This window comes from Clostridium tunisiense TJ, from assembly GCF_000300195.1.
Taxonomy (GTDB): domain Bacteria; phylum Bacillota; class Clostridia; order Clostridiales; family Clostridiaceae; genus Clostridium_J; species Clostridium_J tunisiense.
On the sequence record NZ_AMQH01000006.1, the window covers coordinates 288,356 to 346,026 of the forward strand.

Sequence of the window (57,671 nt, forward strand, 5' to 3'; positions counted from 1 at the left end):
CTCCTAGAGGAACAATTGCTACATTTTCCACATTAGGGTAAAGCTTCTCTAGGTCCTCTACGGTTTTAACAAGTTCTTCATTATCGTTTAGCCCAGGACAACATACAATTTGAGTATTTATCTTAATCCCTGCTTCTGACAATCTTTTTAGTATTTCGTATATATTTCCAGCAAACCTATTATTAAGCATTCTAATCCTAAGCTGCGGATTAGTAGTATGTACTGAAACATTAATAGGACTTATTCTATATTTAATTATCCTATTAATATCATCCTCACTCATATTAGTTAAAGTTAAAAAATTTCCTTGTAGGAAGGATAATCTAGAATCATCATCTTTAAAATAAAGAGTTTCCCTCATACCTGGAGGTAATTGGTCAATAAAACAAAATACACATTTATTATGACAACTTCTAGGCTTATCTAGTATGGCTTCTCTAAATATTATACCTAAATCCTCATCATAATCCTTCTCTATTTCAATCTCCCAAATCTCACCATCTTTTTTCTCTACTTCTATAAGTAATTCTTCATCGGTAACAAGAAATTTATAATCAATTATGTCCTTCACTTCATTACTATTTATACTTATAAGTTTATCTCCGACTTCTATACCTACTTCTTCTGCTATACTACCAGGCATAACTTTAGCAATCTCATTTTTCATATTCCTATCTCCTTTATGTACGTAGAAATCAAAATCACTATTTTTTTATGATTATTGATCCCCTTAAGGCTTTTGGAATGAATAAATTACCTTTCATTTTAAAAGCCTACACCGCAACTATAACATCTTACTATGATTATGTCCGCTATTATGATATATTATATCAATTACTAGGAATAGTCAATGTTTAACAACTCATTCCCACGTTTATTATTCCCCCTTAACCCTACCAAAACTCCTAAGTTTATTCTCTCTAATTTTGATCCTTTATAAACAAATATATCCTTTACAAATGGAAAAAACCTCCAAAGGAGGTAAGTTTAATCGTTTAAGTCTACTTGTTTTCCAGTAATTAAGTAAATTGTCCACTCACAAATATTAGTGGTATGGTCTGCCATTCTCTCAAGAAACTTTGCGACGAATAAAAATCTTGTAGCTTGCTGAACAACTTTTGGATTTTCTAACATTATTACTAAAAGTTCGCTAAATATTTGCTTATAGATAGCATCTACAGAATCATCTTTTTTACAAACAACATATGCCAAATCCACATCTCTATCCATATAAGCTTGTAAACACCCATCTATCATTTCTTCTACAATAGCAGATATTCTTGGGATATCAATTAATTCCTTAATATATTTTTGCCCTTCAAGCTGCTTAGTTATTTTAGCAATATCAACTGCATGGTCTGCAATTCTTTCTAAATCAGTAACAATTTTACTCATAGTGAAGATACTTCTTAAGTCAATGGCTAGAGGCTGACGAGTTGCTATGAGCTTAATACACTTGTCTTCAATTTCTTTTTCTAAGTCATCAACTAAATCATCCTTTTTAATTACTTCATTGGCTAGGTTTATATCTTGTGAAACTAAAGCATTAATAGAATGGCTAATCTGAGCTTTTACTATATCCCCCATTTTTTTAAGTTCCTCATGCAAATTAACTAATTCTGTATCGAAGTTTTTTCTTGACATAGCTACACCACCTTAACTTATTCTTCCTGTAATATAATCCTGAGTTCTGTTGTCTTCCGGTCTATAGAATATTTGCTCCGTATCCCCAAATTCAATTATTTCTCCGTTAAAGAAAAAAGCAGTATAATCTGAAATTCGGGCAGCCTGTTGCATGTTATGGGTTACAATTATTACTGTATAGTTTTCTCTTAAAGTATCCATTAATTCTTCAATTTTTAAAGTAGATATTGGATCTAAAGCTGAAGTTGGTTCATCCATGAGAATTACCTCTGGTTCAATGGCAATAGTTCTTGCAATACATAATCTCTGTTGTTGTCCTCCTGATAGGGCTAGAGCACTTTTATTTAGTCTATCTTTAACCTCATCCCAAAGTGCTACTGCTTTTAAACTACTCTCTACTATTTGGTCCAAGACCTTTTTATTTTTAACTCCATGAATTCTTGGTCCATAGGCAATGTTTTCATATATGGACATAGGAAAGGGATTTGGTTTTTGAAATACCATACCAACATGCTTTCTCAGCTCCATTACATCGTAGCCCTTATATATATCTATATCATTATATGATAAATTACCATCAATTTTAACCCCTTCAATTAAGTCATTCATTCTATTCAAAGTTCTTAAAAAGGTTGACTTTCCACAACCTGATGGTCCTATAAGCGCTGTAACCTTATTCTTTTTTATATTTATATTTACATTTCTTAATGCCTTCACAGTACCATAGTGCAGGTTAAGATCCTTAACCTTTATTATATCCATATTAAATCCTCCAATGATACATTTTATATTTAAATCTATTTCATCAGTTATTTTGTCTTTATATCTATTAACCAAATCTACCTGAAATATAATCCTCTGTTTTCTTACTCTTAGGGTTATAGAAAATATCTTCTGTATTACTAAACTCTATTAGCTCACCATTCAAGAAGAAACCTGTGTAATCTGATACTCTTCCTGCCTGCTCCATATTGTGAGTTACTATAACCACTGTATAATTTTCTTTCAACTCGTGAATTAAGTCCTCTACTTTTAAGGTTGAAATTGGGTCAAGGGCAGAAGTTGGCTCATCCATCAAAATAATATCTGGCTTTGCAGCTAGAGTTCTTGCAATACATAATCTTTGTTGCTGTCCTCCTGATAAATCAAAAGCAGATTTGTTTAGCTTATCTTTTACCTCATCCCATAGAGCAGCTCCTCTTAAACTTTTCTCTACTAATTCATCTAAAACTTTTTTGTTTTTTATTCCATATCTTTTTGGTCCATAAATTACATTTTCATATATAGACTTTGGAAAAGGATTTGCCTTTTGAAAAACCATTCCAACCTTTTTTCTAAGTTCTATTAGATTTATATCTTTATCTAAAATATTCTGGTTATCGATTAGTATATTTCCTTCATATCTTGTATTGTCAATAATGTCATTCATTCTATTTAAAGTTCTTAAAAATGTAGACTTACCACAACCGGATGGTCCAATTAAAGCTGTAACCTTTTTTGATAGTATTTCCATATTTATATTCTTTAAAGCTTGATTTTCTCCATAATAAAAATTTAAATCATGAACTTTTATTCCTAACTCCATAATAATTTCCCCCCTTACTAATCTAGTCTCTTTTGATACTTATTTCTTAATATTATAGCTAGAGTATTAGCACCTAGTAAAAATACCAATAGTACTATTATTCCTGTTGCCGCAAGCTTCTGAAACTCTGCTTGAGGTCTGGAGGTCCAATTGTATATTTGAAGAGGTAGTGCTGTATAGGCAGAAAATAAGTCCTTTGGTAAAAATGCTACATAACTAGCAGCTCCCACCATAATAAGTGGTGCTGATTCTCCAAGAGCTCTAGAAATTGAAAGAATAGTTCCTGTGAGAATTCCTGGCATAGCAAAGGGTAGCACTACTCCTGTGATACTTTGCCACTTAGAAACTCCAAGTGCATAAGATCCTTCTCTTAAAGACTTAGGTACATTTCTTATAGCTTCTTGAGAGGTAATTATAATTGTGGGTAATATCAAAAGTGATAAGGTCAAGGCAGCTGATACAATTCCTCTTCCAAACATAAAGGTTTGAACAAATATTGCAAGACCAAGTATTCCATAAACTATAGAAGGTACTCCTGCTAGGTTTGATATGTTAAGTTCTAAAAACTCTCTAAATTTATTTTTAGTCATATACTCTTCTATATAAATTGCCGAACCAATGCCTATTGGAAATGCAATTAAAGCTGTAAGCCCAATGACATAAGCACTACCGACTATTGCTGGCAATACTCCTGCTTTGGATGCTATACGAGAAGGTAACCCTGTTAAAAAATCTAAACTTAAGTATTCTAATCCATCCTTTAATACAGAACCTATTAATACTATAAGTATTATGATTCCGAAGGTAGTACAAAGAAAAAATGTAGTTTTAAATATATTATTTATTCTTTGTCTACTTTTAAAATTGTCCTTTGCATTATTCTTAAATAAGTTTTTACTCATTACATTTTCACCTGACCTTTTTTCACAATTCTTTTAGCTATGAGATTTAATCCAAAGGTTATTAAAAACAATAGTGCTCCTACCGCAAAAATAGTTTGATATTCTACTGATCCATGGCTAACATCTCCCATAGCCACAGATACCATATATCCAGTCATGGTTTGAATGGAATTCAGTGGATTTAATGTAAGTTGTGGCTTTGCTCCTGCTGCAATTGCAACGATCATAGTTTCCCCTACTGCTCTTGATATAGCTAATATAAAAGAGGAGACAATACCAGATAATGATCCCGGAATAACAATCTTTGTTACTACTTCGAATTTCGTTGCTCCAAGTGCGTAAGCCCCATTTCTAACTGAATTAGGTATAGCACTCATAGCATCTTCACTCAAAGAAGAAACTAGAGGAATTACCATAATTCCCACTGCAATACTAGCGCTTAGAGCATTAAAAATTTGTATGTTAGGTGCAAAATTTTTTAAAAATGGAGTTATTACTGTAAGTGCAAAGTATCCATATACTATGGATGGAATTCCTGCTAGTATTTCTAATATAGGTTTTAATATATTTCTAACTTTTTTAGATGCATACTCACTTAAGTATATAGCTGCGCCTAATCCAACGGGAATAGCAATAACACTAGCCCCTGCTGCAATTAGCAAAGTACCATTTAGTAGTGGCAGTATTCCAAAGTTCTGTGGTTTCATAAGTGGTGACCATTTAGTGCCAGTAAAAAATTCACTAATACTAACTTGGCTAAAAAACACAATACTTTCTCTTATTAAAATAAATATTATAGTAATAGTAGTTATAATTGATAAAATTGCAAACAATGATAAAGACTTTTCAATAAAGAATTCCTTTTTGCTTCCTTTAACCTTCTTTTTAAGTTCCATAAAAATCCTCCTATATAACTAACCTGTATGCGTTTTGAACAAACTCTATATCTATATATTATTCCCTCTTTGTTAACTCTATTATGTACTATGTTAAGTGAAAGTTAAGTGGAGGTTATGATTGGAATAAACTTAATTTAAAAAGCACTGGGATCATATATCCACAGTGCCTTTTAGAGATAACTAATTATTCTTTTAACTATTTAATTTTATTTAGCTGCTCTTTGTATTCAGCTTCTGGCAATGCAACTTCACCAATCTCTGGCACTATATCCTTTGCATTTTCTAAGTAAAATTTAACAAATTCTTTTACTTCTGGCTTTCCAAAGGACTTGTTGTTTACATATACAAAGATAGGTCTAGATAATGGCTTATAGCTACCATCTTTAATTGTATTTAGTGAAGGTTCAACTGCTCCTGTGCCAGTATCTATTTTAACAGCCTTTAATTTATCACTATTTGCTTCATAGTATGAGAATCCAAAGAACCCTATGGCATTCTTATCTCCACCTATCCCCTGAACTAAAGTATTGTCATCTTCACTAGGATTCACATCTGGTCTCATAGCTTTTGCTTTTTTATTTATAGCTTCTGTAAAGAATTCAAAGGTTCCAGAGTCTGGACCTGGAGTATAAAATTTAATAGGTTCTGCTGGCCAATCTGCCCTTACATCTTTCCAAGTTTTAACAGTACTATCTGGTGACCACATCTTTTTTAGTTCATCCACTGTTAATGTATCTACAAAGTTATTTTCCTTACTTACACAAACTGTAATTCCATCATAGGCTACTATAAACTCTGTCATCTCAACACCATTTTCAGCTGCCTTTTTCTTCTCTTCTTCCTTTACAGGTCTTGAAGCATTTTGTATATCTGTTTCTCCAACTACAAATCTTTTAAAGCCTCCACCTGTTCCTGATATAGCTACTGGTATTTGAACATCAGTATACTTTTTGTTAAATTCTTCTGCCATAGCTTCTGTTATTGGTCCTACTGTGGAGGATCCATCTGCTTGTATAGTACCTGATAATTTTTGTGTTTGGGCTGCATTATTATCTGTATTATTCTTAACTTCTCCACCATCTTTGTTTCCGCATCCAGCTAGCACTCCTGTCATCATTGTAACTGCTAATGTGGCTACCATAAGTCTTAAGCTTGTCTTTTTCATTAAAAATACCCTCCATTTATATAAAATTTATTTAGTTTTATTTCTTCCTTACAATATTTATTATAGTGTTTCTTAATTAAGGCATTATTATGTATTAGTTAAGTAATGGAAAGTTCTTGTTAAGCATATTTAACAATTTATACCTTCTCAATAAGGTACAAATTCTTGTAACTCCTAAACATACTAGAAATACAAAAATTCCTTGCAAGAAAAAAGAACTATAAGTATTCAGTTAATACTTATAGTTCTAATTGATTTTCTTTTAGTTAATGACTAGCTTCCTTTATTTCTACCCTGTTATCAAGCTATTAAGGTTATATAAGTAATTTCATTATGCATATGGAATTTTAATAATGAACTTTGTGCCAACCCCTACCTTGCTTTCCACTGCAATATTCCCCTTAAAGCTTAATACAATATGTTTAACAATAGCTAACCCTAAGCCTGTTCCACCTTTTGCTCTAGATCTTGCTTTATCCACTCTGTAAAACCTTTCAAAGAGTCTAGGTATATATTCCCTGGGAATTCCATTTCCTGTATCTTCCACTGTAATTACACAGTACCTTTTTTCATTTCTTCTAGAAATAATCACTTTATCCCCTGATTCACAGTACTTCACGCCGTTATCCACCAGATTTATTAACATTTGCTTAAACCTATCACCATCACCAATTAAATCAGGGACATCCTCACCCTCTATAGAAAGTATAATATTCTTTTTATCTGCTGTATTTTTAATTAAGTTGTAAACATCTCCAATAGCCTTATTAACATTTACTCTTTCTTTCTTTCCTTCCCTTTGTTGCTCAATATCTGATAGTAACAATATATCGGATATTAATCTTGTAAGTCTTTCTGCTTCGTCATTGATAATATTTAAAAATTTATCTCTCGTTTCTATATCATCTACATACCTTAGAGTTTCAGCAAAGCCTTTTATAGACGTTAATGGAGTTTTAAGTTCATGAGATACATTTGCAACAAATTCAGTTCTCATATTTTCTAGCCTTTTTACTTCTGTAATGTCATGAACCACTGCTACAGCACCAATATGCTGATTTCTATTTATAATGTCCGCTGTTCTTACTCTTAATTCCCTTAATTGTGGCCTAGTAATTCTTATTTCTCTAAAGTTTGTGTCTCCATCTAAAAATATGTTAGTCATATCAAACTCTTTGGATACTTCACAGATATTTTTCCCTACAATATCTTCTTCCATATCAAAGATATTTTTAGCATAGTTGTTAATCATAATGATTTTATTTGTATTATCAATAGCTATAACTCCACTATCCATGCTTTCAAGTATAGCTGCTAATCTATTTTGTTTTTCCTTAACTTCATTTAGAGTATTTTGAAGTTTATCTGCCATATGATTAAAGTTTCTTCCTAATTGTCCAAGTTCATCTTCTGAGTTTACATTTACTCTTCTATTTAATTCACCTTTTGCAATCATTGAAGTAATAAAATCTAAATCTCTAATAGGCTTAACAATAACATAGGAAAGTTTAATAGATAGCCACAGAGAAATCAAAAGTATAGCAATTATTGCAACTACGTAGTATATGATATAGGAACTTCCTAATCTATGTACATCTTTTAACGCTTTTGAAGTTCTAATAATACTCCCATCTTCTAGTTCACTAGCATAATAAATTGTATTAGAATCAGTATCCTTACTGTATCTGATGCTATAACCTTCTCCATGGTTTCTTGCTGAAATTACCTCTTCTCTATCATTATGATTATCTAGCTCATCCTTAGAAAAGCTTGTATCCAATATTACCTGTCCCTGGCTATTAATCACAGTAACTCTTACATCTGATTCTTGCAGGATTCTAGTTACATTTTCTTCTTGCTCCTTACTCTTTTCCAAAGTATTCTTTAATAGCTCATTATAAACTTTTAAGTTTGTTTTAGCATTCGTTTCATTTTGATAGCTAAATATTCCATAGAATAACAGTGTTATAAATAAAAATATGAAAATTAATGCTCCTAATATAAAGAGCATTAACTTTCTTTTCATACTAACTTTTAACTTATTCCTCATATTCATCTCCGTAGTTAAACTTATATCCAATACCTCTTATAGTTTGAATGTAAATTGGATTTTTATCATCCTTTTCAATCTTCTGTCTCAAGTGTCTTACATGCACATCCACAGTCCTTGTTTCTCCTACGTATTCATAACCCCAGATTTTATCTAATAGGAAATCCCTTGTCATTACTCGTCCCTTATTCTTTATAAGTATTTCAAGAAGTTCAAATTCCTTAAGAGTGAGTTCAATTTTTTCTCCTTCTCTTTTAACTTCATGCTTTTGAAAATCAATGGTAATGTCTCCAAATTTGAAATTGCTTTCCTCATACTTCACTGCAGTTCTTCTAAGAATAGCTTTTACCCTTGCAATAAGCTCCCTTACTGAAAAAGGTTTAGTAATATAATCATCAGCTCCTAGTTCTAGACCCAAAATTTTATCTAACTCTTCACCCTTTGCAGTGATCATAATAATAGGCATATTTGAAATAGACGCTTCTTTTCTAACTTCCTTGCAAACATCTAATCCATCCATTCCAGGCAACATTAAATCTAAAAGCATCAAATCTGGCTGTTGCTCCTTTGCAATTAAAAAAGCATCTTTTCCGTTGTCAGCGGTAATAACTCCATAACCATTCTTTTCAAGATTAAATTTTATAAGTTCTAAAATATGTTCTTCATCATCAACTACCAAAATCTTTTTATCTGCCATATTAATTCCTCCACTTATCTTATATACACGAAGGAATACATTCTTCCCTCTTTTTCTTCTTCTCTCCTATAGGAAAATAGCTTAAAATTTTTGCTACAAAATGTACATTCTTCTGTGCTATTAACATTTTCTTCTTTAATTCCATAGCTTAGGAGCTGAATCTTAATACAAGCCTCTAAGTTTAGTTTTCTTCCTTCATTTATTTTAAATTCTTTTGATTTTACCTTATCTTTAAATATAGGGTTGTTATGAAACTTATGAATAAGTTCCTCACTAACCTCATAGCAACAACTCCTGTTGTGTGGCCCTATATATATGTTTAAATCCTCTGGATTGCATCCAAAAACTTCCTTCATTTTCTCTACTGCTTTACCAGCAATATTAGCATAAGTTCCCTTCCAACCACTGTGGACAGCGCCTATAACCTTTTTTGTTTTATCAACTATAATTACTGGAACGCAATCAGCTGTAAACACACCTATAGCTGTTTCTCTATTACTTGTGATTATGCCGTCACCCTCACTATTTATTATGTCAGCATTATTACTAAAAATATGAATAATATCACTATGAATTTGATTTAAATATACCACTTCTTTAACATTGAACCAACGCTTAATACTATTTAAGTTGTTCTGTCCTTCTTCTGTCCTTCTATTAAAGGTTAACCCATTTCTAGCTGTAAAGAATACTACTTCGATATTTTCTCCACAGCTATAAGTTAAATATTCAAAGCCCTCAATACAATCTTTTTTCATAACTATCCTCCACATATCAATTTAATAATACAATAGCCTTTTTTTATAATCTACTATTTATACTAATTTTAACCTTTATTTAACATATAACAAACTAAAGTTAACCCTAAAATTGTATTTAGTCCTATGTTACTCTCCTCATGCCTAAACACAACAAATAAAGTAAACCTGAACCTTAGAAATCTATATAAAAAAACAAGTAAAATGCAAAAACATTTTACTTTTCTTTGATTAATCTTTTTATTTCTTCCATAAAACTATTAATATCATCAAACTTCCTATACACAGAGGCAAACCTTACATAAGCTACTTCATCCACATTTTTCAACATATCAAGAATCATTTCCCCAATTCCCTCTGAACTGATTTCTGTAGTCATGTTATTATTTAATGTTTTCTCAATATTATCTACTATTGATTCAATATTACTACGAGTTACAGGTCTCTTTTCACAGGCTCTCATAATACCATTTATTATCTTATCTCTATTAAAAAGTTCCCTTGTCAAATCTCTTTTAATAACAAAAATAGATATGTCTTCAACCTTTTCATAGGTGGTATATCTTCTATTACAATTCAAGCATTCTCTTCTTCTTCTAATAGCCACATTATCTTCTGTTGATCTTGAGTCAACAACCTTACTTTCTTCTCCATTACAATATGGACACTTCAATGATTTTCACGTCCTTTTTCTATTATATAGAATGCAACAAGGCAAAAATATGCATTTTCTTCCTTTTTGCACGCTCCTTAACACAAGCTACTTTAAAGTACATTTAAAATATAACTCCAATATCATAACTTATATAATTTTATTATACACATATTTTATAACATTAGTATATAAGTAACTAAGATTAAAATCAATACTTCCTAATGTATATATACCTTTCTCTATTAACGTTGTTGAAACTCTACAATGCCATCACCATCAATTAATATAACATCTACTCCAATTTTTTTTATTTTTTCCCAAGGTATTTCTGTATCTTGACTCTTCCCAAACCACCCTGCTTTTTCTGTAGGTATAATTATTGATTCTATTTTATGGCTCTCACAATTTATCTTGAAATCTTTAATATATCCAAGCTTACTCCCTGTGTTGATATCAATTATTTCCATCACTTTTAAACTATTAATTGCAAACATTGTACTCTCCATTTTTATCCCCTCACTTAAAATAATAAAATATTAATTCTCATAGCCCAAAAGCTAATTTAGTATAAATTTAACTTTATCCTTTAGCCTCTTTAAAATACCTGAATTAATCATCACTGGAAAATTCATAAAAACTTATAACAATCTATTCAACTTATATGCTATCACTTAAAATAGTAGAACTTAAAGTTCTTCTTAGTTAGAACAAAACCTTGTATTCACATATCTTTTTAAAGTGATTTCATTAATTCCTATTTACTACACCAAAAGAAAAAGAGCCCATAGGCTCTTTAAACATACTTTCTCATATGTTTTAATGCTGTTTTTTCTAATCTTGAAACTTGTGCTTGAGATATTCCAATTTCATCTGCTACTTCCATTTGAGTTCTTCCATCAAAGAATCTTAAGTTTAATATAAGTTTCTCTCTATCACTTAACTTCTTCATTGCTTCTTTAATAGATATATTTTCAAGCCAACTATCATCTAAATTTTTATTATCACTTATTTGATCCATAACATAAATTGCATCTCCACCATCATGATAGATAGGTTCAAATAAAGATACTGGATCTTGGATTGCATCTAAAGCAAATACTACTTCCTCACGAGATATTTGAAGTTCATTAGCAATTTGTGAAACAGTGGGTTCCTTGTTATCCTTATTTACTAATCTATCTCTTACTTGTAAGGCCTTATATGCAATATCCCTTAAGGATCTACTAACTCTAATTGAGTTATTATCTCTTAAGTATCTTCTTATTTCTCCTATAATCATTGGTACCGCATAAGTGGAAAACTTAACATTCTGACCTAAGTCAAAGTTATCAATGGCCTTAATGAGCCCAATGCAACCAACTTGAAATAAGTCATCTACGTTTTCTCCTCTATTATTGAATCTTTGAATTACACTCAATACTAGTCTAAGATTACCCCTTATGAATTGTTCCCTACAGGTATAATCCCCTTCTTTCATTTTAAGTAGCAGCTCTCTCATTTCTTTTTCTTTTAAAACTGGTAGCTTAGATGTATTTACACCACAGATTTCTACTTTGTTGATCATCATAAGGTCTTCATTCCCTTCAGAGTAATTGCATTTAAATTATCTCCTGATGTAAAAACTTTTATACTAAAGACAACCTTATAACATTTTATTAATTTCTTTCTTTAATCTTTTTATTATTCTTTTTTCCAGTCTTGAAATGTAGGATTGAGATATACCAAGCATATCAGCCACTTCCTTTTGAGTTTTTTCTTGGAATCCATTTAATCCAAATCTAAGCTCTACTATTTCTTTTTCTCTATGATTTAATTTTCCCATAGCAATTACTAGTAATTGCTTATCCACCTCATCTTCTATACAGTTATATACAACATCACTATCAGTTCCTAATATATCTGATAATAATAACTCATTCCCATCCCAATCTATGTTTAAGGGTTCATAAAAGGAGATTTCTGTTTTAGTTTTACTATTTCTTCTTAAATACATTAAAATTTCATTCTCGATACACCTAGAAGCGTAGGTGGCAAGTTTTATCTTCTTTTCAGGATCAAAGGTATTTACTGCCTTAATAAGCCCTATTGTTCCCACTGAAATCAAATCTTCTACATTTACCCCTGTATTCTCAAATTTGCGAGCAATATACACAACTAATCTTAAGTTTCTTTCAATTAATGTGGCCCTGATGCTCTCATCACCAGACACTAAATCTTGTACTAATTTATCCTCTTCTTCCTTTGATAGCGGTGGGGGTAACGCATCATTTCCACCAATATAATAAACATGCCCAGCAAATGCTTTGAACTTGCTTATAAATCTACTTATATAACTTGGAATGGCCTTTATTAACATCATTATTTTTTCTCTTATCTTATTCATCATAATCACAATCCCCCACTTTATAAAATTCCTCTTGGTAAGAGTCCGTTATAATCGTTATATTTACTTAATTTTTTATCACAAAATGCTACTATAGCCTTTTCTTCTCGGGTTTCATCATCCATAGTTATTTTAATACTATCTGGTTTTATTCCTATTAATTTTCCATGTTGCCCATTCACCACTGAATATGGAATGTGGTATATAGAATACCCCTCTAAATTTATTTTATCAAAATATTCTTTTTCAATAATTATTACTGGTAGGTTGGTTGCTGGCTCTCTTAGTTCATTACCTGTATCTAAAAAAGCCTTTAAGGAAGTCTTTACTTCCTTAGTATAAATTTCAATATTGTAAACGAACTTGTCTAGCTTCCTACGATCTTTAACATAAATCACTAATCTGTTGATAACCGTATAAATTATCATAATTCCTATGTAAATATTTTTTGATGAAAAGTTAATCACCCTTGTATTTGGAGTAATATTAGGATTTTCACTCAGTGCACTGTAGAAGGCTAGTCCACATAATAAAAAGGAGTAAAAATAAAATATTATTGTAGATTTAGCAATAAACAGTAAATTTTTCTCCTTCACTGCAATAAATATCATTAATAGTGCCATGAAAATTTGAAAAGGCATCTTAGCTAGATACTGATACCTAGGTACTAACATAGGAATAACATAAAGGCTTCCTATAAAAGCTGCGGTAATCACCCTAAAGATACTTGACTTTCTTTTAATGGTTTGCATCGTTACTGTAATGAGGAAAACATTCACAATAAAATTTTGAAACAATAGCACATCCAGATATATAACCATGCTTACTCCTCCTTTACTATATTATAACTTGTAATAACTGTAAAATTTGTAAAATTCTAATCCTAAAATAGATTTTATTCATTAAATTTTACGTCATTTTACGATTAATTTTTCAAAAAATAAAAAACAGTTGCAAATTTTGTTTAATTTACAACTGTTTTTAATATTAAAGTTTATTAAAAGTCATAGAAGCATTTAATTAAGTTTTATACACCCTTAATTAAATTATCTCATATTTTTTCTAAGCCATGTTGGTACAGAAAAATCTTCTTCTTGCGACTTAGGTTGTTCTGTTTCCTTAGTTGCAGCTACTTCACTATGAGTAACTTCTTTTTTTGGTAATTCAATTTTACTTGCAGGTTGAATTACTTTATCACACTCAAAACCAGTAGCTATTACAGTAATTCTGATTTCATCTTTAAGATTCTCATCAATAACTGCACCAAAAATTATATTTGCATCTGGATCTGCTGCTTCTTGAACAATTTGTGCTGCTTCACTGATTTCAAGTAATGATAAATCAGCTCCTCCAGTTACATTTAGTAGTACTCCTGTAGCACCAATAATTGAAGTTTCAAGTAATGGGCTTGAAATTGCTTGTTTCGCAGCTTCTTGTGCTCTATTGTCACCTTTTCCAGAACCTACACCCATATGTGCTAATCCTTTATCTAACATAATTGTACTTATATCAGCAAAGTCAAGGTTAATTAATCCTGGAATAGTTATAAGGTCTGAAATACCCTGAACACCTTGTCTTAAAACGTCATCAGCTTTTTTGAAGGATTCAACTAAAGTAGTTTTCTTATCAACTAAATTTAATAATCTTTCATTAGGTATTGTTACTAGTGTATCTACTGATTCCTTTAGAGATTTAATTCCTGACTCTGCATGAATCATTCTCTTTCTTCCTTCAAATGGGAAAGGCTTAGTTACAACCCCTACTGTTAATATTCCCATTGACTTAGCTATCTCAGCAACTACTGGAGCTGCTCCTGTACCAGTACCACCACCCATACCAGCAGTGATAAATACCATGTCTGCGCCCTTTAAAGCTTGAACAATTTCTTCCTTGCTTTCTTCTGCTGCTTTTCTTCCAATCTCAGGATTAGCTCCGGCACCTAAGCCCCTAGTAAGCTTGTCTCCTAATTGGATTTTTAATTCAGCTTTAGATAAAGCTAATGCTTGTTTATCAGTATTTATACCAATAAACTCAACATTCTTTAAGCCTTCTTCAATCATTCTATTTACAGCGTTGTTACCACCGCCACCACATCCAATAACTTTAATTTTACATAAGTCCTTGTCTTGTACATCAAAATCAATCACAGTACTACCTCCTCATTAGAAAAATTCTGCCAAAAATTCTTTTATTTTACTTGAAAATGTAACTTTTTCCTTGGATTCATCTCTCTTATTAACTTCTAAATTACTAAACTCTGTACCCCTTGATAATTCATTGCTGATTTTATTTCTTAAAACTATTTCCCTAATTATTCCTACGGCAGTAGAGTAAATAGGATTTGCAGCCCCTACATAAGAAGGCGATCCCACTCTTGTTTGCTTTTTAAAAACTTCTGTAGCAACTACTGTTATGTCTCTAAATAAAGATACTCCGCCTCCTACAATTACAAAGGAGTTTATATCTTTATAGTTGCCATCTTCTATAAGTTTCTTTTTTACGATATTTAATAATTCTTTTACTCTCTCGCCTATAATCTCAACTAAAGTATCATAATTAATATCTATAGAACCATTACCAGTTATAGAGTTAATCTTAACTCTATAATTTTGTAAAGTTTTGTCCTTTATTAAATTACTACACTTTATTTTTAAGTTTTCCGCATCTTCATGAGGTACCTTAAGACAAATAGAGATGTCATTAGTTATGGTTTCTCCGCCTAAGCCTACAGAAAATACATTCAAAATCCTATTATTTCTATACACTGAAGTTTCAATTACCTCTGCACCTATATCAATAAGTGCAACTCCGTTATCAATCTCATCTTCTTCAATAATATCTTTATATATACCTAATGAATTAACTACAATACCATTAACTCCAATCCCTGCTCTGCTTAAAGCTTTTTTGTATCCCTCTAGCATAGCTGATGGAGCTGTTACCACTTGAGCTTCTACTGCAAGCTCCTCCCCTGTCATACCAACTGGGTTACCTATGTTGCTCATTTCATCTACAGTGAACATCTCAGGTTCCACAGCAACTACTTCTGTGTTTTTTTCCATTGGCACTTGCTTTACGGCTTCTAACACATTTCTTAAATCTGAAATTTGAATTTCTTTACTTGGTGAAGATACAGAAACAGCTCCTCTATTTTTCGTTAACTCACACAGTGATATTGGTATAGACAAATAAGCCTCTTTAACAGGCATGTTTACTATATTTTCTAATGCTTTAACGACACTAGTAACTGCATAAGATATTGAATTTGTGTCCACTACCATACCGTTCCTAATACCACTACATTTAGAAGTAGTAATGCCTAAAACTTGAATTCTGTTATCATTATCTATCTTTCCAACAACACCACATACCTTAGATGAGCTAATATCTATTCCAACAATATGGTTACTCATTTAAACTGTTCCTCCTTTGATAGAAGTCTCAAAGGAATATATTCAACATAAACTTCAAATTTCCTCCAAAAAATCATAACTTTAAAAGAAAAATTTATAAAATATTATGATATCTTTGATTATGTAATGCTAACTTGGTGTTTATCCTCAATCTTAGTATAAAACCTTGATAAATAAAATGCAATAATAAATGCCTTTTGTGGGCATATTTTTACATTTATGTACAGTTATGCCTAAAAAAGGTGCAAAATCAATGCACCTTCTTATAATTACATCAACATCATTCTGCTTAAAATTTCTTTATCTACAGCATATGTCATTGCAACATCTTTTGAAATCTCTCTATTCCTGTATAGTTCTGAAATTGCCATATCCATGGTTTTCATTCCATACTTGCCTCCTGTTTGCACGGCTGACTCAATTTGATGAGTTTTTCCCTCTCTTATAAGATTTTGAATAGCAGGTGTTATAGTCATAATTTCTAAAGCTGCTACTCTCCCATTTTCATCAATTTTAGGAAGCAACTGTTGTGAAACAATTCCTTGAAGAACTGCTGCCAACTGTATTTTAATTTGTTGCTGTTGGAAAGGTGGAAAAACATCAACTATTCTATCAATAGTTTTTGCAGCACCTATAGTATGTAAAGTAGATAAAACTAAGTGGCCTGTTTCAGCTGCTGTAATAGCTATTGAAATGGTTTCTAAGTCTCTCATCTCCCCTACTAGGATAACATCTGGGTCTTCTCTTAATATTGCTCTTAACGCATTTTGGTAAGTCTTGCTATCCCTCCCTATTTCTCTTTGGTTAACAATAGACTTGTTATGTTTATGTAAATACTCAATAGGATCTTCTAGGGTAATAATATGTGAACTCCTATTGCTATTTATTTCATTAATCATAGCAGCTAATGTAGTACTTTTTCCGCTCCCTGTAGGCCCTGTAACAAGAACTAAACCTCTTTGTCTTTCAGTTAGTTCCTTAACTGAGGATGGGAATTTTAATTCTTTTAATGTTGGAATTTTTAAAGCCACCACCCTAAGTGCTATGGCATCTCCCCCTCTTTGCTTATATACATTTACTCTAAATCTTCCCAGACCAGAAATAGAATAAGATGTATCTATCTCACCCATAGTGTTGTATGCCTCATAATCCTTACCTAAAATTTCCTTTGCATAGTTAGCAGTATGGGCTGGCAAAAGCTTGTCATTATTGATTGGAACTAAATGACCGTTAATTCTCAAAGTAGGAGGTGCTCCCACAGTTAAATGCAAATCTGATGCATTTTTATTCATGGTTACTTCTAGTAATTCGTGTAATAACATATTAAAATCTCCTTTATAAATCCTCACCATTGTTTTCGTTCCAAATTTCTATAGCTTTATATGCTTGATTAAAAAGCATTTTTTTTCCATTCATAATTCTACAGCCAAGCTCTTCTCCTTTTTTTAAAAACAATGACTTTTCTGGTACATAATTAAGGTCATAAAACAAAGTATCTTCACTTGCAGCTATAATTGTAATAGGATTTTCATTTGCATGATTTGCTCCACCAAGAGGAGTGCAGTTAACTACTATGTGATAATCTTTCAAAGAAAAGCTCCTATTAAAGTTCCATATCTTTGTTATTATTCTACTGTGTTCCACTAAAGTTTCTTCTTTTCTTGCAATCACCTCAATGGTTTTAGCTCCATTATCATGAAGCGCATATAAAACTGCCTTAGCTGCCCCTCCACTACCTATAATCAGAGCCTTGCATTCCTTAATGTTAAATTTAATATCTTCAAGAGTTTTAATGAAGCCATAGTAATCTGTGTTGTATCCCATTAACTTCCCATTGTTTACAGCCACTGTATTAACTGCCCCTATATATTTTGCTGGATATACAACTTCGTCCAAGAAACTAATTATATATTCTTTATAGGGAATGGTAACATTAAATCCAATTATCTCATTTTTCCCCATATCACTAAGAAAGTTCTCAATAGCACCCTTTTCTATATCAAAAATTTTATATTCTAACCCTATGTTGTTCTCCCTGTAATATTGGTTATGAATAAGAGGTGACATAGAATATTTTATGGACCTTCCAAGTAATCCACTATATCTCACTACATCACCTCCTTTAATCCTTACTATTAAATTATTATCTATTTCCCCACTACTTGTAAAGAGTGAATTAAAGTTTAATAGGGAAAATTTCCATAACTCCCCAATTCCTTGAAAAGTTTTTTCAAAGCTCTTTTTTCAATTCTTGATACATAGGATCTTGATATACCAAGTATTTTAGCAATTTCTCTCTGTGTTCTTGCATTGCCATCAAGTAGCCCATACCTCATTTCAATAATAACTTTTTCCCGTTCTTGTAGCACTGTATTTATTTTCCCATAGAGCTTCTTAACTTGGATTTTATTTTCCACTATCTCTACTACGGAATCCTTATCGCTACTTAAAATATCCATAAGAGATATTTCATTACCTTCCTTATCCACTCCAATAGGATCTTGTAGGTATACCTCACCCTTAGTTTTTTTGTTATTCCTGATTAACATCAATATCTCATTTTCTATACATCTTGCTGCATAAGTTGCAAGTCGAGTACCTTTAGAACAATCAAAGGAATCAATTGCCTTAATTAAACCTACAGTGCCAATGGAAATTAAGTCATCAACTTCCTTACCTGGGAAAGAATATTTTTTTACAATATGTGCTACTAATCTTAAGTTCCGTTCTACTAGTGTATTCTTTGCGTGTAAGTCTCCATCCTTAAACTTGTTTAAGTATAGTTTTTCCTCTTCCTCCGTCAATGGTTGTGGAAATGAACTGTTGCCAGATACATACCCTGTTAGTAAAGTGAATTGTCCAATCACATTTAATAACCAACTCAAGAAAACCATAGATGCTCCCCCTAAAAGTGCTTATTAATATAGTATGATTGGAAAATAAAAAAGTGCATGTACACTTAATTATTTATTTGAAATTATTATTTTAGGTATTTATTTTCTACTATTCCTTGCACTATATCTTTGAACACATAAGAGGCTGTTCCTCCACCTGCATCATTGCCCAGTATTTGTGGAACAAATACTACCATGGAATAATACTTGTTATTGTATTTAAAAAATCCAGCAAACCATCCATCAGAACATTCTATATTCTGATTATCTTTATCCTTTACAAAGTATTCTGTAGTTCCTGTTTTGCCCCCCACTTCCATTCCTGGAATCATTGCTTTTTTTCCTGTACCTAAATCATTATTTACTACTTCTATCATGCTATTTTTCAAAGTTTGTGCCGTAGCTTTATTAATTACTCTCTCACTTTCAGTATTATACTTCTTAACTACAGTTCCATCTTCCTTTATAAGGCTATCAATGATTATTGGTTTGACATATACTCCATTGTTAACAACAGTATTGGGAATAGTTAATGCAGCAAGAGGGGTAGCTCTCACAGTCTGTCCAATGGATGTATTTGTTATAATTTCCTCTGAGTTTTTAGACGGATATCCCTCTATTTCCCCTACTTTTTCATCCTGTAAGTTTAGTATATTTGAAAACAGTCCCTGCTTCTTAGAATAATTATATAAATTTTCAATTCCCACTCTCCACCCAATTTGAGCAAAAGTATTATTTGAGGAGCTAATAAATGCTTCCTTCATATTATAACTATATTTCTTTTCCTTACTTTTAGGAAATAAGCCATTTATTAAATTAAAGGTCTCCTTAGTACCCACTATTTCTTCATCAAGAGCAGCTTCATATACAATAGTTTTAAAGATTGAACCTACATAAAATCCATTTTCGCTTGGAGTTCCTATATTCACATTATTGCCATAGTCATCTTTAAGTGCCATAGATAATATTTTCCCACTGTCAGCCTCCATCATCACTACCCCAATTTGTCCATAGCTTTTATATTTATCATCCCTGAGTACTTTTTCTGATAGCTCCTGAACATTTTTATCTAAGGTCAATTTTACATTCACGTTTCCCTTATTTTCTACTATCTTTTCATCAATTATATTTCCACTAACATCTTTTTCAAATCTAATCTTAGTATATTTATTATCTTTAACATATTCATATACTTCTCTCTCAAGAGTTCCTTCATCTTTTAACTTAGTACTATCTGAAACTTTTGTCCCTCGAGTTATTACATTTCTTATATTCGAATTAATCTGGGTTTCTGTTTCATTACTCTCATACACATAAAAACCTTTTACAGTTTTCACATCTTTTAGTTTTTCATAAGTGGTCTTATCTATATTATAATATTGCTTACCTTGATTTGAGTATTTTATCAAGGTCAAATCATAATCCTTATTATAATTTCGAAGGGTATAAGTTAAGGATTGAATTTCTGCTAAGTTTTCCTTGCTATTCATGGTAATAAAATTGTTTATATCTATTACAGCATAATATTTTTTTTCGTAGTTAAATAACTCTTCACTTTCTCTATCCAATAGCTTATAAGGCATATTTTTTATATTTTCTTCATAGTAGTATTGCCTATTGGCCATGGTTTGAAGACTACTATTATCAAATAACTGAATATAGGCAAGCCTTAAACTTAAAACTATAAATAAAACTATCATAATGCTTGTTAAAGCATAGGTTCTACCTAATATTTTTTGCTTATTACCTCTAATATTAAAGCTCATAAAAACACCTCACTCTAGTGTAATCATTGACTAAAGTGAGGTATTATATTCCAATATATTTATATTAGTTTTGAAGTATTTGTCTAATGTTTGCTGTTATAATATCAATGGCAACTTTATTATGTCCACCTTCAGGTATAATAATATCTGCATATCTTTTTGTGTTTTCAGTAAATTGTTCATGCATTTGCTTAACCACAGTTAAATATTGTGTTATAACTGAATCAATAGTTCTTCCTCTTTCATTAATATCTCTAACCAGCCTTCTAATAAACCTTACATCTGCATCAGTATCTACATAAATTTTAATATCAAGCATATCTCTTAATTCTTTTTCTTGAAGCACTAAAATTCCCTCTACAATAATTATATCTCTTGACTCCACAGGAATTGTTTCAGTTTTTCTGTTGTGAATTTCAAAGTCATAGATTGGCTTATGTATAGATTTACCTTGAATTAGGTCATTTAATTGCTTTACAAGAAGCTGAGTATCAAAAGCATCTGGATGATCATAATTTGTTTTTGTTCTTTCTTCAGGGGTTAAATAACTTTGATCCTTATAATAAGAATCCTGCTCAATCATAGCAATACATTCTTCAGTAAAACTCTTGTATATTTCTCTGGCAATGGTGCTTTTTCCCGAACCAGTACCACCTGTAATTCCTATTAAAACTGGGCGTTTCATTACTTATCCTCCTTGGATTTAATTACAATATCGTTTTCCTGCAACTCTTCTTCTATAGTTACAGTAAATAACATTTGGGCACTTGGTGCAGAATCTATTTTATTTCCTTTGGAATCTTTCATATCTTTCAATACTACTTGTAAGTTATCTCCTACAGGTCGTAGTACTTCAACACTATCTCCATCAAAGACTTTATTTCTCTGTTCAATAGTTGCAGTATTAGTAGCAGAATCAAAATTCTTTACCACTCCAACTATGTCATATTTTCTTATATAAGCAGAAGATTCATGGATTTGTTTATTAGGATCATTAAAATAAAAACCTGTATAGTACTTTCTATGGCTTGGCTTATCTAAATCTTCTAACCACTTTTCTTTAAACTTATATTCTGAAGGATTTTTCATATACTCATCAATAGCTTCTCTGTAAGCTTTAGATACAGTTGCTACATAATATGAACTCTTCATTCTTCCTTCTATTTTAAAGGAAACCACACCTGTACTCATTAGTTCAGGAATATATTCTATCATACACAAATCCTTAGAGTTCATTATATATGTGCCTTTTTCATCTTCAATTATAGGATAGTACTCTCCTTCACGCTTTTCTTCAACTAAATGATATTTATATCTGCAAGGTTGAGCGCACTCACCTCTATTTGCATCTCTTCCAGTCATATAGTTTGAAAGAAGGCAACGTCCAGAATAAGACATACACATAGAACCATGAATAAATACTTCAAGCTCTAAAGTCTCAGGTGTTTTTTCCCTAATTTCCTTTATTTCTTCTAAGGATAATTCTCTTGCTAAAACAATTCTTTTTACGCCCATCTTATGCCAGAAGGTACAAGACTTCCAGTTTACGTTGTTAGATTGAGTGCTTAAATGCAATTCAAGATTAGGAACTACCTCTTTAGCAGTCATTATTATTCCTGGGTCAGAAACTATAATTGCATCTGCTCCAATCTCATAAAGGTCCACAAGATATTCCTCTAATCCCTCTAAATCTTCGTTATGCGGGAAAACATTTAAAGTAACATAAACCTTTTTCCCTCTTGAATGAGCAAACTCAATTCCTTCCTTAAGCTCTTCATTAGTAAAATTATTTGCAAAAGCTCTTAAGTTTAACTTATTTCCACCTAAATAAACAGCATCAGCTCCAAAGTTTATAGCAGCCTTAAGTTTTTCTAAATTACCTGCTGGTGCTAACAATTCTGGTTTTATCATCATGGTCCCTCCTTACTGTTAATGCAATACCATCTCCCATAGGCAATATGGTAGTTACTAAGTTTTCATCCTTAGATACTAAATCTAAATAATTTTTCATTCTTTTAACTATGGTAATTTTTCTTCTTTTTACTAACTCTTTAGATGCTACCATTCCCCTAAATAATACATTATCAGCAACAATAACTCCATCAGGGCCTAAAAGTCTTAGGCAGTGTGGTAAAAAGTGATTGTAATGTCCCTTACCTGCATCCATAAATATCATATCATAGCTGCCTTCTAATCCTTCTAGAATTTCTAGACAATCACCTTGAAGAATTTCTATATTGCTACGCAAGTTGTATTTTTCTAAGTTCATCTTAGCAATTTCTATAATTTTTTCATCTCTCTCAATGGTAGTAATTTTATTGCTACCACCTGAGGCTAAATTCATTAATATGGAGGAATAGCCTATTGCCGTACCCAACTCTAAAATCTTTTTAGGCTTTTTTAGTGTAATCATAAACTGAAGAAATTTTGCTGTTTCTTTTTGTACAATTGGTACAGCATTTTCCTTAGCAAAATCCTCAAGCTCTTTCAAAATTCCTACATTATCTGGAATTAAGCTTCTTAAATAATCTTCCATATAATCATGTGTAATTCCACTCATTTATTTTCCTCCATTATAAATCAAAAAAATTCTATTTAATTATTATATGTTTATATAATCTGTATATAAAATTTTATTAAGCAAAACCTAATACACCATATTATATTACTGTTCATCTTTATAGTTTAAAAACTCTTCATAAGTCTTAAAAAACTTATGATTTAAGTTATCCTTTGTTATGTAAAAAAGATATTCGCTGCTAGTAGGAAATAATGCCGCTTCTATAGAATCCTTACCTGGATTACAGATAGCACCTATTGGCATCCCCTGAACATAATAAGTGTTATAAGGTGATTGAATTTCTAAATCCTTATAGAGCAAAGCCTCTTTATGTTCACCTAGAGCATATAAAACTGTAGCATCTATTTGAAGTTTCATCCCTATTTTTATTCTGTTATCAATTACTGATGAAACTAATAGTTTTTCTTCTTTAGCAGTAACTTCACGTTCAATTAAAGAAGCTTTTGTAATCAAATTCTCTAAGGTATCATTACTTATATCTATATTTTTTTCTTTTTCTATGGTATTAATAACCTCTAGAAATCTTTTATGCATTAATTGTATTACTTCATTACCAGTAATATTTTTCTTGAATCTATAGGTATCAGGGAATAGAAAGCCTTCTAAGCTATATCTTTTTTCAGTATTTGTAGCTATATAATCTGGTAGCTTATATTCCTTACAGGCCTTTATAAACTCCTCTTTCTTTAAAATCCCCTTTTCTTCTAATGTTGAACCTATTTGCTCTATAGTATAACCTTCTGGAATAGTTACATTAGCATTTTGTTGATTTAAATTAGGATCTTCTAATGCCTTTATAAACTCATCCATAGTTAAAGTCGGTGAAATACTAAACTCACCTGGTATAATTTGAGGATTTATCTTATTAAATTTCACATAAAGTTTAGTTAATATTGGATTTTTAATAACTTTTTTATTATTTAGCTCCCCTAGTACATTATAGAAGGTATATCCTTCTTTAATTTCTATTACAATGTCTTCTTTCCCCTTAAATGGATGAGAAGTAACATTTTTGTAATAAAACATACCCCCTAAGCCAATAATTAAAAATGCAATTAAAACTATAATTATTGGTTTCTTCACAAAATCACCCCATATTATTTAATAATTAACAAGAATTTAATTATTTAACTTCTTTCTAAGAAGGCTTTAACTCAATGCGCAGCATGAGCTAAAGCTTTCTGTTTTTTAACTACTTTATTTTCTTTAAAGAAGCTCTTTTTCTTAGTGTTGGGTCTAGTATTTTCTTTCTCATTCTAATAGTCTTAGGTGTAACCTCAACAAGCTCATCTGAAGCAACAAACTCCAAACATTGCTCTAGGGACATATCATTTACTGGAACAAGCTTTAATGCGTCATCTGCTCCAGAAGATCTTGTGTTTGAAAGATGCTTTTTCTTGCAAACATTAACTTCAATATCGTCTCCTCTAGAACATTCTCCACATATCATTCCTTGATATACAGGTACTCCTGGTCCTATGAATAAGTTCCCTCTTTCTTGTGCGTTAAATAATCCGTAAGTTATAGATTCACCACTCTCGAATACTACAAGCGATCCTCTACTTCTCTCTGGAATATCTCCTCTGAACTTCTCATAACCTTCTAATACATGATTCATTATTCCATTTCCTCTTGTATCTGTCATGAACTCATTTCTGAATCCAATTAATCCTCTAGAAGGTATTTTAAACTCTAATCTTGTGTATCCATTTATAGCACTAGTCATGTTAATCATTTCTGCTTTTCTAGGTCCTAATTTTTCCATAACTACGCCCATAAATTCTTCAGGTACATCTATAGTTAAATTTTCAACTGGCTCTAGTAATTGTCCGTCTTTTTCCTTATAGATAACCGTTGGTTTTGAAACTTGGAACTCATAGCCTTCTCTTCTCATAGTCTCAATTAATATAGAAAGATGTAGCTCGCCTCTACCACTTACTTTAAAGGAGTCTGCTGAATCTGTTTCTTCTACTTTTAAACTTACATTTGTTTCAAGCTCCTTCATAAGTCTATCTCTTAAATGTCTTGAAGTAACAAACTCTCCATCTAGTCCTGCAAAAGGTGAGTTATTAACTATAAAGTTCATACTAAGAGTGGGCTCGTCAATATCAACAAATGGAAGTGCTTCAGGTGATGCTGCATCTGCTATAGTTTCACCAATATTAATATCAGATATTCCAGAAATAGCTACAATATCTCCAAGCTTAGCTTCTTCAGTATCTTCTCTTTTTAATCCATTATACACAAATAAGCTTGAAATTTTTACATTTTTTGTGCTTCCATCTCTTCTTATTTGAGCAACGTTTTGGTTTCTCTTTACAGTTCCTCTTTCAATTTTACCTATACCAATTTTACCTACATACTCATTGTAATCAATAGATGTAATAAGTAATTGTAGTGGTTGATCTATATATCCAACTGGTGGATTTACAGTGTTGATAATAGCTTCGAAAAGTGGTCCCATACCTTGTGAATCATCTTCTAATTCGTTTTTCGCTATTCCTTCTCTTGCTGAAGCATATATAACCTTAAAGTCTAACTGTTCATCATTAGCTCCAAGTTCTACGAATAAGTCAAAAACTTCATTTATAACTTCTTCAGCTCTTGCATCTTTCCTATCAATCTTATTGATAACAACCATAGGCTTTAACTTAAGTTCTAGTGCCTTCTTAAGAACAAACTTAGTTTGAGGCATAGCCCCTTCATAAGCATCAACTACTAAGAGAACACTATCAACCATCTTAAGCACCCTTTCCACTTCTCCACCGAAGTCAGCGTGTCCAGGAGTATCGATGATATTAATCTTAACATCATTATACATTACTGCAGTATTCTTAGAAAGTATTGTAATTCCTCTTTCTCTTTCTAAATCGTTAGAGTCCATTACTCTTTCTTGAACCTTTTCATTTTCTCTAAACACCTTACTTTGTTTTAAAAGTGCATCTACTAAAGTAGTCTTACCGTGGTCAACGTGGGCAATTATAGCCACGTTTCTTATGTCTTCTCTTGTATATAAATTCATCATTTTCCTCCAATGTTCATCAAATTTTTTAGAATTAATTGCAAAATCAAACTAGTAAGGAATTCCTTACTAGTTTTTAATAATAGAAACTAGTTAAAGTATCTAGCTTAATATAACATTAATCTCATATATTTTAATATGATAATGCATAGCTTCACTTATTAGAGTATTCCGTGCAAAATAAAATTGGATACTTTAGTTTGTACCCAATTTTAAAATTCACTATACTTATTCTAATATTATGCTCCATAAAAGTCAATGTTATAACAATATTAGTTATTTGTTAATATTAATAAATTTTTCCACATATAGGTTTTATACTATGAAAAATCAATTTATACTTCCATAATTATAGGTAAAATCATTGGTCTTCTCTTAGTTTTTTCATATAAATATACTCTTAATACTTCTCTAATGTTAGCTTTTATAGTTGGCCACTCGGTAATATTTTTTTCTTCACATTCTTTAAGAGCTTCTCTTACACGTTCTCTAGCTTGTTCCATTAGATCTTCTGATTCCCTTACATATACAAATCCCCTAGATATTATATCTGGACCTGCTATTACAGAGCCACTTTCCTTATCTATTGTAACAACTACAGTTAATATACCATCCTGTGATAGATGCTTTCTGTCTCTTAAAACAATATTCCCTACATCACCAACACCTAGACCATCTACAAACACCTGTCCAGAAATAACTGAACCAGATTTTCTTATAGAGTCTCTAGTGATTTCGATAACATCTCCATTTTCCCCTAAGTAAACATTCTTTTCTTTCATTCCAAGTTTTACAGCAAGTTCACCATGTTGTTTTAAATGTCTGTACTCACCATGAACTGGAATAAAAAATTTAGGCCTTACTAGGGTATGAATTAGTTTTAATTCTTCTTGGCAAGCATGACCTGATACGTGCACATCTGCCAAAGCTTCATAAATAACTTCTGCCCCTTGTTTAAATAGTTGATTTATAACCTTAGACACAAGTTTTTCATTTCCTGGAATAGGAGTTGCTGAAATAATAACCATATCACCTGGAATAATATTTACTTTTTTATGTTCAGAAGCTGCCATTCTTGATAAAGCTGACATAGGCTCTCCCTGGCTTCCTGTAGTTATTATCACAATTTCATTCTCTGGATACTTACCAATAGAATCCACATTAATTAGTGCACCCTCATCAATGTTTATATATCCAAGTTCTATTGCAACTGCAATTATATTCTCCATACTTCTTCCAGAAAGGGCAACTTTTCTTCCATATTTTCTTGCAGCAGTTATTACTTGCTGTACTCTATGAATGTTTGAAGCAAATGTCGCTACAATTATCCTTCCCTTTGCAGAATGAAATATGTTTTCAAAGGTTTCTCCTACAGTGCTTTCTGACATGGTATAGCCTGGTCTTTCAACATTTGTGCTATCCGCCATCATAACAGTAACACCTTTTTTACCAAGTTCTGCGAATCTGGTTAGGTCCGCTACTCCCCCATCTATTGGGGTAAAATCTATTTTAAAATCTCCTGTGTGAAGTAATACTCCTGCAGGGGTGTGAATTGCCAAAGCTACAGAATCTGCGATACTATGACTTGTTCTAATAAATTCTACAGATGAGTTCTCCAGCTTAATGATATCTTTTGGTTTAACAGTTATAAGTTCTACTGTACTTAATAATCCATGTTCTTTTAGCTTAGTCTCAACAATTCCTAGAGTAAGCTTAGTTCCATAAACAGGAATATTAATTTGTTTTAGTACATATGGCAGAGCCCCTATATGATCCTCGTGACCATGAGTTAGAAAAATGCCCTTAACCTTATCTTTATTTTTCAAAAGATAATTTATTTCTGGAATTACTACATCAATTCCTAGCATTTCATCATCTGGAAATTTTAAACCACAATCTATTACTATTATATCATTTTTGTATTCAATAACAGTAAGGTTCTTGCCAATTTCATTTAATCCCCCTAAAGGAATAATCTTAATTTTTTCTTTTTCCTTTTTCAAATATTCTTCCCTCCTTCATTTAAAAATAGGTATCTGAAATAAATAACAAGAAAAAGCTGTTAAATATATCAGCATTTAACTAGTTACCTTTAAGATACCTTTTGTTGCTTATATATCATTTAAGAGCATTCGCTACAAAGGCCGTAAAATTTCAACGTATGATTCTCTATATTAAACTTATACTTTTTTTCAATAACTTCTTCAATTTCATCCAACAAATCACCTTGAACCTCAATTACTTTCCCACAGCCATTACATATTAAATGATGGTGTTGATGACTATCATCTTGGTGACAAAGTTCATATCTACTACGCCCATCATCTAAATCAAGTTTGCAAACTACTCCCATTTCCTCAAGTAATTGCACTGTTCTGTAAACTGTAGCTAATCCAATCTCTGGACAATCTACTTTTACTAAATCATATAATTCCTCTGCTGTAAGATGGCTACCTTCACTATTGATAATTTCACTAAGTATGGCTCTTCTTTGAGGTGTCAGTTTGTATCCTTTTTCCTTAAGGAATTCTTTTAAATTTTCAATCTTATCCTTTGCCATTTTTGAATTAATACACCCTCTCTTTTCTAATTACCATGAAGTTACCTCTTATGTAAAACTCAGATTAATCTAATAAACCTTCTTCTGAAAGTGTTTCATAAGCTTCAGCAATCATATTAAATTCATCTTCATCATCTACAGAAACTAAAACCTCATTGCCATCTTCATCTTCAATAACTTTAAGTGCTACTGCATCTAAATCTTCAGATCCAGCTGGAACTACTATAAAATATTCATTTTCTTCTATGTCTAATTTTGTTATTACTTCAAATTCTATATCATTTCCTTCTTCATCAGTTAATATAACTTTTTCTAAAAAATTATCCATTTGTTGCCTCCTAATATGTATTTGTATTTTATTAATATATACTGTCCAAATATCCTTGTAATATATAAGTTGCTGCAATTTTATCCACTATTTTTTTTCTTTTGCTTCGGGACATATCTGCTTCTAACATAGCCTTATGTGCTGCTACTGTAGTAAGCCTTTCATCCCAATACTTAATTGGTACTTCTGTATTTTCTTTTAGCTTATCACAAAACTCCATAACCTTTTCGCCTTGCATTCCTATGGTTCCATTCATATTTTTAGGCATTCCAGAAATTATGGTGTCAACATTATATTCTCTACAAATCTTTAAAACTTCTTCAATATCATATTCTATCTTCTTGCGTTTAATGGTGGTTATTCCTTGTGCTGTAAATCCTAGAGGATCACTTATTGCCACTCCAATAGTTCTATCTCCAACGTCTAATCCAAGTACTCTCATATGCTACTCCTTAGTATATTTAGCACCTCTTTAGAGCTGCCTATTATTTAAAAGTATAACAACTTAACCTTTATAGCCTTAGTATTTGTGAATTACAAATAAAAATGCCCGATGACGGGCATTTTTTTATTTTATTTCTAGATAAGCTTTTAAAACTTCTTCTAATATATCGTCTCTCTCTAGCTTACTAACTAATGCTCTTGCTCCGTTATAGTTGGTTATATAAGTAGGGTCACCAGATATTAAATATCCAACTAATTGATTTACTGGATTATACCCTTTTTCTTTTAAAGCATTATACACGTCAGTTAGTATCATTTTAGTCATATCCTTTTTATCCTTAATTACATCAAACTGAACTGTGTGTTGTTTATCCACCATAATCACCTTCTTATTTTATATGATACAGGTATATCTTAGATATATTATAAAACATTATCTCCAAAAAGTATACTATTTTACCAAAGTTTCTATAATTAGGAGAGCCTTATCCATAGCCTCTTGCAGTTTCTCTGGAAGCTTTCCGCCAGCCTGTGCCATGTCAGGTCTTCCGCCGCCTCCGCCGCCAGCAATTGTTGCAACTTCCTTGATTATCTTACCACAATGCACACCTTTCGATACTGCTTCCTTAGATGCCATAGCTACAAATTGAACTTTACCATTAGAGTTACTTCCAAGAACTACTACTCCATCCCCAAGTCTATCTCTTAATTTATCTCCAAGATTTCTCAGTGCATCTCCCTCAACATCCTTAACTATCCCAACTACAGACTTAACTCCTTTTATTTCTTTAACGCTATTTAGAAGTTCATCCTCTGCACCACTAGTTAATTTTTCTTTAAGGACTTGAATCTCTTTTTCCTTCTCTTTTAAAGTTGTTACTACAGAGGTTAGCTTATTTAGGATATCCTTTTCTCCACATTTTAACACCGAAGAAATTTCCTTTAAGAAGTTATTTTTTTCTTCAAGATACTTAACCGATTTTTCTCCTGTTATAGCTTCTATTCTTCTTATTCCTGCTGCTACTCCTGTCTCACTTAGAATTTTAAACAATCCTATTTCACCAGAATTCTTAACATGAGTTCCTCCGCAAAGCTCTTTGCTATAGTCTCCTACTGAAACTACCCTTACATCTTCCTTATACTTATCATCAAATAATGCCACTGCTCCACTTGCCTTAGCTTCATCTATAGACATAACATTTGTATCTACATTGTAAACCTTCATTATTTCTCTATTTAGTATATTTTCAACTTTTATAACTTCTTCTTCACTAAGTGCTGCAAAATGAGTAAAGTCAAATCTCAATCTTTCATCATCCACATAGGAGCCAGCCTGATTAACATGTTCTCCTAATACTTCCTTTAATGCCTCATGAAGCATATGAGTTGCAGTATGGTTTTTACAAATGTTCTCTCTTTTTCTATTATCTACTTCTAAGGTAACAACTTCATTTTCTTTTAATCTTCCTTCAAGAACTTCAACAAAGTGAAGGGTTTTTCCACTAATATTTTTCTTACAGTTATAAACATTAGCCTTAAAACTAGGAGAATAAATTAATCCACTATCTCCAATTTGTCCTCCCATTTCAGCATAAAATGGTGTATTGTCAGTAACAACAATTCCCTTTTCACCTTTTTCTAAGGAATTTGTAAAGTTATCTTCTTTTATCAAAACTAAAACCTTACCTTCACAGTTTAAAGTTTCATATCCCTTAAATTCAGTTGTAACTTCTAATGGAATTTTATTTAAGACTCCATCGTCACTACCCATGTAGCTAGAATCTCCCCTAGCTGCTCTTGCTGTTTTTCTTTGATTATCCATCTCAGCATTAAAACCGTCTATATCTATAGTTAGACCTTTTTCCTCTACAATTTCTTGTGTAAGTTCTAGAGGGAATCCATAAGTATCATAAAGCTTAAATGCCTTTTCACCACTTAAAGTTTTCTCATTCTTACTTTCTAACTCTTCAATATAACCCTTTAATATGTCCATTCCTGAATCTATAGTTTCTGTAAATCTTTCTTCTTCAAGCTTAATAACCTTCTTAATATAATCTTTCTTTTCTTCTAGCTCTGGATAAGCACCTTTACTGTTTTCTATAACCTTATCACAAAGTTCATGCAAGAAAATATTTTTAATTCCTAGAAGTCTACCATGTCTTGCAGCTCTTCTTAATATTCTTCTTAAAACATAGCCTCTTCCTTCGTTAGATGGTAGAACTCCATCAGAAATTAAGAAAGTAGTACTTCTTACGTGGTCAGTAATTACTCTTATAGAAATATCAGTTTTTCTATCTTTTCCATAAGTTACTTTAGTTATATTACAAACCTCATCTAAAATTGATCTTATAGTATCTACTTCAAAAATACTATTTACATCTTGCATAATGGTTGCAATTCTCTCAAGACCCATCCCTGTATCTATATTTGGATTCTTAAATCTTATATAATTGCCATTTTCATCTTTATCAAACTGAGTAAATACTAAGTTCCAAAACTCAACTACTCTATCTTCTTCTCCAGCTTTAACAAAATCAGCTTCATTTGTTATAGTCCCAAGTTCACTATTTCTATCGTAGTGAATTTCTGAACATGGTCCACATGGTCCAGGTCCTACTCCAACTTCCCAAAAGTTATCTTCTTTTCCAAGCCTAAATATTCTTTTTGGGTCTACATCTGTGGTTCTGCTCCAAATTTCAAAAGCCTCATCATCTTCATGGTAGATAGTTACATAAAGCTTTTCCTTTGGTATTTCAAGTGTTTCCGTAATATATTCCCAAGCCCATGGAATTATCTGTTCCTTAAAGTAATCTCCGAAAGAGAAGTTTCCAAGCATTTCAAAAAAAGTACCATGCCTTGAAGTTTTACCTACATTGTCAATATCACCAGTTCTTATGCATTTTTGACAATTTGTCACTCTTTTGCTAGGTGGTGTTTGAAGCCCTGTAAAATAAGGCTTAAGTGGTGCCATCCCTGCATTAATTAACAATAAACTATTATCATTCTTAGGAACTAGCGGAAAACTCGCCATTCTCAAATGGTCTTTACTTTCAAAAAACTTTAAAAAAGATTCTCTAATTTCATTTAGCGACATGTTCTTCATTATATATCAACCTCCAAATTATTATTCATTTTCATCTAAAATTAATAAATTTATGCACAAAAAAAACCTCTTCCCAACCAAAGGGACGAAGGTTTTCCGCGTTACCACCCTAATTATATCAATGAACCATCGATATCTCTTAATTAAAATATAGCTCCAAAACAGCTTCAATATACTTTCCAAGAAGTTTTCACCAGCCACTTCCTCTCTGAATGTTCCGTACATTTACTCCTTTTTATCATAGCTTAATATTCATTTATTTCTATTTTAAACATTGTTAACTACAAATTAAGTAACATAAACTCTTATATTACACAAAAGTATAGTCCATTTATGACTATTTTATGCTATACCAAGGCTTGTATTAAGCTCTCCACATATCTTTATTCTTAAGCCTGTATATTGTGAATTATAAGTAAAATAATGCTTATTGTCAATATAGAGAAATGAAGTTAACCTTTTCGTTCTAATAATTTTCTCTTAGTTGTCTTAATAGTCTATATATTACTATATTAAGTATTAAAGAGAAGCCTCGGTTTATCTTTCTAGAATAAATAATAATCTAAATCCTCATAAAGAATTTTAACCATAACCCAAAGTGGAACCACTATAATCATTCCAATTATACCACCTAAACTTCCACCTATGAGTAATAAAAGTAATATAGTTAAAGGATGAGAACTTACACTATCTCCCATCATTTTGGGTCCAACTACATTTCCTTCTATTTGCTGAATCAAATTAAGCCAAATTGCTAACCATATAGCCTTTTGAACAGAAGTGAAACTTGCTAATATAACAATAGGTATTGCTCCAATTAAAGGTCCAAAGTAAGGTATAATATTGAACACTGCATTAATCAAAGATAAAGCAAAGGCAAATTTAACTCCTGTGAATATTAGTATAATATATGTAAGAACTCCAACAATACCACATAGTTCAAACTGAGTTATTATATATCTCTCTAAAACCTTGTCAATGTGAACTAATGCTCTTTTTACAACATTCCTACTCTCCATAGGTACATATCTTATTACCCCATTAAGTATTTTTTCATCATCACACAAGAAAAAGTATACTAAAGTTGGAATGATGAATATAAGCAGTATATTCTCTCCAATACTGATAGTTGTATTTATAGTTTCTGTAACGAAGCCTTGAGCACTTTCCTTTACCTTTATATAAATATTATTTAAAGTTTCTCTAACAAACTCATTTTTTGCAAACTCATACTTATCTAAAGAAAATTTACTGAAATAGTTTTTAACTTGGTTAACTGTATTAGCAAAATTTGCACCTTCTTTATATATAGAAGGTATTAATAATATAAAAATTAAAGCTATAGCTAATAAAATTATGCTAATAACTATAATAGCTGATAACTTCTTATTTAATCCTTTACGTAGAAATATTTTGTAAAATGGTCTTAAGCTATATGCAATAATAAAGGAAATTAAAATAACTCCAAATATATCTAAAAAAATAGGAACCTTCCAAATGAGAATCACTACTAAAGCTATAAAAGCAATAGTAAGCAGGATACTTTTATACTTTATCTTAATGTTCTTCATAATTTACCACAACCTTTGAAAGGGATTTATGAGGAGTTACCACAAGTTTAAACTTATCTTCATTTCCAAAAAAGAGTAAATTATCTTCACCTAAAATTAACTCCTTAATAAGAAGTATTTTTCTCTCTCTAAAAATTCCAGCTATAGTGCCACATTTTATTGATATACCTTTTAGTTCGAAGGTTTTTTCACAAAATATAATGTCATTAACCATCCCTAATATATTTGAATGTTTGTCTAAAACATACATATTTCTAAGTTCTGAAAAAGAAATTTGATTTTCCTTAGTAGTTTTGGTTACTAAAATTTTGGTATTATAATAAATAATATCCTCTTTTAATATATTAAAACCTTTGCTTATAAACTTATAAGGATTAACCTTAAAGCCTGTTACTTCTTTTTTATTAAAGTTAATTAAAATATCCTTAACATATCCTAAATTCTTACCATTGATGTCTATTACATCCATATATATAAAATCTCTACTTTTCAACATAATTGTTACCACTCCAAAGCATGTAATTATTATGTTATTATATCCAAATTATTCAAGTATATACTTTTTAAAAAAGGATAGCACTAAAGTTTCATAAAAACTGGAGGGCTATCCTTAAAAATATCTTATAATTCTTCTATTTCATGTTGGTGCGAATTAGTATTTTCGTATTTATCCTTCCACTTATCAAGGCCTATAGTTTCCCTATAATTGTTAATGGCCTTATGAATGGTTTGTTCCGCAAGTACTGAACAATGAATTTTTGCTGCTGGAAGACCATCTAAAGCCTCTATTACAGACTTATTAGTAAGTCCCCAGGCTTCTTCTAAGGTTTTGTTCTTTATTAGCTCTGTTGCAATACTAGAGGATGCTATCGCAGAACCACATCCAAAAGTCATAAACCTTACATCCTTAATAATGTTGTCTTCTACCTTAAGATAAATCTTCATTATATCTCCACAGTTTGCATCTCCTGCTTCCCCTATACCATTTGCATCTGGCAAGGTTCCCACATTTCTTGGGCTATAAAAATGTTCTAACACTTTATCACTATAATCCATTAAATAACATCTCCTAATTAAAAACTTATAGTTAATTTAAGTTAAGACCAAATTCCCCTATAATATTTTTAGGATATTCAGCCATATGCCAAATATCCTAAATATAAACTTCATAGTATGCTGTTGTTATAGAATTTCTTCTATAATTCCGCCACCTACCACTAAATCATCAATATAACATACTACCGATTGTCCTTTAGTTATAGCCCTTTGCTTTTCATCGAATACAACTTTAATTCTATTATCATCCAATTGAGTAACTATAGCTGGAGCTGCTTTTGTAGAATACCTTACTTTTGCAGTTACTCTAAGCTCTCCCTGAATCTTATCAAAAGGTATTAAATTAATATTCTTTGCGATAAGCTCAGTTTTAAAAATATGCTCTTCCTCACCAAGAACTACTTCATTTCTCCAAGGAATAATATCTGTAACAAACATAGGCTTTCCAAGGGCTATACCAAGACCTTTTCTTTGTCCAATAGTATAGTGGATGATTCCCTTATGTTTTCCTAAAATCTTTCCTTGCCTATCCACAAAGTTACCTGGTTTAACTTCTCTTCCGCCATATTTCTCTATATACTTTCCATGATCATTATCCGGAATAAAACATATTTCCTGAGAATCTCTTTTTCTAAACACATCTAAGCCTATTTTCTCAGCTATGGCTCTAATTTCAGGTTTAGAATAAGTTCCACAAGGCATTAAAGTATGGGCAAGATGCTCTTGTGTTAACCCATAAAGCATATAGGTTTGATCTTTTTTATCGTCCTCTGACTTTCTAAGCACATACCTATCTTCTTCTTTAGTAATAGTTGCATAATGACCAGTAGCTATATAATCTGCTCCTAGCTGCTTAGCTTTTCTTAAAAGCTCACTAAATCTAACAGTTCTATTACACATAACACAAGGATTTGGAGTTCTTCCTTGGAAATATTCATCTACAAAGTAATCTATAACATTTTCCTTAAAAGGCTTCTTAAAGTTTAGCACGTAGAAGGGAATATCTAAAACATCTGCTACTCTTCTAGCATCATTTGCAGCAGCTAAAGAGCAACAACCACCTTCTGTTTCCTCATAATCAGGATTATCAGAAAGCTTCATCATGATTCCAATTACTTCATAACCTGCTTCCTTAAGTAAGTATGCAGCTACGGAGCTATCAACTCCTCCACTCATACCAACTATAACTTTTTTTTTCATTAATTATCACCTATTCTCCGTGTACATGATCATGAATATCATCATGCTCTTTAAAGTCCCAAAGGTCTAACCCTTGATTTTTTCTGTAGTCATTTATTGCTTTATGGATAGCTTCCTCTGCAAGAACTGAACAGTGCATTTTCACTGGTGGAAGTCCATCTAAAGCTTCAGCTACTGCTTTGTTTGTTAGAGTCCAGGCTTCATCTACAGTTTTTCCTTTTATAAGTTCTGTAGCCATGCTTGAAGACGCTATAGCTGAACCACAACCAAAAGTTTTAAATTTAGCATCTATAACTACATTGTCTTCTATTTTTAAATAAACTTTCATTATATCTCCACATTTAGCATTTCCAACTTCTCCAACACCGCTGGCATCTTTAATTTCTCCAACATTTCTTGGATTAGTAAAGTGATCCATAACTTTATCGCTATACATATTAATTCTCCCCCTTATTCATATAATCATCATATAATGGTGACATATCTCTTAATCTTTGCACTATTGATGGTACTGTTTTTAAAACATAATCAACTTCTTCTTCTGTTGTTCCATCGCCTAGACTTAATCTTAAAGAACCATGAGCTATCTCATGTGGCAATCCAATTGATAAAAGAACGTGTGAAGGATCTAGTGATCCAGATGTACATGCACTTCCACTAGACGCACAGATTCCCATAGCATCTAACATTAAAAGCACTGATTCTCCCTCAATAAATCTAAAACATACATTCACATTACCAGGAAGCCTATTTTCTCCCTTTGGTCCATTTAGTCTAGTATGAGGTATCTCTAATAGTCCATTCATTAATTTATCTCTAAGGTAAGTTAATGTTTTATTATGTTCTTTCATATTATCAGTAGCAAGTTCTATAGCTTTTCCAAGTCCTACAATACCTGCCACATTTTCTGTTCCAGCTCTTCTATTTTTCTCTTGTCCGCCGCCATGAACTAGGTTGTGAATTTTAATTCCCTTTTTAACGTATAGTGCTCCTACACCTTTAGGTCCATAAAATTTATGTGCTGCTAAAGAAAGTAAATCCATATTCATTTCCTTTACATCTACTGGAATGTGTCCAACTGCTTGAACTGCATCTGTATGGAAGAATATTTTCTTTTCTCTGCAAATCTCACCAATTTCTTTCACTGGCTGAATAGAACCAATTTCATTGTTTGCCATCATTATTGTAACTAAAATAGTATTTTCTTTGATAGCATTTTTTAAATCTTCAAGTCTAATTACACCTTCAGCATCTACATCTAGGTAAGTTACTTCAAAGCCATGCTTTTCTAAGTATTCACAAGCATGTAGCACTGCATGATGTTCTATTTTTGTTGTAATTATATGATTCCCTTTATTTTGGTGAGCAAAAGCAATTCCTTTTATTGCCCAGTTATCAGCTTCTGATCCACCACCAGTAAAGTAAATTTCAGCAGGGTCAGCATTAATAGCTTTAGCAACTCTCATTCTAGCCTTATCTAAAGCTTTTTTTGTTTCTCTAGAAATTGAATATACAGAAGATGGATTACCATAAAACTCTGTAAAATAAGGTATCATCTCTTCTAATACTTCTGGTTTTGTATAGGTTGTAGCTGCATAATCCATATAAATAGGTTTATTCATTTAAATTCACTCCTTTTAACTTGGCGATGTTAAAATAATCGTCTACTATATCTTGTAAAGTAATAGATGTGGTTACACTATCTATACTTTCTTTTATCTTTTTCCAAACAATTCTTGTTGCACAACAATCTATGTTGTTGCAAGAACCATCTTCTATACAATTTGAAATTTCAATTGGTCCTTCTAAAACCTCTAAAACCTCATAAACTGTTATGTCTTTAGGTTCCTTATCTAAAATATATCCTCCACTTGCCCCTCTTACACTTTTAATAAGTCCTGATTTTCTAAGTGATGAGAAAAGCTGTTCTAAGTAATATTCAGATATTTTTTGTCTTTCAGAAATACTTTTTATGGATACTGGCTCTTTGCCATAGTTAATGGCTAAATCAACCATTGCCTTAACGCCATAACGTCCTTTAGTTGATAATTTCATATATATCATTCCTTAAGTTTCATTAATGGTTTTTAATGTTGACTGTTTTACTACACTTTCATATTAGCAAATCAGAGTAAAGTTGTCAACAATTCTATTTTACTTTTTTATTATGAGGAAGTAAAGGGAAATTTATACTCCTTCTTGTCTAATTTTAGGGTTAATAATCTTTGTTGTGCCAATAGTTAAAGTTATTAATATTATGTAATAGAAGAACTTTTAGGGAGGTTACAAAAATGAGTAACTTTATAGATGGTACCTTATATAGAGATCTAATCATGGGCATAAATAATAAGGTTCAATTAGCAGATGAAAACTTGATTACTGGTATAAACTTTGATAATGCTGCTACCACTCCACCTCTAAAGTGTGTAGTTGAAGATATAATAAAATTCTGCCCCTGGTACTCATCAATTCATAGGGGAGAAGGCTATAAATCCCAATTATCCACTTCCATGTATGAAGAAAGTAGAAAAATTATTGGAAGATTCGTAGGTTATGATGAAAATAATATGGAAGTAATTTATGTGAAAAATGCCACTGAAGCAATAAATAAATTAGCTAACATTTTATCTTGTGGAAAAAGAAGCAATGCTGTTGTTTTAAGCACCTCCATGGAGCACCATTCAAATGATTTGCCTTGGAGATATAACTATAACCTGGATTATGTTGATGTGGATGATATAGGGAGACTTGACATAACAGATTTAAAAAACAAGTTGGAAAAGTATAATGGTTCAGTAGCTTTAGTTACTGTAACTGGTGCTTCAAATGTAACAGGTCACAAAAATCCTATATATGAGATTGCTAAGCTTGCCCACAAATATGGTGCAAAAATTTTAGTGGATGGAGCACAGTTAGTTCCTCATGCCCACTTTGATATGAAACCCTTCTACAATGAAGATCATATTGACTTTGTTGCTTTTTCTGGCCACAAAATGTATGCCCCCTTTGGAACTGGGGTCTTAATAGGTTCTAAAGAAGTGTTTAATCAGTGCGGACCCGACTATGTCGGTGGTGGAACAATATCCTTTGTATCCCATGACTTAGTAAAATGGGCAGCTTCTCCAGATAGACATGAAGCTGGTTCTCCTAACGTAATTGGTTCTGTCGCTCTAAGCTGTGCTGCAGAAAAATTAAAAGAACTAGGTATGGATAATATAGATAGATATGAAAGAGCCTTAACTAAATATGCTACAGAAAATCTTATAAGAATACCTTCTGTAATTCTTTATGGCGATTATATGAACTTCAGAGATAAAGTAAGTATTATTCCTTTTAATATAGAAGGGATTCACCATACTATTCTAGCTAAAATTTTATCTTACGAATTTGGAATTGCAGTTCGAAGTGGATGCTTCTGTGCACAACCCTACATGCAAAATCTCCTTCATGCCACTCCTGAAATGATTAAAGAAAATATAAATGCTCCTAAAGAAAAAATGCCTGGTACAGTACGAATTAGCTTTGGAATGTATAACACCTTTTACGAAATAGATCGTTTCCTCAATGTTATTTACAAAATAGCAATTAATAAGAATTACTATTTAAATAAATATAATTTTTTTAACTATAAATTAGTATAAAAATACCCGATGCAATTGCATCGGGTATTTTTTATAAATCTATTCCTGCTGATTCTCTTAATTTATCTACTGATTTATCAGTTTTATTTTTTTGAAGCATCATATACACATAAACAGGTATTCCTACTAACATTAGTATAAATCCGTACATAACTGTTTCTGCTCCAGTTCCGTAGATTGCATAAATAGAATATCCAAATCCAAGGATTGAGAAGAAAGAATTCTTTAAAAAGCTAGGAAAATTAAAGTTCTTATCTCCTTTAAATAGTAGCACTATTTCTGCTGCTGCACAGAAAGTGTATGCTGGAAGGAAAGAAAGTGTAGCAAGTAATATCATAAAATCAAAAGCCTTTTGTAAAGTACTTACATAGTTAAGTACAAGTAATAGGTTCATACAAATACTTCCTATGATTAACGCTGCCGTAGGCGTACTGTACTTAGGACTAATTTTCTTAAATATTTCCGGGAATAATCCATCCTCTGCTGCACCAACTGCACTTCTAGCAGTAGTTAAAAACCATCCTGAGGTTGCTCCTAGAGTAGATATTAATGCACCAAAGGCAATGAAGTTTCCTCCCCAATTTGCTCCAGTAGCACTATTTATAATATCTGCAAGTGGTGCTTCTGACTTAGCTAGTGTAGCTTGATCCATAGCTCCCATAGCCACAAAGCTCATAAAAATATAAATTGCTGATACAATCAAAATCCCGTATACAGTACTCTTTTTAATATTTTTCTCAGGATTCTTAATTTCTCCTCCAGCTACTGTAGCACTTTCAAGTCCTACAAAGGCCCAAAGAGCTATTGCTATAGCAGAAGGTAACGTATTCATTCCAACTAATTCTTCACTAGATACTGTGCTTAAATAGCTTGGGTCAAAGTTTATTGCTGCAATTACTATGAAAACAACAAGTACCCCAACTTTTAATACAGTAGAAATAACCCCAATTTTACCCACATATTTAACTCCATAAATATTTATAGCAGTGAAAAGCCACACTACTGTGGTACAAACTAAAAATGCAATACCTGGTGATTTAGCTGCTGGTACAAAATATGTAAAATAGCTCATAAAAGCAGTTATAATTGCGCAGTTTCCAACCCAAGATCCAATCCAAAATGACCAACCTATTAAAAATCCTGCAAAATCCCCAAAAGCAGCTCTAGTATAAACAATAGGTCCCCCAGTTTTAGGCATTTTAGATCCAAGATTTGCAAAGCTAAGTGCAATTAATAAAGATCCTAAAGCAGTTATTATCCATGCTATCATAGATACTTTTGGATTTGTTACCCTTGCAAAGCTTGCTGGTGACATAAAAATACCAGAACCAATGATGTTTCCAACTACAATTGCTGTAGCAGCCCCAAGCCCAAGCTCCCTTTTTAATTTCCCCTCATTATTTAAGGGTTCTAAATTTTTACTCATGATTATCCTCCTTAGAAGTCAAACTAAAACTTGTCCTAAAATTCACAAAAATCGTAAACGTATTCTATAACACTATACGTATTTTACGACCTTGTTAATACATTAACTAAGTTTAATACATAATGAGTAATAATTCAACATTTTCTAACAATTATTTTAAAATTTTATAGATAAATTATTTATATAAATAAAATTAAAATTAAACACGCTTACTTTTTGTGAATTTTATGTTGAATTTATTAAGAAAATAAAAAAAAAGACCAAGGCACACATCACCTTAATCTTTTAGTAACAATTCCATATTGCCTTTTATTTTAACTATAATAAGCATTATTAACTATTAAACTAAAGTCCTAATCTTAAAAAGAAACCTTATTTTTTTACTAATTAATGGTTCTTATGTCCTCAATAATGCTAGAGGTCATTATTCTCCTCATAGGTTGTTTTTAACAGAACCATAAAAATCCTATATTTCGAAAATTAGAGTACATCTCTTTTTGTGAAAATCATGTGAGCTACACCATAACAAACTACTATCCATGCAAAACATACTAATACAAATAAGGAAGTTGTAACTATAGGGTTTAATAGCATTTCCGAAGACTTCCCTGTTGAAAGTGCAAACAAATCGTAGTAAGTTCCAAAAAAGTAGGGCATTACTTTTTCAAGTAAGGTGGTTCTTGTCCCTTGATTTGGTGAAAACACAACGTTGAATCCTGCTAACCAATTTGCTATGAAAAATAGCATTCCAACCCCTACCGTTGGTACATTTGACTTAAATATTGTTGAAATCAATAAGCAAAATGCAGCACAAGCCGTAATTATTAGTATTTGTAAGAGAAGCAGTTGAAGAATCATTTCCCAAGCTGGTACTACAGTACTGCTCCCTATCACTGGCGAAATTCCTCGCCTTCCTTCATTTATTAGTGCATAGTCTATGCAATACTTAGTGCCTTTAACAAATGGAGTATTATGATTACCAAAGGTAAAAAATATCCCGAAGAATAAAAATGCTAATCCTTGTACAGCAAGAACTACCCCATTACTAGCTATTGTAATTGCAATAAACTTTGATAACAAAACCTTTGCTCTTGATACTGGCTTAGTTAAAAGCACTTTGATTGTAGATGCTTCTTGTTCCCCAGAAACTATATCTAATATTAAAATTGATATAATTAGTAATAAAAACACTCTTTGATTGTAATATAAAATTGATGGAAGGTTATAAAAAGCACTGGCTGCAGGTTTGCTCGTATATTTTACATCCTTCTCTAATAAAAACTTCTTATAAATAAGTTCCTTGTTTATATCTTCTATAACATTTTTATCTCCTTCACTTTCTGCAAAGCCCTTCTTCTTTTCCACAAGGGCAATATCTTTTTTCAAAATACTTCTCCAGTCACTTCCTACTTTCTCAAATTCTAATAATAAATCTTTTTGTTCTCCTAAAATCTCTAACTGTCTGTTTAAACTTTCTACTACAGCTTCATTTTTTTCATTACTACTTTTCTTATCAATTAGCTTAGCTTTATCCCTTCTACTGCTTGTGAATGCTATTTGATGTTTTATACTTTTTACCTCTGGATATAGTGGAAATTTATCATCTTTTAAACCACTCCATGAAACACTTGAAAAAAGTGCTGTGGCAATAACCATAATAGTAAGCACTATAAAAAATCGCTTCTTACTAACCATCTTTTTCAGCTCATTTATTACTAATCCACCCATACTATCCCCTCCTTAAGTTAATACATCTTCTTTAGTAAAGATTTTATAGGAAGCTGTAAAGCAAGAAACTGCCCAAATAGCTAACACAATTAAACCTAAGGAAATTGATATATTACTTCCTCCAAGATTTCTATTTAAGGCTCCTGTTAGAATTTCTAAGGTGCTGCTATAGGATATGAATATCAAAGGATAAATCTCCTTCATGAAAGGGAAAGGCATAAAGAATATAAGTAGTGATATTATTGCAACCGTGATTGTGCCAATACCTAAAGAGGTTACTGTAGTTTTAAATATAGTGGATAACAGCAAGGCAAAAGCTACAGAGCATATGATAAAGGCTATTTGTACTATAAAGGTTATACCTATAACCTTCCAAGCTTCTATAAGGTAGGTACTTCCAAGTACTGCACCAACTTCTTCATTTACCATAGCGTACTTTGTTCCAATTAACATAGGCGAATTATAACTTCTAAAGTTTGTGGAAAAACCTAAAACTAAAAAGGTAATTAACTCTATTAAGGTTAAGGTTGTTATAATGATTAAAATTGAACTTATAAACTTAGAACAAATTATTTTCCCTCTTGATACGGGCTTTGCTAGCAGCATTTTAATAGTTGAGGCATCATATTCTCCAGAAACTAAATCACTGGCTGCAAAAACAATTAATATAGGGATTAGTATAATACTTACTTTGCTGATGACTTTTGAAATATCTTCAAAAGCGCTTACTTCATAATCTCTTTTAGGAGTTAAATCACTACTAGAAAAATAATTATAGTACTGAAGTTTGCCTGTAGCTTCTTCTTCTAAAATTGTATTTTTTTCAGCTTCTGCATACTTCTTTTGATTTTCTAGGATAGCAATTTTTCCTTTAATGTATTCCTCCTTATCCTTAAACATATTAGAAATTTCTTTTTGATAAACTTCATTTTGTCTTTCTAGATTCTCTATATTTTTTAATAATTCATTTTTGTCCCCTTGAAAGTTGTCATATCTTATACTTTCATTTAGAACTGCTATGGTTTTATTATTAGAATCCATAAGGTTTTCTGGTCTTTTTTCATTAGCCTCATGATAAACTGAAAATCCTCCATAAACAAACACTAAGATTAAAGATAGTAGGAAGATTAAAAACTTCTTGCCTCGAAGGAACTTAAGAACTTCATTTTCTACCAAGGCCCACATCTTCCTTACCTCCTTCAACCATCTTCATAAATCTTTCCTCTAAATTATCATGAGTTTTTTGTATTCCCTCTATATAAATCTTTTTTTCTAAAATTTTTTCCATTATATTTGCAAGACTATCCTTATCTACAGTAAGGAGTATATCTCTGTCTCTTTCTTCTATTTCATGAACAAAAGGAAGTTTTGTAAGTTCTTTTTTACATTTATCTCTTTCATGGGTTACTATGGAGATTCTATCTAAAGTATCTTCCTTTGTAAGATTGCTTAGCTCCTCCACAGCACTTATGGTTCCACTTTGAACAAAGGCTACTCTATCACAAATTTGCTCTATTTCAGCCAAAATATGAGAAGAAATAAACACTGCTGTATTATTTTCACGAGCTAATTTTCTAACTATATTTCTAAATTCATAAATTCCCACTGGGTCTAGTCCATTAGTTGGTTCATCTAAAATGAGAAGCTTAGGGCTACAAAGAAGTGCTTGGCCTAAACCTAGACGCTGTTTCATTCCCAGGGAATATTTTTTTACTTTATCATCAATTCTTTCCTTTAAACCTATTGTGTCTATAACTTCTTCTATTTTTTCCTTAGACACCTTTCCATACATTCTAGCAAAAACCTTAAGGTTCTCCCTTCCTGTTAAATCCTTATATAAGTCTGGGTTCTCAACAATAGCTCCTACTTGTCTAAGAGCTTTTACTAAATCCTTTTGAATATCATGTCCCATAATTGTAATGCTTCCACTATCAGGCTTTATTAGCCCTACAAGCATTCTTATGGTAGTGGTCTTACCAGCTCCATTAGCTCCTAAAAACCCAAATATCTCCCCTTCTTTAACCTCAAAGGTAACCCCTTTAATAATCTTTCTTCCCCCTAAACTCTTATGGATATCTTTCACTTCTAATACAGTACCCATGTTATCCCCCTTTACAATTAAACATCTTTAATAATATTTCTTTATGCTTTAGTCCTCTTGTCATCCACAATTATGCCGTCAGCTATGGTTATAACTCTATCTGCACGAGCTGCAATATTAGGATCATGGGTTATCATAACCAAGGTTTGATTATATTTTTTTATGGACATAGTAAGCAAATCTAAAACCTCATTACTATTTTTGCTGTCTAAGTTTCCTGTAGGCTCGTCTGCAAATATGATTGAAGGCTTATTAGCAAGAGCTCTTGCAATAGAGGTTCTTTGCTGTTGCCCTCCTGAAATTTCTCCTGGTAAATGAGTTTTCCTATTTTTAATATCTAAGGTTTCCATGATTTCATTTATATAAGCTTCATCAACTTTTTTACCATCCATTAATAGTGGTAGTTTAATATTTTCCTCTACAGATAATATTGGAATTAGGTTGAAAAATTGAAATATAAATCCTATATTTCTTCTTCTAAATCTGGATAATTCTTTTTCCCCCATGGAATAAATATCTGTATCATTTATAAAAACTTGTCCAGCAGAAGGCTTATCAAGACCTGCTAAAAGATGTAGTAAGGTACTTTTCCCTGAACCACTAGGACCTACTATTGCTGTAAATTCTCCTTTTTCAATAGATATATCTGTTGGTTTAAGTGCCTTAACTTCCGTTTCCTTAATTCCATAGGTTTTTGTTAGTCGTTTTGTTCTTAATAATTCCATAAAATCTCCCCCTAATTATTTCTCCACGAAGATTGTTTTATTAAAGATATTTTATTGGCTTCAAAGATGAAAATTTACTCTATTCATCTTTGAAGCCTAAAAATATTTGTACTCATGTATAAACAAAATATTCATTTTTTTAAATAAACTACTTTTATTCTATTCCTCTTATGGAGTCAATAACACTAGATGTAAAAAGCTTTCTTGAAGGCAAGATGGCTGCTATAACTGTAATAAAAGTAGTAATAACAAATACTACTGCTACCTCTAAGGTAGGAAAACTCCATGCCATATCTGCTTTTATTACTCCTCTTCCTTTAATATAAATTACATAGGTTAAAAACATTCCTAAGGTTATTCCTACTATACTAGCTGCAATGCCATAAAACATTCCTTCATGTTTTATCATAGCTCTAACCTCATCACTACCAAAGCCTAAGGCTCTCATCATTCCTATTTCTTTATTCCTGATTATTACATTCATGTACATTATATTTATCAAGTTGATTACACTTACTATTGCCACAATAAAAACAAAACTATATAGTGTCATAGATAGCTTAATATTATTCTCTTTAGTCGTTTTAAGTTCTTCTTTAAAAGATTTTATTGTTAAATCTCTAGAAAGCTTCATGGTATCTCTTATTTCTTTTTCTACCTGTTCATAGTTTGCATTCCTGCTTAAGACAATATTTGCTTGCTGGTAATTATCAATGTTTAAATTGTTTTTCATTACATCTTCGCTTACTACAAACATAAGACTTGCACTGGCATCAAATGGTTTTATCACATCTTCTTTAACCACAGCCCCTACTTCAAATACTTCCTTTGAGTCTCTAACATGATTTCCTTTTTCATCATAAATTGGATAACTTATTTTGATTCGGTCCCCAACTTTAATATTAGTATAATCTCTATAATTTAAATCTTGAGCCACTATAGCTAACTGCTTTTCCTTCATCTGGTTTATATCTATATTTCCTTCTATTAATCCTGGTTTTAATTTTTCAAGCTCCTGAGGAGTGTACCCTAAAGTAGTGGTTTGAAAGAAATATTGTTTTTTATTAAACAACTCTTTTAAATAAGGGGTTCTATTACTGCTTGCCGCTACAAATTTTAAACCTTTGCTAGTAACACTTTCTGCTGGAACATCTACAGTTGAAAAAACACTTCTCTCAGTTGAAATTCTCTCGATTCCTTCAATTTTAGAAAGCTTATCTATATCTTTTTCAGTTAAGCCATAATCTTTTGAACTGCCAGAAGATAATAATACAAAGTCACCAGGAAAACCTTTTTTAAAGCTAGCAATAGGATCAGCAGAACCTATCAAATAATTTACACAGCTTAACATGATTATAGTTATAGATAGAGAAGCTACTGTAGTTATAAACCTTTTCTTATTTCTATTTATGTTCATGTATGCCATATTGGCTGGAAATTTAAATCTTTTTCTTAATATTCCATTGCCTTCAAGTGAACTTTTAATTTTTCTTCCCTTTAAATTTAGATTGTTGTTAGAACTTATAGCTTCCATAGGAGAAATTCTTGATGCCTTTACAGCTGGGAAATACACTCCTATAATAATTGATAAAAATCCAACTACTAAGGCCGCAGTTATACCGGCCTTAGGGATATGAAATAACCCATTTAAATCCCTCGATGCTGAAGAAAGCATCATAACAGTTCTAACTGCTAGGCTTCCTAAAAATATTCCTATTGGAATAAATATCATACCTAAGGTTATGCCTTCTCCTAGTACAATGGCTTTAATTCTAAGTGGTGAAGCTCCAATAGCTCTTAGCATTCCAAATTCTTTTGTTCTTTCAGTTATGGATATATTAAACACATTGAAAATGATAATACTTGCTACAACTCCAATGATAATAAACAACACCTTAAAAATTAATTCAAAGACTTTCCCATATTGTATAGTGGAAGTTTTAACACTATTTTCATTAAAGAATATTTTAGAATAATTATTTGTTGCTGCTAGCTGCATTGCAGTATCTGTCACAGAACTTATAGGATTTATCATTATATAACCTTCATATTCTAGATTCTCATTCTTTAAAACTCCATTAAGAAATTTCTTAGTTATATAAGCATTTGCTGTATTTTTATTACTCAACTGGTTAGCCGTATACTTAAAAGTTCCAACTAGAACAAAATTACTTTCTATCTCCTCTTGAAGCCTCTCTCCATCCAAAGTTCTATATTCTACAGTATGTGGAAGCTTCATGGTATCTCCTATTTTAAATTTTTGAGGAAATGCATCTAATACCCACTGCTCTAAAGCAATTTCATTTCCTTTTTCAGGATATCTTCCCTCTGTTAGATTAAAATTTAAAAATTCTGTAATGTTTTCATCATAGGCTTTAATATCCATAGTAACTTTAGAATTCGGAATTCTATACTCACCAAGTTTAGCAACTATAGACATTTTCTCAACTGCTGAATCAGTCTTTAACTCCTCAAATCTCTCATAATCTCTTGTAAAAAATGAAATATCATAGATGCCTCCTGCATCGTCAACCATCCTTTCATAGGATGTTTTGTTAACAGATTCTTGTATTATACTTAAAGAAACTATTAATGCTACTGACAGCACTATACCAATACCCATAAATACAATCCGCTTCTTATTCTTAATAATGTATCGTGGAATTATCCCCCAAAAACTCCTCATAATATCCCCCCAGTTTAATTTTTATTCAGTTTTCCATGGTATTAGATTACTAAAAATATTGATTGAAAAGTGAAATGATTTATATAAGATCTGTTGCTAAAATTTTTATATGTATCTTAACCTTAAATTAATATGAAAAGAGTATATTAATGCAGCCTACAACCTGTATACTGTATTAATATACTATCTTATTTTACATAAATTTTCAGTAAATTTTCAGAATTTTACAAACAGTTAATACTTTTTGCAAAATTTGGCCCTAATAAAGGTTGCAAAAATCTTACCTTTATTAAACTTATGACTTATAACTAATTGTAGTTCCCATAAATACTAGGGTTTCAGTTACAATAACTCTGAAAATAGGTATCAACTTTATAAACTTGTTCTGTTAAAAAAATATTCATTTTTTTGCCTACATTTTTTAAAATCCTATCCATTGCTAGGTCAACTTAAGTTACGGTTTGATAATCCGAGCATGCCTAACTATTTCTATTCTTTTCATTTTAGCTTTAATTATGTTCATTGGAATTTGTGTAAAACTAAAAATGTGAACAACAATAATTGTAATATTAAAGAGAATATTGAATTTATAATTCCTTTCATGTCTATTTTCTTCCCTTTCATATCTATAGTGTTTACTTATAAATTTAAATGTGATATTTATTATATTAGTGTGGATAGGGGAGATCAATGTGATAAATAGACTAGCATGTACTTTAACAAATTATATAAGAAGTAATAGTGACTTTACAAATTCAGATGACTTAGAAAAAATTAACTATGCTATTGAAACTATTTTAAACGAAGCTTTCAAGATTATAATTCTATTGACTTTGTTTTCGATTTTAGGAAAGTTAAGATACTTTAATTTCTCAATGATTATTTTACTTTCCATTAGAATTTTCTCTGGAGGACTTCATTCAAAAACTTTTCTTGGCTGCCTATTGTGGACAACCTTACTTTTTATTGCTACATCCATTGTTGCACCAATCATACCAAAGATAAGTATAGGTATTTATTATTTGATAAGCTTGTTTAATCTATCAGTTATAATAACAAAATCACCCTACCCGAATCCTTATAGACCAATAAAATCAAAAAAAAGAAGGCAAGTTCTTAAAGTACTCGCCGTCTTCTTTGCAATATTTTGGACAATTGTATTATTGTTTTTTACAAACGATATATGTTATTTAAACTGTGGTATTTTTACTATTTTACTACAATCACTTCAATTATTATATGTTAAGAAAGGTGTTTTTATATGAAATTTTTTAAGTTTTTAAAACCTTCTAAATCACTAATTAATATGTTTAGTGTTTGTTTAATTGCACTAGCAGGAGTTATATCCACCTCAACGAGTCTTGGACTCATTGGTGAAGTTAAACCTCCCAAAAGTTTACTGGATAAATAACTTAAATACCGTCTTATTATCTTCTAAAGATAGTTGAACCCTTCCTCCATTTCCTTCAACTATCTTTTTCACATTGTAAAGTCCAAGCCCCCTTCCAACCTTGCCTTTAGTTGTAAAGCCTCTTTTGAATATATTATTTATATCTTCAGCCTTAATAATACCGCTATTACTAACTTCTAAAATATTCATATTTTCTTCAAAATAAGTTTTTACTGTTAAACATTTTTCACCTGGATACTTTTCTAACGCCTCAAAACCGTTGTCAATTATATTTGTTAAAATTTCAACTACTTCATAATCCCTTAAGGATGTTTCAAGCAATGAATTTTGTATAATGTATGTAAATTTAATATTTATTTTGCTAGCTTCGTGAAGCTTACTGTATACTATAGCACTAAGTATCGAGTTGTCTATATATATCATGTTTTCTAGACTTTGCATAGAATTACTTAAGTTGTTAATGTAATTTTTAACATTGTAAGAATTCTCATTTCTAATATTTAATTCTACAAGCCCCCTTATTATATTTAAGTGATTCTTAAAATCATGCTGTCTTTCTCTTATTTCCTCTGTGATACTTCTCAAAACCTCTCCATATTTAGCTTTAACTGCTGTTTCTCTTCTTTCATGTTCCACTCTTACAATATAAAAATACATTATAGTATTTATAACAAACATTGTTGAAAGAATTAAAACAAAACTTATCCAGTTTTTTAAGATTATATCACTATCATAGTCCCATAAAACTTTAGTCACTAAAATATACCCAAGTAAATTAGTAATGAAATAAGTTATTATTTTTTTATCTATTTTAATTATTAGTTTTCTATTGAATACTGGTACATACCTGCAAATGGTGAAAGATAAAAATATAATTGACATATTAATACCTAGACTAGTGTTAAAATTATCCATATCTATTACAATAAAAATTCCAAATAGTGATATAACAACAATTTGAAAAACTATAAGTATAAGTAAAATAAACAAAAACTCTAGCAAAGCCTGAACAATAGTTCTATGATAAATGTAACTTACTAATAATATAAGCGCCAAATAGCTTAAAATTGTATTGGCATAAAAATTAAATTGAGTTACAGCATTTATCAACGAAGTGATAATTAGTATTAGCAAATTCTTAGATAAACTTATCTTTTTTGATGTAAGATTACTCCATAAAATCATTATTGAAATTACCTCTGTGAACGTTATTATAAAACTCTCAATAACACCCATAAATACCCCACTAATACACAAAATTATTGTATTTCTCTTTAAATATTTTAAAAACCTGATCCTTAAAATTATAGCTTATCAAAGCCTTTTTATCATATCCTTGAAAGCCTATCTCCCAGGATTTAGAGCCTACTTTTTCTATTTTTTTTATTTCTTTTGTATTTACAATAAAAGACTTATGACACTGGATAATATAATCGCAATTGATCTTTTCTAAAATTTCCTTTAATCTCATGCCTGATATCTTAAAAGCTCCATTCTTAGTATGAATTGTGCAAGTTTTAATCCTTATTTCTATGAAGAAAATTTCCTCAATATAAATTTTCATTGATAATCTTTGCTCTATGTCAAAAACTACATACTTTTTATTTATTTTCTTAATGTCTTTTCTATTTCTAATAAACTTATTAGTGAGTTCAATTATTTTTTCTTTATTATAAGGTTTCTCAATATAATCGTAGCAGTGAAGTTGCTTGAAGGCATCAATCATATACCCCATATGAGTTGTGATGAATATAATCCATGATAATTCGTATTTACAATCTTTTCTAAGTTCCTTGGCTAAAGTTATTCCAGAAGAATTCTTCAAGTGAATATCTATGTAGAAAAGGTCTATTAAAACTTTCCCCCCTATTATCAATGCTCCTTCTTTATCTTCAGCTTCATATATCTTTAAATCCCTACTTATTTCTTGCAAAATTCTTTTTAGATTTTCCCTTTGAAGCTTATCATCCTCTACTATTAAAATATTCATGTTAGTTACCCCTCTTAATGTCCGTCAGTTCTATATTTTATATTCGCCGCAAAAAAGAAATATCCTTTTATCATACAATGCAAGAATGTTGCTAATTATTTAATAAAATCTTAATATAACTTGCTGTGCTAGTAAATGAACTAGAATTATTTGCTAGTAGAAAAGTCTAGCTTGTCATGTTACTCTAATCATTGAAAAACGCCAGTTCAACAATATAGATGGAAACATGGATTCTAGATAGCAATAAATAATCTTAACAACTTTATTGTTTTCCATTTTATTATAATTGGTTACATTTACCAAAAGGTAACTCCAGCATATATTTAATATTGATAGTGCTATCTTATCAGATATTAAGATTATTACTATTTCATTAGTTGATGAGTTGCTTACTATTGATTCCGAAAAAACATGGCTTGGATTTTTTACTAAGAATTTTAATAATTTATTTCCTAAATTTTGCTCAATAATTAGATTCTACAGAGCTAGAAATCTTTATTTAAAGTTGTTGAAGAAAATTAAACTAATAAATACATTATGCTACCAATATGAAAACTTAAAAATTATTGATAAGATGCCAATACCTGTATGCAAATTTGGAAGCTCTCACTTCTATAATCTTTTAAACCAGAGGTTTCTTATGAATGATGTCTATTTAATAAAAAAACATGTTATAGATGTAAGCTACATGCAATAATAGCCTTAGGCGGCTTCATTAGTAGAATAGCTACTAAAATCTTCACTCATAATCTATGTTTTTTTTATTAATGGGATTCTCAATACCGAAATGAATATAACTGAAATGAATCAATTGCCCTTTAGATAAAAATACTATTCTCCCGACAGATTAATATAATATAAATCAAAGGTAGCTATTCTCATTTTCTAAAATAGCTACCTTTGATTTATTAAGCTTTATTTATTTGTGTTTACTTTATCTATTTTCTGATACTTAGAATTATCCTTTTTAAATACACTTGCATCTATACCCTTATCTATATTTATTTTTTTTGTGGTCAGGTAATACTTTATGTTGCCATTTTCATCATAGCTTTTAAAATCAAGTAAAATACCAGTACTCTTTTCAACCACCATTTCAAATTTCCCTTGAAGACTTTCTGATAAAGTCTTATCAATAACACCTGTTAACTTATAGCAATCTAAATCTAAAAGTTTTGTTTCTTCAAACTCCCAATCCTTATATCTTGCTAATAAAGTAGACCACTCTGTTAATAAGCTTTGTGAACTATACCCTAAAAATTCACTATCAAGTCTCTTAAGATTTCCAGATGATTGTCCTGAAACTCTCTGACTTGTACTCAATTTCGTTGTTTTTTCATCTCTAGAAACTGGCTTCCACTCAAATTCTCTATAAGTGTTATTATTATCATCAAAATTTAACTTTTTATTATTAGCAAATATAACAGTTCTTTCTTTTGAATTATTTTCAGATATTGATGACATTCCCATTTGATTTTCCACGTCAATTGCATATTTTACAATATTTTTATTATCCGTGCTTCCTATAGCCTCTTCATACTCTCCTTCACAATTTTTGAAATAGTCAATAGAATTTAGCATTTTACCATGAATTGTTTCCTTTTCAGGATGTTTCAAATTTGTTTCTGCCTGTTCCTTACGAGATTCTAATGAGCTATTCTCTAAAATATTATCCTCTTTATTTATTAATATAATCTTATAAAATAATAATACTCCTAATAAACAAGTTATTCCTATTGATATTATTAACTTTTTGATATTCAATTATATCACCAACTTTTTATAATTTTATCGCTTTTCCATACCTTATACCTAATTTATATTTTTCCAATAATTCTTTCTCATAAAGTTTTGTAGGTATATATAAAATCGCCTTTTTATTGCTCCTTTCATATATATCTTTTTTAACGGAATATATTGCTTTTAGATTTATAGTTTCTTCTGGGTTCAAATTTTTAATTTTACTTTTATCAAAATCCCATTTACTAGTTTGATATTTATAATATCCAATACCTAAAGAACTTTCAATAAACATTGCTGCACTTTCGATATTATTGCTAGTATTTTTTATTTCAGCTTCAACTGTTACATTAATCATTGACTTCTGTCCCTCTATACCCTCATTTTCTTCCACAATAACATCTTGGGTCTTGTAAGATATAATTTTAAATTGTATCTTATCACACTTCACTATTTCTTCAGCTGAACTATATTCTATCGAGAATTTAGATGGAACATTCTCATTAACTTTGTAGTATCTATAAAAGCAAAAAAGAACTATAAGACAAAGCAAGATTATAAAATACTTAGTTTTTATTTTCATTTATTGCCTCCTTTAAAACTCTATGCTCTACAATTTTACCTGATTCAATTGCAAATATCTCATCAGAAAGAAACTCTAAATCCTCTTTATCATGACTTGCTATAAGTATTAATTTATTTTTTTCCTTCATTTTTATTAATAAATTCTTAACTAGTTCAACTGCTTCTGAATCTAAAGCATTCGTAGGTTCATCTAAAATTATTAAGTCTGGTTCCTCCATTAGGGCCTGAGCAATGCCTAACCTTTGTTTCATTCCTAACGAATACTTTTTAAATTTCTTTTTATCATCTGGATTTAACCCTACAGCCAAAATCATTTCTCTTATTTCTTTTTCGCCTATTTTCCCAGTAAGTTCTGCTAGCATCTTTAAATTTTGAATTCCTGTAAAATCAGGTAAAAAGCCTGGATATTCAATTATAACTCCAACGCTTTCAGGAAAAGATATATCTTGTCCTAGTTTTTTATTCCCTATATGTATTTCACCCTTTGTTGGATTTATCAATCCACAAATTGCTCTAAACAACATTGTTTTACCTGAACCATTTTTCCCTTTAAACCCATAAATCTTTCCTTTATTTAAGTCTAAGTTTATATCATCCAAAATTAAATTATTTTTAATTTCCTTTGTAAGATTTTTTACACTTAAATAAGTCTTATCATTCATAATTAATCACTATCCTTTTAAATAATATCTTTTTTAGTAATTTTCCTATATCCTAAATAACTAAACATTAATGTTAATGATATATTGTATAGTATAGATTTAAGCAAAGTTAAATTATGAATATTATCAAAATAATCATGCTTTAATATCATAGAATGTATACCTGGTAATAGCTGATTATCTATAAAAATTGAAAAGCATGTTACTATTACTATTATTAAGTAACTTATATTTGACTTAGTAAACATAGTAAGGTAAATCTGTAAAAATGATATAGCTACAGAGGTAGTAAAGTACAATATAATTAAAGTTATAATGAAGTTTCTTGCTACAACTTCCTTTACTAAAATACTTTTTATTAAATCATTAGATAATTTACTCCACACTATTGAATCTTCTATAAATAATCTACCAATAAAGTACGTAGTGGTAAATAAAATTAAATATATAAAGAATACATTTATTACTACCCAATAGACCTTAGATACCCAATACTCCTTGAATCTTTTAGTTCTTGTTATAACATATATTGAGTTCCTTTTTAAATCTTCACTTACAAAATCACCTACAATAAAAGCTACAAATACATTTATAGTTATCCATATAATAGGAAGTGCATTTAATTCTTTAATATTATCTAAGTAACCTATACCTCTATAATTTAAAAAAATCAAATCAACTATATTGCCTTCATTGCTCTTAATGGAATTACACATTCCAACAGTTATTAACACAATCAATAGTGCAAAAATTATATACTTTCCTTTGTTTTTGCTAAATCCATAAAGCAAATCTCTTTTAACTATGTTTCTTAATATTTTAGTATTATTCACTTGCTGTTACCCCTTTAATTTATAAAATCTTTTTTCTGGTAAACTTTCCTTCCTAAAAAGTAAATTAATATGCATAGTGATAATAAATAAGTTTGATTAACAAAAATACTGCTTACTTTTTTCCAGTTTTCCATACTAATTACAGTCTTTTGATATATTAAAGGAATTCTAGAATAGTATCCATCAATTATCGCGAATATTGTTACAAGTATTAAAATAGCTGAATTACTATTATATTTTGCTTTTAATAGTGCAACTAGTAACCCAATCGCATATAATCCTAAGAATTTTGTTATAAACAACAAAATTAAAACTTTTATGGTAGTAAGATGTTCTGAGTATAAAAGAAAATTTTCTTTATCCTTTAACAGTTTATAAAAAGTACCTGCATCACTTGTCCATTTATTTTCATAACTTCCTAAAACAATACCACTAAATAAGTAACCAATAAAAATAATGATAGCTGCTAATATAAGTGATAAAATTAATAACAATATTACATTTTCATTCCAAACACCAACTTTTAGCTTATTTTTAATAACTTTTATAGGCATTTCATTGTTATCAATAGCTTTCATTATGATAAAAGCAAATAAAGGAGTTAATACGAAAACAAACATTGCCATATTTGAAGTTCCTGTTGCTCCTCCAAAATCTGATATTAAATCTAACACTGATACATTTTGAATTTTTCTACCACTAAAACTTTGGAACATCATCATTACTGATATTAATACTAATACCCATAATAATGAATATCTAATTAGTTTCAATTTCTTTATATGTTTTTTAGCTAAACTATACAATTTCATTGTATCTTCCTCCAAAGAAAAAAAACATAAATGCTAAACCTGTTATAACAAGTCCTAATGAAGGGATAATATGATTGTAAGGTTTATCTTGAAATAAAAATACCACTGGCGATAAATTAAACTTTTTTATTGTTGAAAAAAATATATCAAGTAATATATAGGAAATAAATGGAATAATAACAACCACATATCTGTTTTTAACTAAAACTCCAAATGCCAATCCAACAGATGCAAATGCACCTCCATACATAAAGAAAATTGCGATTCTTAGAAAAATATAAACTATTGGATAAGTAAAGTACAAATTAGGTAAGAATCCATGTCCCGACACTATGTTAGTTCCAAAAAATATATTTGGTTCTATACTTGGAATCAAAAGTAAATAAGCTACTAGATTAACAACCAGCGGAAGTGATACACAAATCCCTCCAATAATAAAATTCACAAAAAACCTTGTTATTAAATATTTAGACTTATCATACTTTGTAATTATATTTTTTATAAACCCACTTTTTATATCCTCTACATATGCATCACAGTATGCTATAGATCCTAGTAAAGGAAATATAATGCTAAAGATACCAGTGTACATATTTATATTAAATAGAAACCATTGTGAATATACTCCTAAAGGATAATTATAAAAATCATCTTT

General features: G+C 30.8%; 55 protein-coding genes and 1 other annotated feature (2 of these 56 running past the window's edge). Of the genes, 2 read left to right on the plus strand and 53 right to left on the minus strand.

The annotated features are described in order from the left end of the window. The 39 genes from C661_RS0106800 to C661_RS0106990 all read right to left on the minus strand — a co-directional run. Positions 1-667 carry the 5' portion of a DUF512 domain-containing protein gene (locus C661_RS0106800; RefSeq protein WP_017414568.1) on the minus strand. Its footprint begins 665 nt before the window's first position, so the window shows 667 of its 1,332 coding nt (coding positions 1-667); its start codon is at positions 665-667; its stop codon lies off the left edge, out of view. Between the two features lie 320 nt (positions 668-987). After that, positions 988-1,644, minus strand: a complete 657-nt coding sequence (gene phoU / locus C661_RS0106805; RefSeq protein WP_017414569.1) for a phosphate signaling complex protein PhoU — start codon at positions 1,642-1,644, stop codon at positions 988-990. A 12-nt stretch (positions 1,645-1,656) separates the two neighbouring features. Next, positions 1,657-2,406 carry a phosphate ABC transporter ATP-binding protein PstB gene (gene pstB / locus C661_RS0106810; RefSeq protein WP_017414570.1) on the minus strand — a complete coding sequence of 250 codons (750 nt, stop codon included), beginning with the start codon at positions 2,404-2,406 and terminating at the stop codon, positions 1,657-1,659. Between the two features lie 67 nt (positions 2,407-2,473). After that, a complete protein-coding gene (pstB, locus tag C661_RS0106815) occupies positions 2,474-3,229 on the minus strand; it encodes a phosphate ABC transporter ATP-binding protein PstB (RefSeq protein ID WP_017414571.1) in 756 nt (251 codons plus the stop codon). Positions 3,230-3,246: 17 nt separating this feature from the next. Continuing rightward, positions 3,247-4,131, minus strand: a complete 885-nt coding sequence (gene pstA, locus C661_RS0106820) for a phosphate ABC transporter permease PstA (protein WP_017414572.1) — start codon at positions 4,129-4,131, stop codon at positions 3,247-3,249. After that, complete coding sequence (gene pstC, locus C661_RS0106825) at positions 4,131-5,027, minus strand: phosphate ABC transporter permease subunit PstC (RefSeq protein ID WP_017414573.1); 897 nt, start codon at positions 5,025-5,027, stop codon at positions 4,131-4,133. Before pstC ends, pstA begins: the two co-directional genes overlap by 1 nt. A gap of 199 nt (positions 5,028-5,226) precedes the next feature. After that, positions 5,227-6,195: a PstS family phosphate ABC transporter substrate-binding protein gene (locus C661_RS0106830; RefSeq protein WP_017414574.1), complete on the minus strand. Its 969-nt coding sequence runs from the start codon at positions 6,193-6,195 to the stop codon at positions 5,227-5,229. Between the two features lie 331 nt (positions 6,196-6,526). Further along, positions 6,527-8,221: a two-component system histidine kinase PnpS gene (gene pnpS, locus C661_RS0106835; RefSeq protein ID WP_026050970.1), complete on the minus strand. Its 1,695-nt coding sequence runs from the start codon at positions 8,219-8,221 to the stop codon at positions 6,527-6,529. Positions 8,222-8,234: 13 nt separating this feature from the next. Beyond that, positions 8,235-8,942: a response regulator transcription factor gene (locus tag C661_RS0106840; RefSeq protein ID WP_017414576.1), complete on the minus strand. Its 708-nt coding sequence runs from the start codon at positions 8,940-8,942 to the stop codon at positions 8,235-8,237. 14 nt (positions 8,943-8,956) lie between these two features. After that, positions 8,957-9,700: a peptidoglycan editing factor PgeF gene (gene pgeF / locus C661_RS0106845; protein ID WP_017414577.1), complete on the minus strand. Its 744-nt coding sequence runs from the start codon at positions 9,698-9,700 to the stop codon at positions 8,957-8,959. Positions 9,701-9,917: 217 nt separating this feature from the next. Beyond that, complete coding sequence (gene nrdR, locus C661_RS0106850) at positions 9,918-10,373, minus strand: transcriptional regulator NrdR (protein ID WP_017414578.1); 456 nt, start codon at positions 10,371-10,373, stop codon at positions 9,918-9,920. A 224-nt stretch (positions 10,374-10,597) separates the two neighbouring features. After that, entirely contained in the window at positions 10,598-10,861 is a 264-nt protein-coding gene (locus tag C661_RS0106855; protein ID WP_017414579.1) for a YlmC/YmxH family sporulation protein, read from the minus strand. Positions 10,862-11,148: 287 nt separating this feature from the next. Beyond that, positions 11,149-11,922 (minus strand): RNA polymerase sporulation sigma factor SigG, encoded by a 774-nt coding sequence (gene sigG, locus C661_RS0106860; protein WP_017414580.1) that lies wholly within the window; start codon positions 11,920-11,922, stop codon positions 11,149-11,151. 75 nt (positions 11,923-11,997) lie between these two features. Next, entirely contained in the window at positions 11,998-12,711 is a 714-nt protein-coding gene (gene sigE, locus C661_RS0106865; protein ID WP_439328872.1) for an RNA polymerase sporulation sigma factor SigE, read from the minus strand. Between the two features lie 47 nt (positions 12,712-12,758). Further along, on the minus strand, positions 12,759-13,559 hold the full coding sequence (gene spoIIGA / locus C661_RS0106870; RefSeq protein ID WP_017414582.1) for a sigma-E processing peptidase SpoIIGA: 801 nt from the start codon (positions 13,557-13,559) through the stop codon (positions 12,759-12,761). 225 nt (positions 13,560-13,784) lie between these two features. Further along, positions 13,785-14,885, minus strand: coding sequence for a cell division protein FtsZ (gene ftsZ, locus C661_RS0106875; RefSeq protein ID WP_017414583.1), 1,101 nt, complete (start codon positions 14,883-14,885; stop codon positions 13,785-13,787). A gap of 15 nt (positions 14,886-14,900) precedes the next feature. Beyond that, complete coding sequence (gene ftsA, locus C661_RS0106880; RefSeq protein ID WP_017414584.1) at positions 14,901-16,151, minus strand: cell division protein FtsA; 1,251 nt, start codon at positions 16,149-16,151, stop codon at positions 14,901-14,903. Between the two features lie 269 nt (positions 16,152-16,420). Next, on the minus strand, positions 16,421-17,473 hold the full coding sequence (locus C661_RS0106885; RefSeq protein WP_017414585.1) for a type IV pilus twitching motility protein PilT: 1,053 nt from the start codon (positions 17,471-17,473) through the stop codon (positions 16,421-16,423). A 13-nt stretch (positions 17,474-17,486) separates the two neighbouring features. After that, positions 17,487-18,260, minus strand: coding sequence for a shikimate dehydrogenase (gene aroE, locus C661_RS0106890; RefSeq protein WP_017414586.1), 774 nt, complete (start codon positions 18,258-18,260; stop codon positions 17,487-17,489). A 74-nt stretch (positions 18,261-18,334) separates the two neighbouring features. Beyond that, positions 18,335-19,045 (minus strand): RNA polymerase sporulation sigma factor SigK, encoded by a 711-nt coding sequence (gene sigK / locus C661_RS0106895; protein ID WP_017414587.1) that lies wholly within the window; start codon positions 19,043-19,045, stop codon positions 18,335-18,337. Between the two features lie 86 nt (positions 19,046-19,131). Further along, on the minus strand, positions 19,132-20,811 hold the full coding sequence (locus C661_RS0106900; protein WP_017414588.1) for a penicillin-binding transpeptidase domain-containing protein: 1,680 nt from the start codon (positions 20,809-20,811) through the stop codon (positions 19,132-19,134). Between the two features lie 64 nt (positions 20,812-20,875). Continuing rightward, positions 20,876-21,496 (minus strand): uridine kinase, encoded by a 621-nt coding sequence (udk, locus tag C661_RS0106905; protein ID WP_017414589.1) that lies wholly within the window; start codon positions 21,494-21,496, stop codon positions 20,876-20,878. Further along, the gene (locus tag C661_RS0106910; RefSeq protein WP_017414590.1) at positions 21,496-22,722 is read right to left on the minus strand and encodes a peptidase U32 family protein; all 1,227 of its coding nucleotides are present in this window, start codon (positions 22,720-22,722) and stop codon (positions 21,496-21,498) included. The genes udk and C661_RS0106910 overlap by 1 nt, the downstream gene beginning before the upstream one ends. Next, positions 22,688-23,371, minus strand: coding sequence for an O-methyltransferase (locus C661_RS0106915; RefSeq protein ID WP_017414591.1), 684 nt, complete (start codon positions 23,369-23,371; stop codon positions 22,688-22,690). Before C661_RS0106915 ends, C661_RS0106910 begins: the two co-directional genes overlap by 35 nt. 105 nt (positions 23,372-23,476) lie before the next feature. Then, entirely contained in the window at positions 23,477-24,475 is a 999-nt protein-coding gene (gene mltG, locus C661_RS0106920) for an endolytic transglycosylase MltG (protein WP_017414592.1), read from the minus strand. A gap of 109 nt (positions 24,476-24,584) precedes the next feature. Next, a complete protein-coding gene (gene typA / locus C661_RS0106925) occupies positions 24,585-26,414 on the minus strand; it encodes a translational GTPase TypA (RefSeq protein ID WP_017414593.1) in 1,830 nt (609 codons plus the stop codon). 335 nt (positions 26,415-26,749) lie between these two features. Then, positions 26,750-28,417 carry a ribonuclease J gene (locus C661_RS0106930; protein ID WP_017414594.1) on the minus strand — a complete coding sequence of 556 codons (1,668 nt, stop codon included), beginning with the start codon at positions 28,415-28,417 and terminating at the stop codon, positions 26,750-26,752. A 119-nt stretch (positions 28,418-28,536) separates the two neighbouring features. Beyond that, entirely contained in the window at positions 28,537-28,974 is a 438-nt protein-coding gene (locus tag C661_RS0106935; RefSeq protein WP_017414595.1) for a Fur family transcriptional regulator, read from the minus strand. Between the two features lie 64 nt (positions 28,975-29,038). Continuing rightward, positions 29,039-29,302 carry a DUF1292 domain-containing protein gene (locus tag C661_RS0106940; RefSeq protein WP_017414596.1) on the minus strand — a complete coding sequence of 88 codons (264 nt, stop codon included), beginning with the start codon at positions 29,300-29,302 and terminating at the stop codon, positions 29,039-29,041. A 31-nt stretch (positions 29,303-29,333) separates the two neighbouring features. After that, a complete protein-coding gene (ruvX, locus tag C661_RS0106945) occupies positions 29,334-29,744 on the minus strand; it encodes a Holliday junction resolvase RuvX (RefSeq protein WP_017414597.1) in 411 nt (136 codons plus the stop codon). A gap of 126 nt (positions 29,745-29,870) precedes the next feature. Further along, positions 29,871-30,125, minus strand: coding sequence for an IreB family regulatory phosphoprotein (locus C661_RS0106950; protein ID WP_017414598.1), 255 nt, complete (start codon positions 30,123-30,125; stop codon positions 29,871-29,873). Positions 30,126-30,197: 72 nt separating this feature from the next. Continuing rightward, positions 30,198-32,849, minus strand: coding sequence for an alanine--tRNA ligase (alaS, locus tag C661_RS0106955; protein ID WP_017414599.1), 2,652 nt, complete (start codon positions 32,847-32,849; stop codon positions 30,198-30,200). Between the two features lie 78 nt (positions 32,850-32,927). Next, positions 32,928-33,100 (minus strand) — a binding site (T-box leader). Between the two features lie 294 nt (positions 33,101-33,394). Then, complete coding sequence (locus C661_RS0106960; protein ID WP_017414600.1) at positions 33,395-34,420, minus strand: AI-2E family transporter; 1,026 nt, start codon at positions 34,418-34,420, stop codon at positions 33,395-33,397. Then, entirely contained in the window at positions 34,407-34,916 is a 510-nt protein-coding gene (locus tag C661_RS21450) for a PRC-barrel domain-containing protein (RefSeq protein ID WP_017414601.1), read from the minus strand. Before C661_RS21450 ends, C661_RS0106960 begins: the two co-directional genes overlap by 14 nt. A 125-nt stretch (positions 34,917-35,041) precedes the next feature. Then, complete coding sequence (nifU, locus tag C661_RS0106970) at positions 35,042-35,476, minus strand: Fe-S cluster assembly scaffold protein NifU (protein WP_017414602.1); 435 nt, start codon at positions 35,474-35,476, stop codon at positions 35,042-35,044. Between the two features lie 126 nt (positions 35,477-35,602). Beyond that, positions 35,603-36,676, minus strand: a complete 1,074-nt coding sequence (mnmA, locus tag C661_RS0106975) for a tRNA 2-thiouridine(34) synthase MnmA (RefSeq protein WP_017414603.1) — start codon at positions 36,674-36,676, stop codon at positions 35,603-35,605. A 10-nt stretch (positions 36,677-36,686) separates the two neighbouring features. Further along, positions 36,687-37,112: a Fe-S cluster assembly scaffold protein NifU gene (gene nifU / locus C661_RS0106980; protein ID WP_017414604.1), complete on the minus strand. Its 426-nt coding sequence runs from the start codon at positions 37,110-37,112 to the stop codon at positions 36,687-36,689. Between the two features lies 1 nt (position 37,113). Next, positions 37,114-38,298, minus strand: a complete 1,185-nt coding sequence (gene nifS, locus C661_RS0106985; protein WP_017414605.1) for a cysteine desulfurase NifS — start codon at positions 38,296-38,298, stop codon at positions 37,114-37,116. Next, positions 38,291-38,731: an RrF2 family transcriptional regulator gene (locus tag C661_RS0106990; protein ID WP_017414606.1), complete on the minus strand. Its 441-nt coding sequence runs from the start codon at positions 38,729-38,731 to the stop codon at positions 38,291-38,293. The genes nifS and C661_RS0106990 overlap by 8 nt, the downstream gene beginning before the upstream one ends. Positions 38,732-38,967: 236 nt before the next feature. Between C661_RS0106990 and C661_RS0106995 the strand changes: the two genes are divergently transcribed. Then, positions 38,968-40,317 (plus strand): aminotransferase class V-fold PLP-dependent enzyme, encoded by a 1,350-nt coding sequence (locus C661_RS0106995; RefSeq protein WP_017414607.1) that lies wholly within the window; start codon positions 38,968-38,970, stop codon positions 40,315-40,317. A 31-nt stretch (positions 40,318-40,348) separates the two neighbouring features. On the opposite strand, the gene C661_RS0107000 is transcribed toward C661_RS0106995, so the two are convergent. From C661_RS0107000 to C661_RS0107025, 6 genes are all read right to left on the minus strand, one after another. Continuing rightward, positions 40,349-41,743: an APC family permease gene (locus C661_RS0107000; RefSeq protein ID WP_017414608.1), complete on the minus strand. Its 1,395-nt coding sequence runs from the start codon at positions 41,741-41,743 to the stop codon at positions 40,349-40,351. A gap of 480 nt (positions 41,744-42,223) precedes the next feature. Further along, positions 42,224-43,471, minus strand: a complete 1,248-nt coding sequence (locus C661_RS0107005) for a DUF2705 family protein (RefSeq protein ID WP_017414609.1) — start codon at positions 43,469-43,471, stop codon at positions 42,224-42,226. 12 nt (positions 43,472-43,483) lie between these two features. Then, positions 43,484-44,656: a DUF2705 family protein gene (locus tag C661_RS0107010; RefSeq protein ID WP_017414610.1), complete on the minus strand. Its 1,173-nt coding sequence runs from the start codon at positions 44,654-44,656 to the stop codon at positions 43,484-43,486. After that, entirely contained in the window at positions 44,634-45,572 is a 939-nt protein-coding gene (locus C661_RS0107015) for an ABC transporter ATP-binding protein (protein ID WP_017414611.1), read from the minus strand. The genes C661_RS0107010 and C661_RS0107015 overlap by 23 nt, the downstream gene beginning before the upstream one ends. Positions 45,573-45,613: 41 nt before the next feature. Next, complete coding sequence (locus C661_RS0107020) at positions 45,614-46,297, minus strand: ABC transporter ATP-binding protein (protein WP_017414612.1); 684 nt, start codon at positions 46,295-46,297, stop codon at positions 45,614-45,616. Positions 46,298-46,451: 154 nt separating this feature from the next. Next, positions 46,452-48,983, minus strand: coding sequence for an ABC transporter permease (locus tag C661_RS0107025; protein WP_017414613.1), 2,532 nt, complete (start codon positions 48,981-48,983; stop codon positions 46,452-46,454). 692 nt (positions 48,984-49,675) lie between these two features. Between C661_RS0107025 and C661_RS0107030 the strand changes: the two genes are divergently transcribed. Next, a complete protein-coding gene (locus tag C661_RS0107030; protein ID WP_017414614.1) occupies positions 49,676-50,248 on the plus strand; it encodes an accessory gene regulator ArgB-like protein in 573 nt (190 codons plus the stop codon). Between the two features lie 131 nt (positions 50,249-50,379). Here the strand turns inward: C661_RS0107030 and C661_RS0107040 are convergent, their stop codons facing one another. The 8 genes from C661_RS0107040 to C661_RS0107075 form a co-directional block, all read right to left on the minus strand. Next, positions 50,380-51,630, minus strand: a complete 1,251-nt coding sequence (locus C661_RS0107040) for a sensor histidine kinase (protein WP_017414616.1) — start codon at positions 51,628-51,630, stop codon at positions 50,380-50,382. A gap of 10 nt (positions 51,631-51,640) precedes the next feature. Beyond that, complete coding sequence (locus C661_RS0107045; RefSeq protein ID WP_017414617.1) at positions 51,641-52,384, minus strand: LytR/AlgR family response regulator transcription factor; 744 nt, start codon at positions 52,382-52,384, stop codon at positions 51,641-51,643. 915 nt (positions 52,385-53,299) lie between these two features. Then, positions 53,300-54,148: a hypothetical protein gene (locus C661_RS21455; RefSeq protein WP_017414618.1), complete on the minus strand. Its 849-nt coding sequence runs from the start codon at positions 54,146-54,148 to the stop codon at positions 53,300-53,302. A 16-nt stretch (positions 54,149-54,164) separates the two neighbouring features. Further along, positions 54,165-54,707, minus strand: a complete 543-nt coding sequence (locus C661_RS0107055; RefSeq protein ID WP_017414619.1) for a hypothetical protein — start codon at positions 54,705-54,707, stop codon at positions 54,165-54,167. Next, a complete protein-coding gene (locus C661_RS0107060) occupies positions 54,691-55,371 on the minus strand; it encodes an ABC transporter ATP-binding protein (protein ID WP_017414620.1) in 681 nt (226 codons plus the stop codon). The genes C661_RS0107055 and C661_RS0107060 overlap by 17 nt, the downstream gene beginning before the upstream one ends. A gap of 17 nt (positions 55,372-55,388) precedes the next feature. Beyond that, on the minus strand, positions 55,389-56,204 hold the full coding sequence (locus tag C661_RS0107065) for a DUF2705 family protein (RefSeq protein WP_017414621.1): 816 nt from the start codon (positions 56,202-56,204) through the stop codon (positions 55,389-55,391). Positions 56,205-56,218: 14 nt separating this feature from the next. Then, entirely contained in the window at positions 56,219-57,016 is a 798-nt protein-coding gene (locus C661_RS0107070) for a hypothetical protein (protein WP_017414622.1), read from the minus strand. Further along, positions 57,003-57,671: the 3' portion of a hypothetical protein gene (locus C661_RS0107075; RefSeq protein ID WP_017414623.1), read on the minus strand. The gene runs 117 nt beyond the window's last position; 669 of the gene's 786 nt are visible here — the last part of the coding sequence; the start codon falls outside the window, past its right edge; the stop codon is at positions 57,003-57,005. Before C661_RS0107075 ends, C661_RS0107070 begins: the two co-directional genes overlap by 14 nt.

What these genes read in the sequence shown, in the direction of transcription:
- nifU (WP_017414602.1), bottom strand. Translation starts at nt 35,476, where the DNA reads ATGGATTATAGTGATAAAGTGTTAGAACATTTTTATAGCCCAAGAAAT.
- C661_RS0107020 (WP_017414612.1), bottom strand. Translation starts at nt 46,297, where the DNA reads ATGGAATTATTAAGAACAAAACGACTAACAAAAACCTATGGAATTAAG.
- C661_RS0107015 (WP_017414611.1), bottom strand. Translation starts at nt 45,572, where the DNA reads ATGGGTACTGTATTAGAAGTGAAAGATATCCATAAGAGTTTAGGGGGA.
- C661_RS0106990 (WP_017414606.1), bottom strand. Translation starts at nt 38,731, where the DNA reads ATGAAATTATCAACTAAAGGACGTTATGGCGTTAAGGCAATGGTTGAT.
- phoU (WP_017414569.1), bottom strand. Translation starts at nt 1,644, where the DNA reads ATGTCAAGAAAAAACTTCGATACAGAATTAGTTAATTTGCATGAGGAA.
- C661_RS0107045 (WP_017414617.1), bottom strand. Translation starts at nt 52,384, where the DNA reads ATGAATATTTTAATAGTAGAGGATGATAAGCTTCAAAGGGAAAATCTA.
- C661_RS0106935 (WP_017414595.1), bottom strand. Translation starts at nt 28,974, where the DNA reads ATGGCAAAGGATAAGATTGAAAATTTAAAAGAATTCCTTAAGGAAAAA.
- C661_RS0107025 (WP_017414613.1), bottom strand. Translation starts at nt 48,983, where the DNA reads ATGAGGAGTTTTTGGGGGATAATTCCACGATACATTATTAAGAATAAG.
- C661_RS0106900 (WP_017414588.1), bottom strand. Translation starts at nt 20,811, where the DNA reads ATGAGCTTTAATATTAGAGGTAATAAGCAAAAAATATTAGGTAGAACC.
- mnmA (WP_017414603.1), bottom strand. Translation starts at nt 36,676, where the DNA reads ATGAAAAAAAAAGTTATAGTTGGTATGAGTGGAGGAGTTGATAGCTCC.
- C661_RS0106830 (WP_017414574.1), bottom strand. Translation starts at nt 6,195, where the DNA reads ATGAAAAAGACAAGCTTAAGACTTATGGTAGCCACATTAGCAGTTACA.
- ruvX (WP_017414597.1), bottom strand. Translation starts at nt 29,744, where the DNA reads ATGAGAGTACTTGGATTAGACGTTGGAGATAGAACTATTGGAGTGGCA.
- C661_RS0106940 (WP_017414596.1), bottom strand. Translation starts at nt 29,302, where the DNA reads ATGGATAATTTTTTAGAAAAAGTTATATTAACTGATGAAGAAGGAAAT.
- C661_RS0107000 (WP_017414608.1), bottom strand. Translation starts at nt 41,743, where the DNA reads ATGAGTAAAAATTTAGAACCCTTAAATAATGAGGGGAAATTAAAAAGG.
- ftsA (WP_017414584.1), bottom strand. Translation starts at nt 16,151, where the DNA reads ATGAGTAACCATATTGTTGGAATAGATATTAGCTCATCTAAGGTATGT.
- pstA (WP_017414572.1), bottom strand. Translation starts at nt 4,131, where the DNA reads ATGAGTAAAAACTTATTTAAGAATAATGCAAAGGACAATTTTAAAAGT.
- C661_RS0106840 (WP_017414576.1), bottom strand. Translation starts at nt 8,942, where the DNA reads ATGGCAGATAAAAAGATTTTGGTAGTTGATGATGAAGAACATATTTTA.
- udk (WP_017414589.1), bottom strand. Translation starts at nt 21,496, where the DNA reads ATGAAACGCCCAGTTTTAATAGGAATTACAGGTGGTACTGGTTCGGGA.
- C661_RS0106960 (WP_017414600.1), bottom strand. Translation starts at nt 34,420, where the DNA reads ATGAAGAACATTAAGATAAAGTATAAAAGTATCCTGCTTACTATTGCT.
- C661_RS0107070 (WP_017414622.1), bottom strand. Translation starts at nt 57,016, where the DNA reads ATGAAATTGTATAGTTTAGCTAAAAAACATATAAAGAAATTGAAACTA.
- pgeF (WP_017414577.1), bottom strand. Translation starts at nt 9,700, where the DNA reads ATGAAAAAAGATTGTATTGAGGGCTTTGAATATTTAACTTATAGCTGT.
- pstB (WP_017414571.1), bottom strand. Translation starts at nt 3,229, where the DNA reads ATGGAGTTAGGAATAAAAGTTCATGATTTAAATTTTTATTATGGAGAA.
- C661_RS0106915 (WP_017414591.1), bottom strand. Translation starts at nt 23,371, where the DNA reads ATGAGTGGAATTACACATGATTATATGGAAGATTATTTAAGAAGCTTA.
- C661_RS0107005 (WP_017414609.1), bottom strand. Translation starts at nt 43,471, where the DNA reads ATGGGTGGATTAGTAATAAATGAGCTGAAAAAGATGGTTAGTAAGAAG.
- C661_RS21450 (WP_017414601.1), bottom strand. Translation starts at nt 34,916, where the DNA reads ATGTTGAAAAGTAGAGATTTTATATATATGGATGTAATAGACATCAAT.
- sigK (WP_017414587.1), bottom strand. Translation starts at nt 19,045, where the DNA reads ATGGTTTTCTTGAGTTGGTTATTAAATGTGATTGGACAATTCACTTTA.
- pstC (WP_017414573.1), bottom strand. Translation starts at nt 5,027, where the DNA reads ATGGAACTTAAAAAGAAGGTTAAAGGAAGCAAAAAGGAATTCTTTATT.
- C661_RS0106855 (WP_017414579.1), bottom strand. Translation starts at nt 10,861, where the DNA reads ATGGAGAGTACAATGTTTGCAATTAATAGTTTAAAAGTGATGGAAATA.
- C661_RS0107040 (WP_017414616.1), bottom strand. Translation starts at nt 51,630, where the DNA reads ATGGGTGTTATTGAGAGTTTTATAATAACGTTCACAGAGGTAATTTCA.
- sigE (WP_439328872.1), bottom strand. Translation starts at nt 12,711, where the DNA reads ATGTTAATAAAGGCCATTCCAAGTTATATAAGTAGATTTATAAGCAAG.
- C661_RS0107055 (WP_017414619.1), bottom strand. Translation starts at nt 54,707, where the DNA reads ATGAAAATAAAAACTAAGTATTTTATAATCTTGCTTTGTCTTATAGTT.
- spoIIGA (WP_017414582.1), bottom strand. Translation starts at nt 13,559, where the DNA reads ATGGTTATATATCTGGATGTGCTATTGTTTCAAAATTTTATTGTGAAT.
- C661_RS0106995 (WP_017414607.1), top strand. Translation starts at nt 38,968, where the DNA reads ATGAGTAACTTTATAGATGGTACCTTATATAGAGATCTAATCATGGGC.
- C661_RS0106950 (WP_017414598.1), bottom strand. Translation starts at nt 30,125, where the DNA reads ATGGTGGATAAACAACACACAGTTCAGTTTGATGTAATTAAGGATAAA.
- C661_RS0106910 (WP_017414590.1), bottom strand. Translation starts at nt 22,722, where the DNA reads ATGATAAAACCAGAATTGTTAGCACCAGCAGGTAATTTAGAAAAACTT.
- C661_RS0107060 (WP_017414620.1), bottom strand. Translation starts at nt 55,371, where the DNA reads ATGAATGATAAGACTTATTTAAGTGTAAAAAATCTTACAAAGGAAATT.
- pnpS (WP_026050970.1), bottom strand. Translation starts at nt 8,221, where the DNA reads ATGAAAAGAAAGTTAATGCTCTTTATATTAGGAGCATTAATTTTCATA.
- pstB (WP_017414570.1), bottom strand. Translation starts at nt 2,406, where the DNA reads ATGGATATAATAAAGGTTAAGGATCTTAACCTGCACTATGGTACTGTG.
- sigG (WP_017414580.1), bottom strand. Translation starts at nt 11,922, where the DNA reads ATGATGATCAACAAAGTAGAAATCTGTGGTGTAAATACATCTAAGCTA.
- C661_RS0107010 (WP_017414610.1), bottom strand. Translation starts at nt 44,656, where the DNA reads ATGTGGGCCTTGGTAGAAAATGAAGTTCTTAAGTTCCTTCGAGGCAAG.
- alaS (WP_017414599.1), bottom strand. Translation starts at nt 32,849, where the DNA reads ATGAAGAACATGTCGCTAAATGAAATTAGAGAATCTTTTTTAAAGTTT.
- C661_RS0106885 (WP_017414585.1), bottom strand. Translation starts at nt 17,473, where the DNA reads ATGTTATTACACGAATTACTAGAAGTAACCATGAATAAAAATGCATCA.
- typA (WP_017414593.1), bottom strand. Translation starts at nt 26,414, where the DNA reads ATGAATTTATATACAAGAGAAGACATAAGAAACGTGGCTATAATTGCC.
- nifS (WP_017414605.1), bottom strand. Translation starts at nt 38,298, where the DNA reads ATGAATAAACCTATTTATATGGATTATGCAGCTACAACCTATACAAAA.
- nifU (WP_017414604.1), bottom strand. Translation starts at nt 37,112, where the DNA reads ATGTATAGCGATAAAGTTATGGATCACTTTACTAATCCAAGAAATGTT.